The sequence below is a fragment of the Aromatoleum sp. genome (assembly GCF_036675785.1).
Lineage (GTDB): Bacteria > Pseudomonadota > Gammaproteobacteria > Burkholderiales > Rhodocyclaceae > Aromatoleum.
In genome coordinates, this window is record NZ_JAKFEF010000080.1 from 57,672 (window position 1) to 113,171 (window position 55,500).

Below are 55,500 nucleotides of genomic sequence, written 5' to 3' on the forward strand. Positions count from 1 at the left end.
AACACGTCCTGCAAGGCGCGAAACATTGGCCCGGCAAGCCCATACAACCGCAGCGCCGGCGGGCCGCCCGCGCTACGTGGGAGACTTCCTTGCAAGCAGCGCTCCCGGGATTCCCCGGCGGCGCGACGGCACTTTCCTCCGCACTGCCGCCCGCGGTACCTTCCCGCCTGCGCGCCGCCGACCTCGGCGGGCCGGAAACCTCACGAGGAAACTGCATGAGATCGATGTCCGTCCTGTCCACCGCGCTCGTCGATGCCTGGCGCAGCGGCCAGCCGCTGAATGCCGAGGCGGCGACCCATCTCGCGCCGCCCGACGAGGCGGCCGCCTACCGCGTGCAGCGCGAAGTCGCCGACGCGCTCGGTTGGTATGCGTCGGGCCGGCCACGCGCGTGGAAGATGGGCGCGGCGAGCCGCGACGCGACGCCGACGGCGGCGCCGATCCCGGACCCCGCGCTGATCGATTCGCCCGCGCATCTCGCCGCGACGAGCGCGCACACGCTGATCGGCGTCGAAGTCGAACTCGCGGTGCGTCTCGCGCGCCCGCTGTTGCCCGGCGCGAGCGCGGAGGATGCGCGCGCGGCGGTCGCCGAAGTCCTCGCCGCGATCGAGATCTGCGACGTGCGCGCGCACGACTGGCGCATCCTGCCGCCGCTCTTCCGCCTTGCCGACCAGCAGATGAACCGCTGGCTGATCCTCGGCAACGGCGTCAGCGGGCCGTGGCGCGACGCGTTCGCGGCCTGCGAGGTCCGGCTCGAGATCAACGGCGTCGAGACGCTCCGGCGGCACGGCGGCCACCCGCTCGGCGAACCGCTGTTCGTCCTGCCGTGGCTCGCCGGCCATGCGGCGCGCGAATACGCCGGCCGCCTTCGGGCCGGCGACCTGATCACGACCGGCACGTGGACCGGGCTCTACGAGGCGAAGCCGGGCGACCGCGTGCGCGCGAGTTTCGCCGGCATCGGCAGCGTCGAAGTCGAGATCGGGCGGACATAGCCCGCGCCGCAGCGGGGGGCGATGAAATCGCCGACTCCCGTGCATGGCGACCCGCCCTCCGCCGCAGCAATGACACCCGGATTGGTGCGGGGCGGGCCGCACCCGGTCCGACTTTCGGCGCCGATTTCATCGGGCGCACGGCGCGGTTTCAATCCTCGCAACCACTGTATATAGTTCCAGTTGTGAAGGAGATTTCCGCCATGACTGCCCGTTTCATCTGCCCGCACTGCCACAGCTCGGTCAACCCCCTTGCGATGGAGCGCGCGTGCAGCGACCTCGCCGAATACCGCATCTGTCCGGACTGCGACGAGCCCGTGTTCTTCGCGGTCCTCGACGCGCCGAAGATCCCGCCGTGGCTGCAGCGCCGCGATCTTCCCCACGCGTGCGGGCCCGAGGACGGGCGCCGCACCGATGTCGAAACATCGTGCGCGGAAGCGCGATGACCGCCGCCGGCAAAGCGGCCGACAAAAGTCTGCAAAGCGACGATTTCGCTCCCGGCGCGCCGCTCGTCGCCGAAGCGCGCACGAGCGGCGCGACGGATTCCGCGTGCCCCCCGGCGGCGTGGCTCGAGCGCCTCAACGACGCGCAGCGCGACGCGGTGCTGTTCGGCGCTGGAGATGAGGCCGTCGCCGGGCCGTTGCTCGTGATCGCCGGCGCGGGCTCCGGCAAGACGAACACGCTCGCGCATCGGGTCGCTCACCTCGTCGCGAGCGGCGCCGACCCGGCGTCGATCCTGCTGCTGACGTTCTCGCGCCGCGCGGCCGATGAAATGGGCCGGCGCGTTGTGCGCCTCGTCGCACAGCTCGCGAAGCCGCAGAAAGCGCTCGCCGGCGCGGCGCTCGAATGGTCCGGCACGTTCCACGGGGTCGGCGCGCGGCTGCTGCGCGAATTCGCGCCGTCGATCGGGCTCGACCCGACGTTCACGATCCACGACCGCGAGGATTCCGGCGACCTGATGAACCTCGCGCGCCACGAGCTCGGCCTGTCGGCGAAGTCGAAGCGCTTTCCGATGAAAGGGACCTGCCTCGCGATCTATTCGGCGAAGGTCAACACGCAGGCGCCGCTCGACGACGTACTGAAGTCGACGTTTCCGTGGTGCACCGAGTGGCAGGACGACCTGAAGCGGCTCTTTCGCGGCTACGTCGAAGCGAAGCAGGCGCAGCAGGTGCTCGATTACGACGACCTGCTGCTGTACTGGGCGCAGATGATGGCCGAGCCGGCGCTCGCGGCCGAGCTCGGCGCGCGTTTCCGTCACGTGCTCGTCGATGAATACCAGGACACGAACCGGTTGCAGGCGGCGATCCTGCTCGCGATGAAGCCGGACGGGCGGGGATTGACCGTCGTCGGCGACGACGCGCAGTCGATCTACGCGTTCCGCGGGGCGACGGTACGGAACATCCTCGACTTCCCGGCGCAGTTCGACCCGCCCGCGCACCGCATCACGCTCGCCCGCAACTACCGCTCGACGCGGACGATCCTCGAGGCCGCGAACGGCGTCATCGCGCTCGCCGCCGAGCGCTTCACGAAGGACTTGTGGACCGAGCGCGCGTCGGACCGCAAGCCGCGCCTCGTCGCCGTCAAGGACGACGCCGGCCAAGCGGACTACGTCGTCGGCGAAGTGCTCGCGCGGCGCGAGGACGGCGTGAAGCTCAAGCAGCAGGCGGTGCTGTTCCGCGCGGCGCATCACAGCGCGCGGCTCGAGATCGAGCTGACGCGGCGGAACATCCCGTTCGTGAAGTTCGGCGGGCTGAAATTCCTCGAAGCCGCACACGTCAAGGACGTGCTCGCAGTGGCACGCTGGGCGCAGAACCCGCGCGACCGTGTGTCGGGTTTCCGCGCGCTGCAGCTGCTCGCCGGCGTCGGCCCGAAGACCGCCGGCCGCGTGCTCGACAACGTCGCCGCCGCGCCGCCGGGATGCGCGCTGCTCACCGAGCAGCCGGTGCCGGACGCCGTGCGCTCCGACTGGGCCGCGTTCGCCGCGCTCGTCGAGGCCGCGGGGCCCAACGCTTCGCCGTGGCCGGCATGCTTCGAGCTGACCTGCCGCTGGTACGAGGGCCAGATCGAGCGGCTCTACGACGACGCCGCGGTGCGCTCGGGCGACGTCGAGCAGCTCGCGCGCATCGCGGCGACCTACCCGAGCCTCGAACGCTTCCTGACCGAACTCACGCTCGACCCGCCGAACGCGACGAGCGACGAGGCCGGCGTGCCGCTGCTCGATGAGGACTACCTGATCCTGTCGACGATCCATTCCGCGAAAGGCCAGGAATGGTCGTCGGTGACGCTGTTGAACGTCGTCGACGGCTGCCTGCCGTCCGACCTCGCGACCGGCTCGTCGGCCGAGATCGAGGAGGAGCGCCGGCTGCTGTATGTCGCGATGACGCGCGCGAAGGACCGGCTCGACCTCGTCGTGCCGCAGCGCTTCCACGTGTCGCAGCAGCCCGGCGGCGGCGATCGCCACGTCTATGCGAACCGCACGCGCTTCATCCCGAACCGGCTGCTGCCGCACTTCGAACAACTGTCGTGGCCGCCTCCGACCGTTGCCCCGCGACCGACCGAGGAATCGCGCAGGATCGCGCTCGACCTCGCGGCCAAGATGCGCGCGATGTGGGATTGAGCGGACTGCGTCGCCCGCAACGTCACGCACCGGCCCGCGGCTTCATCCGCAGCGCGGCGACGAGCGCGAACGTGAACGCCGCGGCGAGGAGCCAGAAGGCTTCCGAATACGCATTCAGGACACCGCCCGGTGCCGCGCCGTACCCGGCTTCGCGCCATTCGACGAACACCGCGACGACCGCGACGCCCACGACCCCGCCGAGCTGGCGCAGATAGCTCGTGACCATCGACGAGCGGCCGAGTTGCTCGGGGCGGAGGTAACGCAGCGTCGCGAGGTTCAGCGCCGGAATCACGAGCCCGAGGCCGACGCGGCCGAGCACCGTGACGAGCACGATCCCGACGTAGTCCATCCGGCCGGCCAGCACCGCGAACAGCGCGAACGAGATGCCGAACAGCGCGAGCCCGGCCGCCGTGATCCCGCGCGGCGGCAGCCGGTCCGCCAGCAGGCCGGCGATCGGAATCACGACGACGAGCGCGATGCCGCCCGGCAGCAGCACGAAGCCGGCCGCCGTCGCGTCGAAGCCGATCGCGTGCTGCAGGAACACCGGAATGACGTAGGTCGACGCGTAGAGCCCGAAGCCGTACGCGAACGACACGAGCGCGCCCATCGCGAAGCTGCGCTCGCGGAAGAGGTCGAGCGGGACGACCGGCGCCGCGCCGCGGCGCGCGTGCGACACGAAAAGTCCGCCGCAGACCGCGACCGCGGCAAACGGCAGGAGCGTCCACGTCGACGCCAGGCCATTCCGCCCGAGGCTCGCGACCGCCTCGATCGTCGCGAGCGCGACCCCGGCGAGCAACGCGACGCCGAACCAGTCAAAGCGGCTCGCGCGGACCTCCGCAGGGCGGGGCAGCAGGCGCAGGCCGAGCACGCCCGCGACCGCGCAGAACGGCAGGTTCATCAGGAAGATCGCCTCCCAGCCGAACGCATCGAGGAGCACGCCACCGAGCGACGGCGCCACCGCGGGCGCGAGCACGATGCCGAAGCTCAGCAGGCCCGAGGCGCGGCCCTGGCTGTGGGGCGGGAAGAGCCGCAGCACCGCGAGCATCGCCAACGGCTGCAGCAGGCCGGCGGCGACGCCTTGCACGATCCGCGCGGCGACGACGAAGCCGAAGCCGGTCGATAGCGCGCCCGCGACGCTCCCCGTCGCGAGCAGCACGACCGCCGCGAGGAACACGCGGCGGAAGCCGAAACGGTCGAGCAGCCACGGCGACGGCAGCATCGCGACCGTCATCGCCGCCAGGAACCCGGTGATCGTCCACTGCACCTGGTCCTGCCCGAGGCCAAAGTGCCGCCCGAGCGTCGGCACCGCAACGTTGAAGCTCGTCGCACATAACACTGCGGCGATCATCCCGACGCCGACGACGAGCAGCACGAGCCATTTGTAACGGTCGCCGTGGCGCGCGAGCAGCTCGTCGCGGGACGGGACGGGCGGAAGAAGGCTCATCGGCTTCGGGCGACGGACGCGGCGGTGAAAAGCAGTGATTCTAGGGTGCGGCGGCGTTCGCGCGGGACTCGTGTTCGCGTCGGTGATGGACGACCAGCGCACGGCCGACCGCGACGCCGAGCAGCGGCATCGCGACCGCCGCGACGCCGAACAGCCCGCCCGGCCCGCCGCGCGCGAACAGCATCGCCGCGAGCACGACGCCGACCGACTGGCCGAGATAGAACGCCGAAGCGAACAGCGACACCGCGGCGCCGCGCACGTGCGGCGCCATCTGCGTCCCGTTCGCCTGCAGCGTGTTGTGCAGCATGTAGAAGCCCAGCCCGGCGAGCAGACTCGCCGGCAGCGCCCACCCCCAACCGTCGCCGACCGCGAGCAGCAGCCATGCGAGGCCGATGACGATGCCGCCGAACGTCGCCAGGCCGACCTCGCCGAGCCGCCGGATCAGCCGGCGCGCGAACACGATGTACGCGAGGCCGCCGACGCCGAAGAACGCAAGCAGCCCGCCGGCCATCGTCAGCGACAGCCCGAATCGCTGATGCAGGTACGACGGCACGAACGCGAGGGCACCGAACGTGACCAGGCCTTCGGCGAACACCGCGAGCAGCACGACACGCGCCCAGCCGACCGCGAATACCGCGCGAACCTGAGCGACGACGCCCGTCGTCCGCGGCCCGGCCGGCGGCGTGTGGCGGGTGGCCGGATTCGCGTGCGACTCGCGCATCACGAGCGCGCCGACCACGAGATAGATGAGCGCAATGAACGCGAACGCCCAGCGCCAGCCGAGCGTGTCGACGAAGAAGCCGCCGATGACTTGGCCGCCGATGACGCCGAGGATCTGTCCCGACATGAAGCGCGCGAGCGTCGTCTGCCGCTGCTCGTACGGCACCGTGTCGCCGATCCACGCCATCGACAGCGGGATGATGCCGCCGGCCGATGCGCCGGCCAGCAGCCGCGCGAGCGTCAGCCAATCGAGCGACGCCGCGAGCGCGGCGGCGAGGCTCGCGCCGGTGCATACGAGCGTCGCCCAGCCGACGAGCCGGTAGCGCCCGAAGCGGTCGCCGAGCGGACCGAAGAACACCTGCAGCAGCCCGTAAGCGATCGCGAACGCCGAGACGACCTGCGCGGCGGCGGCCGGCGTGCTGCCGAAACCGCGCGCGAGGTCCGGCAGCATCGGGTCGCACAGCCGTGCGGAAGCGGCACTCGCGAACGCCGCGGCGGACAGCAGCGTCAGCGCGCGGCGGTGTTGGCGTTCGGCGGTATTCACGGGGTCGCATTTCCTGATCAGCACGCCGGCGGCCGGCGCGAGGCAGCGGAGTCTATTCAAGCCGGCGGGCGAAGGGTAGCGCGGAAACTACGACGCCCGCCGCAACCGGCTGTTGGCGCTCGTCGCCCCGTGCGACGATGCCGCTAGCGTGCCGTTGCAGGCCGATCAGGACGTCAATGTTTACGTTTCGGAGTTGACCGATTCGTCCGTACGCGTCACCTTCTCGGTAAAGGCAGGGCGACAGGCCTAGCTGAACAACTTCGAAGGCCGTCTCACGGTCGCGGGCATCACCACCCCCGGCGAGCGCGACTCGCTCGAAGTCGTCGGTCCGCTGGAGCTTCCCGGACCCATTTCGGCCTCATCGATATGCCCGAGCCGGTCCCCGCGGCTCGGGCCGCCTGCTGAAGTTGCGTCGCACCGGCATGACGCGGTCCCGCTGGTCGTCCTGATCCACTGACCGCGACCAGAACACAGAGAGAGAGAAAATGGAAACCGCGGACCTCGACAACGGCACCGCCCTCAGCGAACCGCTGGAAACCGCCGAGCGGAAAGCGCGCCTCGTCGCGTCCTGCCGGCTGCCAACGCCGTGGGCGACCTTCACGATGCACGGCTTCGAGGAAGTCGGGACCGGCCGCGAGCACGTCGCGCTCGCGCTCGGCACGATCGACGATGGCGCCCCGGTGCTCGCACGGATGCACTCCGAATGCCTGACCGGCGACGGCCTCTTCAGCCGCCGCTGCGACTGCGGCCCGCAACTGGAAGCCGCGCTCGCGGCGATCGCCGCGGAAGGCCGCGGCGTGCTGCTGTATCTGCGCCAGGAAGGCCGCGGCATCGGGCTGCTGAACAAAATCCGCGCGTACGCGCTGCAGGACGAAGGCGCCGACACGGTAGAGGCGAACCATCGTCTCGGCTTCGAGGCGGACCGGCGCGACTACGCGGTCGCCGCCGACATGCTGCGCGAGCTGAACGTCGCGTCGCTGCGGCTGATGACGAACAACCCGCGCAAGCTGCACGCGCTCGAGAAATACGGCATCACGATCGCCGAACGCGTGCCGCACCAGATCGAGGCGAATCCGCACAACGCCGGCTACCTGCGGACCAAGGCGCGCCGCCTCGGCCACCTGCTCGAGATGATCGGTCCGCACTGACGGTTCGTACCGACGGGCGGCACGGCCGCCCGATCCCTACCGCTCCGGGTCGTTCTTCCTGACGCCGCGCAGGTTCATCGCGAAGAGACCGACCTGCAGCGCAATCAGCGCGTACGCGCCGTCGTGCCAACCCCAGACGATCCAAAGCACGTTGCTGAAGATGAAGCACCAGAAACCCCAGCTGCGCTTCCCCTTCTGCTGCGATGCGACGAGCCACGCCGCGACGAGCGTCACGACCATCGCCGGCCACTGAAGCGCGTCGAGGAACTCGCTCACCGCCCTGCCTCTCGGCGGCGGGCAGACAAACGCGCCACGCCCGACAACGCGGACTCCCGGCCTTCGCGCTGGCTCCGCATCGATTCCTGGTTCATTCGGCCTGTTCCCCTTTTCCGATCGAAGAGTCATACGGATGCATAATCGCCGCTCTCGACCCGCGCCATCAGCGGCAGTTCAATCGGCTCGTCGCGGACGCCGCTGAACAGGCGTGAGGCCGGGCGGCCGCAATGGCTGACGCGAACTTTCGCCGCAATCTACCGGTCTCGGCCCTGCCGCTGCGCCTCGCGCAACGCCGATGAGCACGGTCATCCGCAACCTTCTTCTCGCGATCTTCCTGACCGGCGCGATCGCCGTCGCCAAACCGTACCTCGAAATGGCCCTCTACAGCGCGCGCCTTGCGTCGCTGCCGGCGCCGCAGACGCTCGCGATGCCGGTCGATGGCGTCGGCAGGCACGCATTGCGCGACACCTGGCACGCGCCGCGGAGCGGCCGGCGACGACACGAAGGCATCGACATCGTCGCACCGGGCGGCACCCCGGTCCGCGCGGCCACCGAAGGCGTCGTACTGCACGTCGGCACGAACCGGCTCGGCGGCCGAGTCGTCTGGGTGCTCGGGCCGGGCGGGCAGCGGCATTACTACGCGCATCTCGCGCGCTTTGCCGACGTGTTCCCTGGTCAGCGCATCGCCGCCGGCACCCTGCTCGGCCATGTCGGCGACACGGGCAACGCGCGCGGCACACCGCCCCATCTGCATTACGGGATCTACGCCGGCGGCGGCGCCGTCAATCCCTTCCCGCTGTTGCAGGGCCGCGTCGAATCCCCGTCGTGAGGGCGACGCCCCGCGCATCCTTTCAGCGTGCTCGCGCAGCGGGTTCGCAAACCCTGGCGACATCGGTTTGAAGCTGGCGATCGGCTCCCCTCCGACCGCTAAAGCCGGCGTTCCCGGCGCCGGGAACGCCGGTTGGAGGTCGCCAAGCGGCGGGTCCAGAAGGGCGCCGTGCGCGTTTATTCGAGGACGGTCGAAACGCCGGTGCATGAAAGCGTCAGTCTCCGCGAACAGCATGCGACCGTGGAACGGCATTCGGTCGATCGCCCCGCGACGGCCGAGGACCTGAAGGCGTTCGGCGAAAAAAAATCGAAGTGGAGGCCGAGGAAAGAGCCGTGGTCAGCAAGACCGCGCGCGTCGTCGAGGAAGTCATCGTCGGCAAGGGCTCGGTTTCGACTTCGGTGTGGCGCACGGCGTCGTCGATCGTCTCGGTGTGCTCGGACACCCGGCGCCCGGGCTACAACCCGGGCGCCGGGGCGCGATGGCGGCGAACGACAGGGCTATACGTAAGACCCTTTGATCCGCCCCTCGAAGATCGCGATATTGATCGCGAAGTCATCCACCGTTCCGGTGTGGGTCCCGTCCACGAGGACGCCGATGGAGCGCCCTCCCCGTATGTCGCGCAGCTCCTCGGGCGACAGCGACCGGACGTCCGCGCGATCCTCACCTTTCCGCCCCTCGGCGACCGACAGATCCTTGATGGCCAGCTTGGTCATGACAGTTCTCCTGATTCGATAAATGATGGCAATCCCGTTCGAGCAGTTCGCGACGCTCGATTGCGATTCAGCACGTGGCGTGCCAATCGCCGCACGGATCGGCAAATGGACAGGAAGCCGCTGATAAATCGAAAGACAGACGCTGCCGTCGCGCCGCTCGGGGCGCGCACGCGACGTGGTCAACGCCGGGCGACGCCCGACACCCTTGACGGACCTGGTCGGCGCCGGCCAACAGTTCGGCCCGACCATCAACCTCGCACACCGCACGCGCCCCGACGCGGCCGTTGCAACGGCGGCCCCGTCCTCGCCTGTGTCGCGACGGTACGAATCACAGCCGCGGCGCGATACCGGGACTGCGCGGAAAAACGGGCGTCCGATCTTGAAGCCCACGGCGCAGGGCGGCTATAATCCGCGCCCTCTTGCGCTCCCGGCTCGTCCGGGCACCGGCCCTGCCGCCGGGAGCCGGCGACGGTCGGAACGCAGCGAGCCTTGGTGGTGAAATTGGTAGACACGCTATCTTGAGGGGGTAGTGGCGAAAGCCGTGCGAGTTCGAGTCTCGCCCAAGGCACCATTGTTCGATCGTCGCGGTCACGCGCGACACACAGCGGGGCCCCCCGCGCCTTGCGCAGTCGTTTCCCGGCGTCCCTCGACCGCTGGCGCCCTCGGGGTCGGCCTGCGGCGCCTGATGCCGACCCGCCGCCCGCCGGGGACAGCCTCGCGATTCGATCCGGAATCCGTCGGCCGTTTGCGCGGATTTCTCGCGGGATCTGCGGCGCACCGTGTCCTAGTGCCTCCCGCGCGGCTCGCGACACGCCTACAATCGGGTTCTAACTCGATGATTTTTATCGTTTTTGCATGAAGACGAAAGGCGCGACGTGAAGATTCGCATCAAGATCCTCCTCGGGTATGTCCTGCTCGCGGTCCTCGTCGTGGTGGTCGCGCTGGTCGGTTTCCGCGCGACGCATTCGATCGGGCGCAATTTCGACGAGGCGATCAACCGGACGCAGCCGGTGTTGCAAGCGCTGCAGGACATCCGGTTCGAGAGCGTCAGGCTGCGGGGCGACGCCTATCGCTCGGTGTACGAGGTTCAGACGCCCGCGTCACCCGGAGTAGAGGCCGCCGCCGTCCCGCACCACCGCTTCGCCGAACTCGATTCGGCACTGGCGCGCTATCGCAGCCTCGTCACGATCCACTTCCCCGACGAGGCGGCGGACGCGGCGAAGATCGCCGACGAAATCGGCGCAATCCAGGAGGCCGTCGAAAAGCTGCGCGGTGGGGCCCTCTCCGGGGCGGAAGCCGACCGTGCGCTCGCTGCACTGTCCGGATCGGTCGCCCGCGTGCTCGACGCGACCGAGGAGGCGGCCGCGGCGGAACTCGACGAATTCGTCGCGCATCAGCGAAGCGTCGACGAGGAACTCGCGGCGCAGGAACGGTTGATCGCCGCCGTCGCGCTCATTGCGGTCCTCTGCGCGATTTTCGCCGGGGCGCGGATCGCGCGGCTCGTCGCGCAGCCCGTCGTCGCGTTGCGCGACGCCGCCCGCAAGCTGGGCGGCGGGCGCTTCGACACGCGCGTCGCGGTGACCGACGACACCGAGGTCGGCGAGCTGGCGCAAGCCTTCAACTCGATGGCCGAGCAGCTCGCCGGCAGCATGGTTTCGCGCGAGTACGTCGAGGACATCATCGATTCGATGGCCGAGGGGATCATCGTCGTCGACCGCGAGGGCCGGGTCGCACGCGTCAACCACGCGTTCCGCACGCTGGTGCGCTGCACCGACGACCATGTCTTCGCGGGCAATCCGATCGCCGACTACCTGCCGGACAGCGAAGTGATCGAGGCCGCATTCAGCACACCGGTCGCGCGGCACTGGATCGAGACGAAGATGCCGGCGGCCGACGGCGAAGTGCTGGTCGTCGCGCTGTCGGTCGCCGGCCTGCAGTCGACGAACGCGCTCGCCGGCGCGGTCGTCCTCGTGCAGGACATCACCGAGCGCAAGCGCAACGAGGAGCGTCTGAGCTACCTCGCCCGCTACGACCAGCTGACCGGGCTGCCGAACCGCACGCTGCTGCTCGACCACTTGAACCAGTCACTGTCGCGCCAGCCGTGGAAGAAGGGGCACACGGCAGTGCTGTTCTGCGATCTCGACCGGTTCAAGTTCGTGAACGACACGCTCGGCCACTGCGTCGGCGATCTTCTGCTGCAGAGCGTCGCGGACCGGCTGCAGGACTGCGTGCGTCCCGGCGACATCGTCGCGCGCTGGTCGGGAGACGAGTTCGTCGTGCTACTCAACGACGTCGCGAACCGCTGCGACGTCGGGCCGCTGGCTGAGAAACTCGTCGCCCAGCTCAGCCGGCCGACCGAGATCGCCGGCCACGAGATCTTCGTCACCGCGAGCGTCGGCATCGCTGTCTCGCCCGAGCATGCGACGCAGTCCGACGAGCTGATCAAGTGCGCCGACATTGCGATGTTCGCGGCCAAGGCCGAAGGCAAGAACACTTGCCGCTTCTACAGCCGGGACATGGCCGAGCGCTCGCAGGAGCGGCTGCAGCTCGAACGCGCGTTGCGGCGCGCGCTGCAGGAGGGCAACCAGTTGCAGGTGCATTACCAGGCGCAAAAGCGGCTCGACGGTCCGCTGATCGGCTTCGAGGCGCTGGTGCGCTGGCAGCACCCGGAGCAGGGGCTGATCCCCCCGGCCCAGTTCCTACCGGTCGCCGAGGAGGCCGGGCTGATGGCGGCGATCGACGAGACCGTGTTGCGGATCGCGTGCGCGCAGGCGCGGCAGTGGCGGATGGAGGGCACCGACGGCTTGCGGGTCGCGGTGAACGTGTCGGACCACCTGTTCCGCCGCGGCGACCTGCCGGAGCTCGTCGACATGCTGCTGGCCGAATTCGATCTGCCGCCGTGCGCGCTCGAACTGGAACTGACGGAAGCAATCGTGATGTCGGACGTCGAAAGCTCGATCCGCACGATGCACCGCATCCGCGACCTGGGCGTCGACTTGTCGATCGACGATTTCGGCACGGGTTATTCATCGCTCGCGCACCTCAAGCGCTGCCCGGTCCAGATGCTGAAGATCGACCGCTCGTTCGTGAACGACCTGATGACCGATCCGAACGACGCGGCGATCACCGAAGCGATTACCGCGCTCGCGCACAAGATGAATATCCGGGTGATCGCCGAAGGGGTCGAAACCGTAGCGCAGCTCGAAGCGCTCCGGCGTTACGGGTGCGACGCGATCCAGGGCTACTGGCTAAGCAAGCCGATCCCGGCGCCGATGCTGCCGGCGTTCCTGCTGCGCGTCGGACACCCGCTCGCCGCGCTGCCGGCGGATATGGAGCAACGCGAAAAACCGGACTGCTGGGCCGCGTGACGGCGGGAAAGCGGCGCGCACGGACTACCGAGGGCGTTGCGAAACTCGTAGATTGATACGTGTCAATCACTTACCGCACGCGACGCGAGTAGACTTTTCGACGTTGCACCCTTTCGCGAGCCGTCGAATGGCAAAGAAATTTCCTCTTCACCCCAAACACCCCGAGCGGGTCTGCTGGGGCTGCGACAAGTATTGCGCCGCCGATTCGCTCGGCTGCGGAAACGGCTCGGGGCGCACGCAACATCCGGCCGAACTGCTCGGCGACGACTGGTACACCTACGGCGACTGGGGCCTCGACGTGGCGGACGAACAACCCGCCACGCTTGCCGACACGTCCTCCTGACGCTATAGCCGGCGGACCGCCAGGGCGCGAGGACGGCGCGACGGCTCCTCATTGCGGGTCGGCAAACCCACCGACGAATCCCTGTCGGCGCGTAAAGCCGGGTGCGCGTCTTGAAGCACCCCGGAGCATTTTCTACTCGGCCGTGCGGCCGGCCGCTGCACAAACGCGCCATTTCTCGCCAGTCCGCCGTTTGCTTGCCGACAATTATCCCGGCAACCCGGCACGGTTCGGCTCGCCCTTCGACTTCGCGCGGGATAGGCTTGCCGACGCCCGGACGATGCGGCGCGCCCTTCGACGAATTCGGGGCGAGGGTATCGCCTGTTGCATTGCCGGACCAATCGTCATCGGACCGGAGGCAGCATGGACAGGCAGTGGACAGCGGCGCCAGGCGTTCGGACGGCGGAGCCATCTCGACGCGGCGCGAGCGGGTTTGCGCGATGGCGTCAGCTCGCCGCCCTCGTGCTCGCCACCACCGGCGCCGTCGTGGCCGCGCAGACGCCGCCGCAGCCGGTGGTCTGGCTGTGCTGGTATCCGGGCGCGACAACGCTCGCGTGCCGGCTCGGGGACGCGCCGGGGCCCGCAGGGCTTTCGGCCTCCGCGGCGCGCGTCGCGGAGGAACTCGACGTTCCCGTGCCCGAGGGCCGCGTCGCGCTGCCGCCGATCGTCCGCACGATCCTGCGCCGGCCGGGCGACCTGCGCGGGCGGCGCATCTCGATCCCGCTCTTCACCGAGCCGCTCGACATGGACTTCGCGCGCGAACTTGCGTACTCGGTAATGTGCGGCGCGAATCGCAACTGCGAAGTGCGCTTCGTCGATTCCGACACGGACGCCGCGCGGCTTCCCGGCGAATCAGGCAGCGACGAGCGCGAGTGAGGGCGCAGCGTCGCAGTGCCCGCTGACGAGACATACGCTTACCGCCGTTTCCTTGATTTCGCCCGACTGCTGACCCAAGTTTCTAGCCTCGACACGCCTTCGCAAGGAGCGACGCATGACGGAACGGCTCGATGGCAAGGTCACCGTGGTGACGGGCGCGGCCAGCGGCATCGGCAAGGCGATCGCCGCCGATTTCGCGCAGGCGGGCGCGATCGTCGCGGTGACCGACCTGAACCTCGGCTCCGCCGAGGCCGCCGCGGGCGAAATGACGGCGGCGGGCGGCAAGGCGTTCGGGCTCGCGATGGACGTCACCGACGAGGCGGGAGTCGATCGCGCGATCGACGATGTGGCGTCAAAACACGGCAGCATCGATGTGCTGGTCTCCAACGCGGGCATCCAGATTGTCAACCCAATCGAGCACTTCACTTTTCCCGACTGGAAAAAGATGCTCGCGGTGCATCTGGACGGCGCGTTCCTGACGACCCGCGCCGCGGTGCGCCACATGTACGCGGGCGGGCGCGGCGGCGTCGTGATCTACATCGGCTCGGTGCATTCGCACGAGGCGTCGCCGCTGAAATCCGCGTACGTCACCGCGAAACACGGGCTCCTCGGGCTCGCGCGCGTGCTCGCGAAGGAAGGCGCGGCGCACGGCGTGCGGTCGCACGTCGTCTGTCCCGGCTTCGTGCGCACGCCGCTCGTCGACAAGCAGATCCCGGAACAGGCGCGCGAACTGGGCATCAGCGAGGATGAAGTCGTGCGCGACGTGATGCTCGGCGAAACCGTCGACGGGGAGTTCACCACGGTCGAGGAGATCGCGCGCACGATCCGCTTTCTCGCGACCTTCCCCGGCAACGCCTTCACCGGTCAGTCGTTTCTCGTGAGCCACGGTTGGCACATCCAGTAGTGGCGCCCGCCGTGTCGTCACGCGAACCCGATCCGCGCGAATGCGCGCCCGGTACCGAGCCGCTGGCGAAGCCGTCGCCACTGCCGTTCGACGTCGTCGCCCTCGTGCTGCAGGGCGGTGGCGCGCTCGGCTCGTACCAGGCCGGCGTGATCCAGGGACTCGACGAAGCGGGGATCGAACCGAACTGGCTCGCGGGCATCTCGATCGGCGCGCTGAACGTCGCGCTGATCGCCGGCAACGCACCGGGCGAGCGGATCGGGCAGTTGCGAACGTTCTGGGAGACGATCTGCCGCCCGGCGCTGATGCAGCCGGTCGTCGATGCGATGCAACACTGGATCGCAAGACTCGGCGGCGACGCGCGGCGGATGTTCAACGCGTCCGCCGCCTGGCGTGCGGTCATCGAAGGACAGCGCGGCTTCTTCGCGCCGCGCATACCGCCGCCGTGGACCGCGGTCGAGCTGCCGCCGGGCAATACGAGCTACTACGACACGGCGCCGCTGCGCGAGACACTCGCCGGCCTCGTCGATCTCAATCGCATCAACTCGGGCGAAGTCCGCGTGTCGGTCGGCGCGGTCAATGTGCGCACCGGCGACTTCGAATATTTCGACAACACCGTCGGTCCGTGGCAGGGCCGGCTGCGGCTCGAGCATTTCATGGCGTCCGGCGCGCTGCCACCGGGCTTTCCGCCGATCGAGATCGACGGCGAGTATTACTGGGACGGCGGCGTGATCTCGAACACGCCACTGTCGCACGTGCTGTCGGCCAAGCCGCGCCGGAACACGCTCGCGTTCCAGGTCGACCTATGGAGCGCGCTCGGCACCGTGCCGACCAACATCTGGGACGTCCAGGAACGGCACAAGGACATCCAGTACTCGAGCCGCACGCGCGCGATCACGGACCTGATGGCGCGCGAGCAGGAACTGCGCAACCTGGTGCGGGAGCTGCTGAAACACATCCCCGAAGAAACCCTGCTCGCGGACGGCATGTGCCGCACCGCGTCGGACTGGGCCTGCGGCCGCCAGGTCGGCGTGATCCAGCTGATCTATCAGGAAAAGGAATGGGACGGGCTCGCGAAGGACTACGAGTTCAGCCCGCAGACGATGCACGACCACTGGGAGAGCGGCCTCGACGACATCCGGCAAGCGCTCGCGCATCGCGACTGGCTGGACCTGCCGCCGGCGAGCGAGCGTTTCGTGACGTACGACGTCCACCGGCAGTCGAATCCGTAGGCGGGCACGACGCGTCCGGCCGTCGGCAGTCGTGGCGCCCTACCCAGCCCGCCTCACGGGGGCCGCGGGGGTTCGGATGAATCGGACTCATCGCGGGCGGCATCGACCTACCGCGCGGCGGGTATTTGCGCGCGAGGGTCTCTACCCAGAACACCATACGCGGAAAAAATATTCTGCTTCAAGGCTTTTCAGCGCTTGACCGCCCCCCTTTTTTTCAACAGACTGCCTCCCGCGTCACATGAAATCGCGTGGTTCTTCGTACTCGCGTGCCTGTTCGGTACTTCAGTTCGTCTTTCCCCGATCTCGATTGTCGCACTCCGGGCAATCGCCCTTTATTAACTCCGATTTGGGATTTATCAAAATGGCAACTGGTACCGTCAAGTGGTTCAACGACTCCAAGGGTTTCGGCTTCATCACCCCCGACAACGGCGGTGACGACCTGTTCGCGCACTTCTCCGCGATCCAGGGCACCGGCTTCAAGAGCCTGACCGAAGGTCAGAAGGTGCAGTACGAAGAAGCGACCGGCCCGAAGGGCAAGCAGGCGAGCAACATCCGCCCGCTCTGATCCACGAGCATGGCATGGCCTGACCTCCGGTCGGGCCACGCGCGAAGAAAAGCCCGGCAACGCCGGGCTTTTTGCTTTCCGCGCCCGGTTCCGACGGTTTCCGGCCGCCTTAGTCCGCTTAGTCCGCTTAGTCCGCTTAGTCCGGCTTTCGACCGGTTTTCCCGCGGGCGATCCCGTGGCGCCTTTCCGCCTTGGCCCTGTCCCGTCAGCCGTAGCGCCGGGCCGCTTCGACCGCGAGGCCGGCGCCGATGCTGCCGTAGAGATCGCCTTCGACGGCCCGCGCTGCCGGAAGCTCGGCCGCGATCCGCGCGCGCAGTTGCGGGACCCCGCTCGCGCCGCCGGTGAAGTAAACCGTGTCGACGCGCTCGCGTGGGACGCCGGCGTCGGCGAGCAGTTCGCCGACGGCTGCGGCAACGCGCGCGACGAGCGTGCGCGTCGCGTCCGCGAATGCATCGCGCGCGATTTCGTGTCGCAGGCCCGTTTCGAGGCGGTCGAGCTGCAGCGACGCCGCCGGCGCTTGCGACAGGTCGATTTTCGCCTGCTCGACCTGCAGCGCGAGCCAATGCCCTTCGCGCCGGCTGATCAGCCGGGACAGCCGGTCGAGTTCGATGCGCGCCGCGGCGCCCCGGTACACGTGCTGCAGATCGGCCCAGGCCTGCCGCGTGTAGGCGAAGTTGATCGTGTGCCAGGTCGCGAGCTGGAAGAACAGGCTCGACGGCACTTCGGCGCCGTTCTTCATGCGGCTGCGATAGCCGAGGAGCGGCATCACGCATTCGAGGCTCAACGCGCGGTCGAAGTCGGTGCCGCCGATATGCACGCCGGCGTTCCCGAGCAGGTCCTCGCGCCGATCGTCGCGCCCGGCGCGCTCGGGCGACAGCCGCACGAGCGAGAAGTCCGCGGTGCCGCCGCCGATGTCGGCGACCAGCACGAGCTCTTCGCGTGCGAGCGAAGTCTCGTAATGCCGCGCGGCGCCGATCGGTTCGAACTGGAAACTCACGTCGCAAAAGCCGACCTGGCGGGCGACCGCTTCGAGCGTGTCCTGCGCCTTGCGATCGGCGGCCTCGTCGTCATCGACGAAATGGACCGGCCGCCCGAACACCGCCGCGTCGAAGCGCCGCCCGGCCTCGCGCTCGGCGCGGCGCTTCAGCTCGCCGAGGAAGCTCGCGAGCAGGTCGCGGAACGGCAGCGCGCGCCCGTGGACTTCGGTCTGGCCGTCGATCAGGCTGCTGCCCAGCAGGCTCTTCAGCGAGCGCATCAGCCGGCCCTCGTAGCCGTCGAGATATTCGGCGAGCGCCGCGCGACCGTAGCAGGTCGTCTCCTCGTCGGCGTTGAAGAACACCGCCGACGGCAGCGTCGGCTTGCCGTCTTCAAGCGCGAGCAGCGTCGGCGCGCCGGGCCGCAACCAGCCGACGGTGGAGTTCGAGGTGCCGAAATCGACGCCGCAGGCGCGCGCGGGGGAAATAAGCATGGGCGGAAGCTACGGGAAACGGGCCGCGAATGCTACGCGAGCCCGCGTGCCCGCGCGAGCCGGCGTTGACCGCAGTGTTCGCCCCGCGGCCCGCCGCTCAGCGGAAAACGATGGTCTTGTTCCCGTGCACCAGCACCCGGCCTTCGAGGTGGTAGCGCAGGCCGCGCGCGAGGACCGTCTTTTCGATGTCCTTGCCGTAGCGGACCATGTCCTCGACCGAGTCGGAGTGGTCGATGCGGATCACGTCCTGGTCGATGATCGGCCCCTGGTCGAGGTCGGCGGTCACGTAGTGGCAGGTCGCGCCGATCAGCTTGACGCCCTTCGCCCAGGCCTGATGGTAGGGCCGCGCGCCGACGAAGCTCGGCAGGAAGCTGTGGTGGATGTTGATGATGCGGCCCGGAAAGGCGGCGCACAGCTCGGGCGACAGAACCTGCATGTAGCGCGCGAGCACCATCGTGTCGCCGCGCACTTCCTCGAAGATCCGCTGCACTTCGGCGTACGCGGCGGCCTTGTTGTCGGCGGCGACCGGCACGTGGTGGAACGGGATGCCGTGCCACTCGACGAAGCCGCGGAAGGTGTCATGGTTCGAGATCACGCACGGGATCTCGATGTCGAGCTCCTTCGAGTGCCAGCGCGCGAGCAGATCGTAGAGGCAGTGCTCCTGCTTCGACACCAGGATCACGACGCGCTTCTTCACCGCCGAATCGGTGATCGTCCAGTCCATCTCGAGCTCGGCGGCCAGGGGGCGGAAGCGCTCGCGGAACTCCGCGAGATGGAACGGCAGCGAATCGGCGCGGATTTCGAGGCGCATGAAATAGCGCCCGACCGATTCTCCTTCGCGCGGCGCTTCGGCGTGCAGCGAAGTCTCGAGAATCCAGCCGCGGTGCTCGGCGATGAAGCTGGAGACGCGCGCGACGATCCCGACCCGGTCGGGGCACGACGCCGACAGCGTGAAGAAACGCTCGCGGTGCATCGCCGGGCCGGTCATGCGACGCGCGAGAAGGCCTTGTCGATCTCGGCGCGCAGCTCGTCGTAATTGCGCGTGACCGGGAACTGCGGGAATTCGCGGACGACGTTCTCGGGCGGGTGGAACAGGATGCCGCCGTGCGCCTCACCGAGCATCGCGGTGTCGTTGTATGAGTCACCAGCGGCGACGACCGTCAGGTTCAGCTCCTTGAAGCGCTTGACCGCCTCGCGCTTCTGGTCCGGCATCCGCAGGTGGTAATCGACGAGCACGCCGTTCGCGTCGGCTTCGAGGCGATGGCAGAACAGCGTCGGCCAGCCGAGCTGCTTCATCAGCGGCTTCGCGAACTCCTGGAAGGTGTCGGACAGGATCACGACCTGGTAGCGCTCGCGCAGCGCGTCGAGGAATTCGCGCGCGCCCGGCATTGGCCCCATGCTGCCGATGACTTCCTGGATGTCCGGCAGACCGAGCTTCTTCCCGGCGAGGATGTCGAGCCGGTACTTCATCAGCGTGTCGTAATTCGGCTCGTCGCGCGTCGTGCGGCGCAGCTCGGGAATGCCGGTGCGTTCGGCGAATTCGATCCAGATTTCGGGGACCAGCACACCTTCGAGGTCGAGGCAGACGAGTTGCACGGCGTGAGTTCCTGTTGCGCAAGAGGAAAGCCGGGATTCTAGCAGCCGCGCCGCAACTGTGACGGAGTCGGCAGTCCGGGCGCGGAAGGTCGCCGATACTGCCGCTTGGCGTGCGCGCAACGGAATTTGTAACAACTCTGAACTTCTGCGGAAAGCACGACTCTTTTCGTGCGTATCGGGTGCTTTCCGGTAATGGTGTAACCCTTGACCCGTGGATGGCGGGTTTTGGCGGGGCGGCCTCACGGCTCGCCCCGTTTTTCTTTTCGTCGGCCGGCGCCGCCGGTCAGCTTGCGAGCAGGTTGCGCACCCTCAGTCCCTGCTCGAAGAAATGCGTCAACAGCGCGTGCTGATGCTCGAGATCCCGCGTTTCGATCTGCAGGATCACCTCGGTCATCCCCACCGGCACGTGCAATTCGCCGCGCCGATGCTCGACGTGGCGCACGTTCATCCCGAGTTCGGCGACCGTCTTCAGCAGCGCGAGCAGTTGGCCCGGCGCGTCCGAGATCGTCACCGCGACGCTCATCAGCCGTCCGCTCGACGCGAGGCCGTAGTCGATCGAGCGTCCGACGAGCGTCATGTCGATGTTGCCGCCGGAAATCACGACGACCGCGCGCTCGTCCGCCCGCAGGCGGATCTTCCGCTGCATCAGCGCCGCGAGACCGACGACACCCGCGCCTTCGCCGATCGTGCGCGTGCGTTCGAGCAGCGCGACGATCGCCTCCGCGATCGCGTTGTCGTCGACGGTGACGATCTCGTCGACGTAGCGCGCGACGACCTGCCGCGTCAGCACGCCGGGGCGCTTCACCCTGATGCCGTCCGCGACGGTGTGCGCGCCGGGCGGCACTTCCTCGAGCGAGCCGTCGCGCAGGAACCGGCGCCACGGCGCGACCGTCTCGGTCTGCACGCCGACGACGCGGATCGCCGGATTCTGCAGCTTCAGCGCGAGCGCGACGCCGGAGATCAGCCCGCCGCCGCCGAGCGGCACGATCGCGAGCGTCATGTCGGGCGCGTCCTCGAACATCTCGAGCGCGCAGCTCGCCTGCCCCGCGATCACGTCGCGGTCGTCGTACGGGTGGATGAACGCGAGCTGCTCGGCGTCCGCGAGCCGGCGGGCCTCGTCGGCCGCGACTTCAAGCGTGTCGCCGACGAGATGCACTTCCGCGCCGAGCTTGCGGCACGCGACGATCTTCGTCAGCGGCGCGTTCGTCGGCATCACGACGACCGCACGCAGTCCGGCTTGCGCCGCCGCGCGCGCGACGCCCTGCGCGTGATTCCCGGCCGACGCCGCGATAACGCCCTGCCGCGCGGCCCCATCGTCGAGCAGCCGCCCGATCTTGTGAGTCGCCCCGCGCAGCTTGAACGAGCCGGTGCGCTGCAGGTTCTCGAGCTTCAACGACAGCGGCACGCCGAACTCTTCGGACAGTGAGTCGTTCGGCCACTGCATCGTGCGCGTGATCGCGCCGCGGATCCGGTCGCGGGCGGCGACAAGCTCGGACAGTTCGAGCGACAGCGGCTCGGTCGGCATCGGATTTCCCCCGTCGTCAGGCCCCGCAGGGCAATTGACGCCACTGTATGCGCAAACGGCGGCTCCGCGTTCGAGGCGCGCGGCGTCCCGGCTCGCTTCAGTCGGCCGGCATCGCCTCGAGCGCCTCGGAGATCTCCAGCCAGCGCAGTTCGGCCTCGTCCACCCAGCCCGCGAGCTCGGCCTGGCGCTTCAGCAGCGTCTGCAGTTGCGCCGCCTCGGGGCCGGTGTACAGCGCCGGGTCGGCGAGCCGCGCGTCGAGAAGTTCTTTCTCCCCTTGCCAGCCGGCGAGCTTCTTCTCGAGTTGGCCGCGCTCCTTGACGAGCGGACGGCGCGCCGCGATCCGGGCTTGGCGCACGGCGGCGGATTGTTCGCGGTCGGCCTTGCGCGCCGCCTTGTCCGCGGCGCGGTCGGGACATTTCGCCGCTTCGCTCGCCTGCGCGCGGCGTTCGGCGAGCCAGTCGCGGTAGTCGTCGAGGTCGCCGTCGAACGGCTGGATGCGCCCGTCATCGACGAGCAGGAAGCGGTCGCAGGTCGCGCGCAGCAGCGCGCGGTCGTGCGACACGAGCACCATGCCACCTTCGTAGTCCTGCAGCGCGAGCGTCAGCGCGTGGCGCATCTCGAGGTCGAGGTGGTTGGTCGGCTCGTCGAGCAGCATCAGGTTCGGCCGCTGCCAGATCATCAGCGCGAGCGCGAGACGCGATTTCTCGCCGCCCGAGAAGCTGCCGCAGGGCGTCGTCGCGGGAGTGGAGGTGCCGCCGACGCCGTCGCCGCGGAAATCGAAGCCGCCGAGGTAGTCGCGCAGTTCCTGTTCGCGCGTGCGCGGATCGAGACGCATCAGATGCTGCAGCGGCGATTCGTCCGGGCGCAGCGTCTCGAGCTGGTGCTGCGCGAAATACCCGATCGCGAGGCCCTTGCCTTCGCTGCGGCTGCCGGCGGCGAGCCCGAGCTCGCCCGCGAGCAGCTTGATCAGCGTCGATTTCCCGGCGCCGTTGCGGCCGAGCAGGCCGACGCGCTCGCCGGGGCGCAGCGTCAGGCGCACGCGGTCGAGGACGGTGTGCTCGCCGTACGCGACCGCGCCGTCCTCGATCTGCAGCAGCGGATCGGGGGCCGCCGGGCCGTCGCGGAAGCTGAACGAGAACGGCGTGTCGACGTGCGCCGCGGCGATGCGCTCCATGCGTTCGAGCGCCTTGATGCGGCTTTGCGCCTGGCGCGCCTTCGTCGCCTTCGCGCGGAAGCGGCGGATGTAGTCCTCGATGTGCGCGATCTCGCGCTGCTGCTTGTCGTACAGCGACTGCTGCTGCGCGAGGCGCTCGGCGCGCTGGCGCTCGAAGTCGGAATAGCCCCCGGTGTAGAGCGTCAGCCGCTGCGACTCGATGTGCGCGACGTGCGTGACGCAGGCGTCGAGGAACTCGCGGTCGTGCGAGATCAGCACGAGCGTGCCGCGGTAGTCGCGCAGCCACTGCTCGAGCCACAGCACCGCGTCGAGGTCGAGGTGGTTCGTCGGCTCGTCGAGCAGCAGCAGATCCGAGCGGCACATCTGCGCCTGCGCGAGGTTCATCCGCATCCGCCAGCCGCCGGAGAAGTCCGACACCGGCCGTTCGGCGTCACCGGCGACGAAGCCGAGTCCGTCGAGCAGCGCCGCTGCCCGAGAGCGCGCCGCATAACCGCCGATCTCGTGCAGGCGTGCGTGGAGTTCGCCGATATGCGCGCCGTTGTGCGCGGCTTCGGCGGCCGCGAGCTTGGCCTCGACGTCGCGCAGCTCGGCATCGCCGTCGAATACGTACTCGATCGCGGCCTTCGCGAGCGCGGGCGTCTCCTGAGCGACGTGCGCAATCTGCCAGCCGGCGGGGATCTCGAGGTCGCCCTGGTCCTGGTGCAGCTGCCCGCGCAGCAGCGCGAACAGGCTCGACTTGCCGGAGCCGTTCGCGCCGGTCAGGCCGACCCGCCAGCCGGGGTGGATCTGCAGCGAAGCGGCATCGACGAGAATTTTGGCGCCCCGGGCGAGGCGGAGGTTGCGGAACTGGATCACGTCAGCGAATCGAAGGGCAAAGACGTTATTCTACGCAACCCCCAACGGACTCACGCCGAATGCCGATGATCCATCGTCTGTTGCCGCCGTTGCTGCTCGCCGCGTTCGCCGCCACTGTCGGCGCCGCCGAGGGCGACCTCGAACGCGCCGAAGCGCTGCGCAGCGACGCGAAGGCGTTGCGCGACCAGGCCGACGACACGCTGCGCGCGACCGAACCCGGCTGCTACGAGCGCTTTCTCGTCAATCGCTGCCTCGCGAACGCGAAGGAGACGCGCCTCGAATCGATCCGCAAGGCGCGCGATCTCGAAGCGGAAGCGGGCCGGCTCGAAGTCGCCGAGCGGCAACGCCTCGCGCAGGAGCGCGGCCTGACCGCGCCGGCGACGGCGCCGACTCCCGCGGCGCCGACCGAACCGAGGCCGATCGCGCCGTCGGCGGCACCCACGAAAGGGGCGCCCGCCGGCGCGGACGCCCCGGTCGACGCCGACGCGATCCGCCGCGAACGGCAGATCGAAGCCGAGCGTGCAGCCGCGGCGGCGCAGGCGGAGCGGCGCGCGCAGGACGCGGAGAAGGCGCGCGAACGCGGGAAAGCCGCGGCCGACGCCGCCGAGCGCGCGGAAAAGGCGAGGCGCGACCGCGAGCGCTACGACGAGCGCATTCGCGAGCGCGAAGCGGAAAAAGCGGAAGCGGCGCGGAAGGCGCGCGACTGAACCGACGGGAAAGCGGTCTCTGCCGCAGCGACAGCTACCCGCGACACGAGCGGGAACCCGCTTCGCGTTGGATATGGCGGAGCGGAATGGGCGGTGGCCGTCCGCCGCGCGTCACAGCTTCGCGCCGAACGCCTGTCCGATCGCCTTGACCGCTTCCGGGCTGTCCCATTCCTTCGCGCCGTAGATCTTGTGCAGGATGCGCCCGTCGGCGTCGATCAGCAGCGTCAGCGGGATGCGGTCCGCGCCGAGCATGTTTTCGAGGAACAGGCGGCTGTCGATGAAGTGCGGGAACGACGTATTGGCCTGCTGCAGGAAGGCTTTCGCGCGGTCGCTGTAGTCGTCGGTCGAAATGCCGATCACGTTGAAGTGCTTGCCGCCGCCGTACCGCCGCGCGAGCCGGTCGAGCGACGCCATTTCATCCCGGCACGGCGCGCACCAGCTGGCCCAGACGTTGATGATCAGCGGTTTGCCGCGAAAGTCGGCGAGCGTCGCCGGCTTGCCCGACAGCCCGCGCATCTCCGCATCGCGGAGCAGGCCGCCGACCGGCACTTCGCCGGGCGTCGCCGCCGACGCGGGAGTCGCGAGGGAAAGGGACAGCAGCAGCGCAACGAGGATCGCTTTCATCGAGGTTTCCGGCAGTCGAAAGGGGGCCGTCCGCGCGATCCCGGACGGCGGGCGCGAGCATACCAATAACGGCCGCGCCGTTGCTTTACCGATCGAACCTTCTCGGCGTCATAGTTCGCCAGGCCGTTCACCGGCAACTACGGCGCGTCCCTCTGCGGCCCGAGACATCGTCCTTCGGGATCGTATCGTCGTCCTGGCGGACAACGCGACGGAGCTTCATCGATCGGGCGGCGGTCGTTCCGCCCGTGACGCATCGGGCAGATCTAAGCGACCGGCCGGCACCCCGCGGGTCGCCCAATCGAGCGCATCTTCGAGGCGGTCGTTGCCCCAGAACAGCTCCTCTCCGACACGAAAGCTCGGCGCGCCGAACATGCCATGGACGGTCGCCTGCTCGGTCTGGCGGCGCAGTGCGATCTTGTTGTCTTCGACGAGCGCCGCAGCGAGCAGCTCGCCTGCGGGCAAGCCGAGTCCCGAGAGGATCTCGGCGACGACCGTCGGCTCGCCGATCTCGCGATCGTCGGCGAAGTTCGCGCGCATCACTTCGCGCGAGAACGGTGCGATCCAGCCCGGGTCGGCACCGAGCAGCGCGACGCGCGCGGCGAGCAGGCCGTCGCGCGGAAACCGGCTCGGGACGCGGAACGGCAGGCCGTACTTGTCCGCGAGGCGGTCGAGATCGCGCCACATGTAACGCCCCTTCGGCGGATAGATGTTGAACGGCGAGTCGTTCCATCCGAGCGCGAGAAACACGGGCCCGAGCAGGAACGGCCGCCAGTCGAGATCGACGCCGGCCGCTTCGGCGAGCGGTTCGATGCGCATCACCGAGAGGTAGGAATAGGAACTCGCAAACTCGTACCAGAACTCGATCCGCGGCCGCGCCATGCCCTGCCCTCCGTCCGTACGCGTCGTTGCACTTTAGTCCATTCCCGGCTGCGCTGGCGGTCCGAGGTGAAGCCGCGCCGCAAGGCGTCGGCCGGCGCCGCGGACCACGGCGCGCGAAAGGGCCTTAGCGACGAGCGCGGCGACAAGTCGCATCGGCGTGCCCTGCCGAAAGCTGTCGGATGCCCGCCTTTTCGCGTGCGCGACGACGAGTTCCGCGGCACCGCGCGAGGTGATCACGACATCCACCGCGCGCGGCATCGCGAACGACTGCCCCGGGCGCAGGACGACATCGCGTGAATCGCCGGCCTGTGTCAGCCACACGCAGCCGCTGCGAGCGACGATCTCGACGGGGTTCGGCGTGTCCAGCACGAACACGTCGCGGGGTGCGAGAACGACGTACCGGAATTCGGAACGGGTGTCCATGCTAAGCTCCTTTCCGGGCCGTAACGGATGCCTTTGACGCATCCTTCTTTGCCACGGTGATCGCAGCTTGTACTTTCATCGCTGGGCTTACAAACGCGTAATCGGCATCTCAACCATGCGCCACATTCATGCATAGTCCTCTTGCACACCTTCCGCCCCTCGAACCGCTGCGCGGCTTCGTTGCCGCCGCACGGCATCTGAGCTTCACGCGCGCGGCCGAAGAGCTGTTCCTGACGCAGTCGGCGATCAGCCGGCAGGTGCAGGCCCTCGAAGCCGCGCTCGGCGTGCCGCTGTTCGTTCGCGGTATCCGCAGTCTCGCGCTGACGCCCGCCGGCGCACGGCTCGCGATGGCGGCCGACGGCTGGCTCGCCGAGTACGCGAATCTCGCGGCGGAACTGCGTGGGCCGGTCGCGCGCCCGGTCACCGTCACCGCGACGATCGGCATCGCGGCGCTGTGGCTCGTGCCGCGCCTGTCGCGTTTCCAGGACCTGCATCCCGAGATCGACGTGCGCCTCGCCGCGGACAACCGGGTCCTCGACCTCGCGCGCGAAGGCATCGATCTGGCGGTGCGCTACTGCGCCGAGCACGACGCGCCAGCTGGCGCGGAACCGCTATTCGGCGAATCGACGGTGCCGGTCGCGAGCCCCGCGCTCGCCGCCCGCCCGCTCGACCGCGAGACGCTGCCCGACACCGTGCTGCTCGACTACGACGACATCCGCTACCCGTGGCTGCGCTGGGGGCACTGGCTGACGACCCTGGGGCTCGACGGCGTGCGCCCGCGCGCGGTGCTGGTGTTCAACCAGTACGATCAGCTGATCCAGGCCGCGGTCGCCGGACAGGGGATCGCGATCGGCCGCGCGCAGCTCGTCGACCGCCTGGTCACCGGCGGGCAGCTGAAGATCGTCGGCGACGGCCGGGCGGAAGTCACCGGCCGCGCGTTCTGGCTCGTCCGCGCGCCGGGCAGCCAGCGGCCGCAAGTCGCCCGCTTCGCCGATTGGCTGCGCGCGGAAGCCGCGGCAACCGGCGCTACGACCCCGCCGACGGTCGAGCGGGGCGACGGACCGCACGGCGAACCGGCGAAGTCGTGACGCGCCGCGGCGTGGAGCGGCGTGGAGCGGAGCGGAACGCTGCGCAGGTTCGGGGTTTTCGTGAGCCGGGCGCCGGCGCCGGCTCTTCAGCGACGGTCCGGCGGCGGCGCCGGCGCCGTCCGGTTCGCGATCCAGATCCCGCTGCCGACGAGCGCGAGCGCGGCGAACACCGCAGGGGTCAGCGCTTCGCCGAGTAGGATGCCGCCCGCGAGCACGCCCATGACCGGCGTGAGGAACGAGAACGACGACAGCCGCGTGGCCGGGTACTGGCTGATGAGCCAGAACCACGCGAGGTAGCTCGCGCCGGCGACGGCCACCGTCTGGAACACGAGGCTCGCCCACACGACCGGGGTCGGTGCGAAGACGCCGGGCTCGCCGAACGCGAGCGACAGCAACGGCAGCACCGCGGCCGACACCCCAAGCTGGTACAGCAGCGTCTTTTCGACCGGCGCGCGCACGAGCGGGGTGACCTTGACCGTCAGCGTCGTCGCCGCCCACAGGATCGCGGCGACGACCATCATCAGGTCGCCGATCCACGCGCGGCCCGCCGGCAGCAGCAGGTTCTCGCCGAACAGCAGCACGACGCCGGCGAACGCGAGCGCCATCCCGATCCACTGCGCGCGGCGCATCGCCTCGTGCGGCAGCAGCCAGACTGCGCCGATCGCCACGAAGAACGGCGCCATGTAGAGGAAGATCACGCCGCGCGACGCGTTCGTGAATTCGAGTGCCCAGAAGATCAGCGCGAACTCGATCGCGAACAGCAAGCCCGCGACGAGGCCGGGCGCGAGCGTGCCGTCGGCCGTCCACAGCCGCACCCCGCGCATGCTCGCCCACCCCCACACCATCAGGGTCGCACCGATCGAGCGCAGCCCTGCCTGCCACACCGGCGAGATGCCGGCGTTCGCGAGCTTGATCGCGACCTGCTGCAGGCCCCAGACCGTGCATAGCAGCACCATCAGGCTCATCGCGAAGCGGTCGAGATGGGGGCGCGGCGGCATCGTCGCAGCTCAGTCGACGACCGTGATCGGCGGCGGATCGGACGGAAACTGCAGCCGCGCGCGCAGCTCGCGCGTGACTTCGATGCGTCCGTCGGCGGTGACGCGCAGCGCGTGGTCGATGCCGAAGCGGCGCGTGTATTCGCGCCAGTTATCGCCGGCGATGAACGCGGGCTTGCTCGCCGCGTCCGACAAGGTGCCCGCGCCGTCGCGCGGCATCACCAGCACCGTCACCGATTGCGACTCGTGCGCGGGGCCGCCGGTGCGCGGATCGAGCAGATGCGAGTAACGGTAGCCATTGAGTTCGAAATAGCGCTGATAGTCGCCCGACGTGCCGATCGCCTCGCCGTCATACAGCGGCAGCGTCGCGAGCGGGCGCGGCGCGCGCGGATGCTGCAGGCCGAGCCGCCACGGGACGTCGCCCTTCTTGCCGAGCGCCATGACGTTGCCGCCGATGTTAACGAGCGCGTTCCCGATGCCCTTGTCCTTGAGAATGGCGATCGCGCGATCGAGCGCATAGCCTTTCGCGTAGCCGCCGAGATCGAGCTGGACCATCGGATTGCGGCTTTCGACGCGATTGCCGGTGATCACGAGGTCGGACATCCGCGGACGCGCTTCGACGATCGACTGCAGCGCTCCCGCGTCGGGCAGGCGCGGCACGAACTCGTCGCTGTGGAACCCCCACAGCGCGATCAGTCCGCCCATCGCCGGGTTGAAGAGTCCGTCGCCCGTCGCCGACAGCCGCTGCGCGTCGGCCAGCATCGCGGCGAGTTCGTCCGACACGACCGCGGCCTTGCCGCTCGCGATCGCCTCGTTCAGCGCGGTTAGCTCCGACGGCTGCCACGCGTGATACGCGTGGTGCAGCCGGTCGAACTCCTGAAGCACCGCGCCCATCGCGTCGGCCGCGCGTTCGTTCGACTCGCCGTACACGGTGAGATCGACGCGCGTGCCGAACACGTAGGCTTCCTGGTGAAAGAGCTGCGGCGGCGAACACGCGGCGAGCAGCGCGGCGAACACGAACGCGACAATCACCGCCGCCGGGCGGCCGGCGAACCGGCGTCGCGGCATCAGGCGCAGGCCCGTTCGAGCCGGTCGACGAACAGCCCCGCGACCGAAAAGCCGGTCTGCGCCGCGATCTCGACGAAGCAGGTCGGGCTGGTGACGTTGATCTCGGTGAGCTGGCCGCCGATGACGTCGAGCCCGACGACCATCAGGCCGCGCGCCCACAGGATCGGCGCGAGGGTTTCGGCGATTTCGCGCTCGGCCGGCGTCAGCGGCATCGCGACGCCACGTCCGCCGGCGGCGAGATTGCCGCGCGTCTCGCCGGCCTTCGGGATGCGCGCCAGCGCGTACGGGACGACCTCCCCGCCGATGATCAGCACGCGCTTGTCGCCGTCGGCGATCGCCGGCAGGTAGCGCTGCGCCATGATCGTGCGCCGGCCTTCGTGCGTCAGCGTCTCGAGGATCACGTTGCGGTTCGGGTCGGAGGCAGTGACGCGGAAGATCTGGCTCCCACCCATGCCGTCGAGCGGCTTCAGGATCACGTCGCCGAGCTCGTCGATGAACGCGTTCAAGTCGGCCGCATCGCGCGCGACGAGCGTGGTCGCGGTGAACTGCGGGAATTCGGTGATCGCGAGCTTCTCGGAGTGATCGCGGATCGCGCGCGGATCGTTGAATACGCGCGCGCCGCCCGCGACCGCGCGCTCGAGCAGCCACGACGCGGTGATGTATTCGAAATCGAACGGCGGGTCCTGGCGCATCACGACCGCGTCGAACGCGGTGAGCGGCTGCACCGCGTCTTCGCCGATGTCGTACCAGCCGCGGTCGTCCGCGCGCGTGCGGATCGCATGGGCGCGGGCGGCGACGACGCCGTCGCGCCACGTCAGCGCCTCGCGCTGGATCGCGAACACCGCGTGGCCGCGTGAATGCGCTTCGCGCATCATCGCGATGCTCGAATCCTTGTAGGCCTTCAGCCCGTGCAGCGGGTCGACGATGAAGGCGAGTTTCAGGTTTCGCGACATAAGGTTTCGCCCTGTTCGGTCCGCTGGCTGCGGTTTCTTGTTGATCGACTCGCGCCGTCCGTTCAGGCGACGAGTTCGGCTTCGGCGGGCGCGGTTTCCTCGATCTCGACGGACGCGGCGAGCAGCGCGAGGCGCGCGACGACGCCGTACGCATAGAAGCGGTTCGGCGCCGCGTCCGGGCCCTGGCGGCAGTCGGGCAGCGAGCAGCAGGTTTCGAATGCGAGCGGCTTGAAGTGCATGCCCGGCGCGTTGAGGTTCTCGTCGCGCGCGCGTTCGGTATGCACGCGATAGAAGCCACCGACGACGTAGTGATCGATCATGTAGACGACCGGCTCGGCGACCGCGTCGTCGACGGTCTCGAAGGTGTGCACGCCTTCCTGGATGATGACCTCATGCACTTCGAGGCCTTCCTTGACGACGCTCATCTTGTTGCGCTGGCGACGATTCAGGCCGCGCACTTCGGACGCGTCGCGCACCGTCATCACGCCCATCCCGTAGGTGCCCGCGTCGGCCTTGACGACGACGAACGGCGTCTCCGTGATGCCGTACTCGCGGTATTTGTCGCGGATGCGGCGCAACAGCCCGTCGACCTGGTCGGCAAGGCATTCTTCGCCGGTGCGCTCCTGGAAGTTGATTTGGCCGCAGACGCCGAATTCGGGATTGATGCGCCACGGGTCGATGCCGATCAGCTCGGCGAATTCGCGCGCGACACGGTCGTAGGCGGCGGCGTGGACCGACTTGCGGCGCGCGTGCCAGCCCGCGTGCAGCGGCGGGATCAGCCACTGGTCGTCGAGGCCTTTGAGGATGGGCGGCACGCCGCCCGACAGGTCGTTGTTGAGCAGCACCGCGCAGGGCTCGAAGCCCGCGAGGCCGATCCGGCCGCCGCGCCGTTCGAGCGGCTCGAGCGTCAGCGAACTGCCGTTGGCGAGTTCGAGCGTCGTCGGCGCGTTGATCTCGGGCAGCAGCGAGCCGATGCGCACGTCGAGCCCGGTCAGCTCGAGCACCGACACGAGTTTCGCGACGTTCTGCAGGTAAAACTGGTTGCGCGTGTGGTTCTCGGGAATCAGCAGCAGCTCGCGCGCGTCGGGGCACATCCGTTCGATCGCCGCCTGCGCCGCCTGCACGCACAGCGGCATGAACGCGTCGTTGAGGTTGTTGAAGCCGCCCGGGAAGAGATTCAGGTCGACGGGCGCGAGCTTGAAGCCCGAGTTGCGCAGGTCCGTGGAACCGTAGAACGGCGGCAGATGATCCTGCCACTGCGCGCGCATCCAGCGCTCGATTTCGGTCGCCTGGTCGAGGAAGCGCTTTTCCAGTTCCAGCAGCGGGCCGCTCAAGGCGGTAGTCAGATGAGGCACCATGGAAAAATTTCCCGGAAAAGACCGCGAACGCGCCGCGGCAATTTGAATTGCGGCCAATCTTACACTACGCAGTCGTCCCGCATTCCCGTATGGCTCAGACCGCCGCGAACGCGCGAAAGTGCTCCGGTAGCGGCGCATTTTCGAGGCTGCGCTGCGAAAACAGGAAGCGGCCGTCGCAGACGAAGCCGAGGTCGGCCCAGTCGACGGCGTTCAGCGCGTCGCGCAACGCGGCGGGATCCACGTCCTCGCACCGCGGGAAGACCGCGAGCACCGATCCGTCGTAGTGCCGGCAGTCGTGCAGGAAAAACGGCTGCGGCGCGCGCGTGCGGCCGTTCACGTACACGCGCGGCCGCTCCGACTGGTAGTAGCCGCGCCCCCAGTGCCACCAGTTCGATTCGTCGAACGGCTGCACGCGACGCGCGATCAGCCGCGCCTTATGTGGCTGCAGCGCGGGCGGCGGCGGGTCCTCGGGCGCGACCCACAGCATCCGCCGCGTCTCGCCGGTCCTGACCGTCGACGAGCAGACGAAGTCGCGATTGCCGGGGACCGCATCGGCATACAGGTCGTCGGCGCCCGACACCGCGCCGACCTTGACGAACGCGACGTCCGACAGCCGCAGCGGATAGTCGCCGCGCGCGAACATCAGGTGCCCCGCGCATTCGATCAGATGGCGTGTCTGCCAGCGCGGCGCGGCGAGCGCGGCGGCGAGGTCGTCGGCGATGCCGATCTCGGCGTGACGCATCGCGCGGTCGAACCGGCCCTTCTCGAAGCGCCAGATCAGGCAGTTCGGCACCGCGTCGTCGAACACGCGCGCATCGCCGAGCTCGATCGCGTCGGTGATCGTGCCGCTCGCGAACAGCAGCCGGTTGAGCTTGACCGCCGACGTGACCTTCAGGAAGTCGCGCGGCGTGATGAAGATCAGCTCGCCGCCGGGCGCGAGGTGGCGCACGCACTTCTCGATGAAGAAGAGGTACAGGTTCGAGCGGCCGTCGAAATGCTCGGCGACGAGCAGCTTGCGCGTGGCGGCGGGAATGTCCTGGAAGCGCACGTACGGCGGATTGCCGAGGATCGTGTCGAACTGCTCGGCGACCGGGTACGCGAAGAAATCGACGTTCAGCGCGCCGGGCGGGCAGTGCGCGGCGTCGAACTCGATGCCGACCGTGTCCGGCAGATGGCGCAGGAACGCGCCGTCGCCGCAGGCGGGCTCGAGCGTGCGCCCGCGGTTGCGCCGCAGCCGCAGCATCGCCTGCACGACCGCGTCGGGCGTGAACACCTGGCCGAGCGCCGCGACATCGCGCAGGCCGAGCCCGAGCTGGGCGCTCATCGGCCGCGGGCCGGCGCGGCGGCCGGAAGGCGGGCGGGAGTCGGACGCGGGGTGCGCGTCGGGCGGATCGTCATCGGGGGGTTCCACGGCAAGACAGGGCGGCAATCGCAAAGCCCGGGAAGATAAACCGGCGCGAACGGCGAAGCAACGCGACCATTGATGCGCGACGGCTGCGGGGCCCCGCGCGGGAACCGGCGTCGCCGCCGAACCTCTGACAGCTGTTACCGGAGCTGCGGATGCCATTGACTTCGAAGGACCTCGACGACCTGCGCGCCGCGCGCGTGCTCCTCGAAAACCCGGGGCTCGCGGCGAAGATCAGCGACGTCGTCGGCTCGCCGCTCGAACGCGGCTTCGCGATGCTGCCCAAGCGCTGGAGCGACGCGGTGAACGACGCGACGCGGCGGGCGATCGCGACCTCGCTCGACGTCGCGCTGCGCACGCTCGACGCGGCCGCAGCCGGCGCCGCGCCGTCGCCATCGAACCGCTGGCACAAGATCGCGGCGGGCACCGCCGGCGCGGCGGGCGGCGCGTTCGGGCTCGCCGCGCTCGCGATCGAACTGCCGCTGTCGACGACGATCATGCTGCGCTCGATCGCCGACATCGCGCGCAGCGAGGGCGAGGACCTCGCGAGCGCCGAGGCGCGGCTGCAATGCGTGCAGGTGCTCGCGCTCGGCGGGCGGTCGGGCAAGGACGACGCGGCCGAAGCCGGCTACTTCGCCGCGCGCGCGGCGATGGCGCGCGCGGTCTCGGACGCGGCGCGCCACTTCGCGCAGCGGGGCGCGCTGCACAAGGGTGCGCCGGCGATCGTCCAGCTGATCGCGCAGGTCGCGTCGCGCTTCTCGATCAACGTCTCGCAGAAAGTGGCGGCCCAGGCGGTGCCGGTCGTCGGCGCGATCGGCGGCGCCATCATCAACACCTTGTTCATCGACCATTTCCAGGACATGGCGCGCGGACACTTCGTCGTACGGCGCCTCGAACGGCGCTACGGCGCAGAAGCGGTGGAGAAGGTCTATAAGGAGTTCGGGGCGAGCGATTGAGCGCAAGCGGCCGGCGCTGGCGCCGCGCACTGCTCGTCCGATTGCCACGTATCGGCAGGACGACGCGCGGAGGGACGACGACATGGTGGTGCGAATCGTGCGGCTTGGCACACCCCGGGCGAAGGACGAAGGCTTGCGGATCGGCACGGTGAGGCGCCCGCCGCGCGGCGTGCCGAAAACCGACTTCGCGTCGCACGACTGGTACGACGTGTGGTTTCCGAACCTGTCGCCGAGCCCCGAAACCGTGAAGCTCGCGCAGCACGCGACGACGCCCGCCGACTGGCAGGCGTTCGCGAAGCACTACAAGGCCGAGATGGCGACGACGGAGCACAGCCACGCGCTCGACGTGCTCGCCGCGCTGTCGCGCCAGACGAATTTCTCGGTCGGCTGCTACTGCGAGAACGAGGCGCACTGCCACCGCTCGATCCTGCGCGAACTGCTCGCCGAACGCGGCGCGGACGTCGCGCCGGCGGGAGCCTAGCCGGCCGGCGCCGCGCTGCGGGCCGGAAGCGTTGCAAGAATTTCCGGCAGTTTTTGCACATCCTGCAAGCCCGCCCTGACCGCCCGTCGCGGCGCCCGGCATGGCACGGGCCCCGGCACCCGCCGCCGCGGCGCGACTCCGGCCTTTGGTCCGCACGGACCGCCCCGCACTCCGCACGCCGCGCCGCCCGGGGCGGGAACGGCGATTGCAGCGCGTCGCGCCGACGCCGGCGGCGGTTTGCGCGCTCATGCCCGCCGCGTCGTCCTCGACCGGAGCAATGACATGGCCCCGCAACCGACCGCCCGTTCGACCCGGCAGGAAGAACTGCGCAGCTTCCTGTTCCTCGCGATCGTGATGGCCCCGGTGCTCGCGATCCTCATCGTCGGTGGGTACGGTTTCGCGATGTGGATGTTCCAGCTGCTGAGCGGGCAGCTCCCGACCGCATGATGCCGATCGCCGCCCCCGCGCCGCCCGCCGAAATCCACATCGCCGGCATCCTCGTCCAGGTGCGCCGCGCGGCCTGCGCGGGCATCGCCGACGCGGTGCGCGCGATGCCGGGACTCGAAGTGCCGTCGGTCGCCGACGGCCGGCTCGTCGTCGTCGCCGAATGCGCGACGGCCGCCGAAGTCGTCGACCGGATCGACCGCATCCGCGCGCTGCCGGGCGTCCTGAACGTCGCACTCGTATACCAGCACGCCGAATCCGTCGGCGCGATGGAGGAGGAAATGTCCAATGAAACTGACCCGCCGGGAGTTCATTAAGCACTCGGCCGCCGCGGCGACCGCGGCCGCCGCGGGCCTGCCGCCCGACGCGCTCGGGCAGAACATCGTCACCGAGCGCCTGCTGACCCAGCTGAAGTGGGACAAGGCGCCGTGCCGCTTCTGCGGCGTCGGCTGCGGCGTCAATGTCGGCGTCAAGGACGGCCAGGTCGTCGCGACGCATGGCGACATCAACGCCGAAGTCAATCGCGGCATCAACTGCGTCAAGGGCTACTTCCTGTCGAAGATCATGTACGGCGCGGACCGGCTGACCGAGCCACTGCTGCGCCAAACGAACGGGCAGTACGACAAGAACGGCGAGCTGCAGCCGGTGTCGTGGGAGCGCGCGTTCGACGTGATGGCCGAGCAGTTCAAGAAGGCGCTGAAGGACAAGGGCCCGACCGCGGTCGGCATGTTCGGATCGGGCCAATGGACGGTGTGGGAAGGCTATGCGGCGTCGAAGCTCTACAAGGCCGGCTTCCGCTCGAACAACATCGACCCGAACGCGCGCCACTGCATGGCCTCCGCGGTCGCCGGCTTCATGCGAACTTTCGGCATGGACGAGCCGATGGGCTGCTACGACGACATCGAGCAGACCGACGCGTTCGTGCTGTGGGGTGCGAACATGGCCGAGATGCACCCGATCCTGTGGACTCGCGTGACCGACCGGCGACTGTCGGCGCCGCACGTCGAGGTCGCGGTACTGTCGGTGTTCGAGCACCGCTGCTACGACCTCGCCGACTTCACGATGACGTTCCGGCCGCAGACCGACCTCGCGATCATGAACTACATCGCGAACCACATCATCCGCAGCGGCAAGGTCAATCGCGAGTTCGTCAATCGCAACACGCGCTTCGTGCTCGGCAACGCCGACATCGGCTACGGCCTGCGGCCGGAGCATCCGCTGCAGCAGGCGAAGAACGTCGGCGACCCGGGCGGCGGCAAGCCGATGAGCTTCGACGAGTACGCGGCGTTCGTCGCGAAGTACGACCTCGACAGCGTCGCGAAATTGTCGAACGTGCCGAAGGAGCGGCTCGAACGGCTCGCCGAGCTGTACGCCGACCCCGCGAAAAGCGTCGTCTCGTACTTCACGATGGGCTTCAACCAGCACACGCGCGGCACCTGGTGCAGCCACCTGCTCTACAACGTGCATCTGCTGACCGGCAAGATCTCCGCGCCCGGCAACGGCCCGTTCTCGCTGACCGGCCAGCCGTCGGCGTGCGGCACCGCGCGCGAAGTCGGCACCTTCTCGCACCGGCTGCCCGCCGACATGGTCGTCACGAAGCCCGAGCACCGCGCGATTGCCGAGAAGATCTGGAAGCTGCCGCCGGGGACGATCCCCGACAAGCCCGGCTTCCACGCGGTGCTGCAGAACCGCATGCTGAAGGACGGCAAGCTCAACGCGTACTGGGTGATGTGCAACAACAACATGCAGGCGGCGCCGAACATCATGCAGGAGGCGTGGCCGGGCTACCGCAACCCGCAGAACTTCGTCGTCGTTTCCGACGCGTATCCGACGGTGACGACGCTCGCCGCCGACCTCGTGCTGCCGACCGCGATGTGGGTCGAGAAGGAAGGCGCGTACGGCAACGCCGAGCGGCGCACGCAGTTCTGGCACCAGCTCGTGAAGGCGCCGGGGCAGGCGCGCTCCGACCTGTGGCAGCTCGTCGAGTTCTCGAAGCGCTTCCGCGTCGATGAAGTGTGGCCGAAGGAGCTCGTCGACCAGGCGCCGCAATGGCGCGACAAGACGCTGTTCGACCTGCTGTTCCGGAACGGCGCGGTCGACCGTTTCCCGAAGACCGACCTCGCGCGCGGCTACCTGAACGACGAACTCGACGCGTTCGGCTTCTACCTGCAGAAGGGCCTGTTCGAGGAATACGCCGAGTTCGGCCGCGGTCACGGCCACGACCTCGCGCCGTTCGACACCTATCACGAAGTGCGCGGCCTGCGCTGGCCGGTCGTCAACGGCAAGGAGACGCGCTGGCGCTACCGCGAAGGCTACGACCCCTACGTGAAGGCCGGCCAGGGCGTGTATTTCTACGGCAACCCCGACGGCAAGGCGGTGATCTACGCGCTGCCGTACGAGCCCGCCGCCGAGGAGCCGGACAAGGAATTCCCGTACTGGCTGTGCACCGGCCGCGTGCTCGAGCACTGGCATTCGGGCTCGATGACGCGGCGCGTGCCCGAGCTCTACCGCGCGGTGCCGAACGCGGTGTGCTACATGCACCCCGAGGACGCACGCAAGCTCGGCGTGCGCCGCGGCGACGAGATCGAGATCGTGTCGCGGCGCGGCGCGATGAAGACGCGCGTCGAGACGCGCGGGCGCGACAAGCCGCCGCCGGGCCTCGTGTTCGTGCCGTGGTTCGACGCGAGCCAGCTGATCAACAAGGTGACGCTCGACGCGACCTGTCCGATCTCGCTGCAGACGGATTTCAAGAAGTGCGCGGTGAATATCCGCAGGGTCTAGGAGAAAGCGATGCGCTCACCGTCTCCCGTCGCGCGGCGGCACCGCCCCTCCCGCCCCGGCTCTTCCCTCCCGGCCGGCGCCCTCCTCGCAGCCCTCGCGCGCGTCGCGGCGCTCGCGGTCGCGCTGGCCGCCGCATCCGGCGTCGCGCTCGCGCAGCGCGCGGTCCCCGCGGACCTCCCCGGGCATTACGACCGCATGCGCGGCACGACGCCGATCCCCGAGGAAGCGACGCCGCCGCCGCTCACGAACCCGGACAACAGCGACGTGCGCCGCTCGCGCGCGTACGCGATGCAGCCGCCGGTCGTGCCGCACAAGATCGAGGGCTACCAGCTCGACCGCAACGCGAACCGCTGCATGTTCTGCCACGCGCGCACGCGCACCGAGCAGAGCCAGGCGCCGATGATCAGCGTCACGCATTTCCAGGACCGTGACGGCAACCACCTCGCCGAGCTGTCGCCGCGGCGCTACTTCTGCCTGCAATGCCACGTGCCGCAGGCGGCGGTGACGCCGCTCGTCGAGAACCGCTTCACCGACGTCGAGACGATGCTGCGCCGCAGCGGCTCGCCGTCGGTGCCGCGCAGCGCGCCGCGCCAGGCCGCGCCGCAGTCGCCGGGGCCGCGATGATCGGGCTGCTGCGCCGATACTGGCAGGTGATCCGGCGCCCTGCGGTCCACTACAGCCTCGGCTTCCTGACCGTCGGCGGCTTCATCGGCGGCGTGCTGTTCTGGGGCGGCTTCAACACGATCCTCGAGGCGACGAACACCGAGACGTTCTGCATCGGGTGCCACGAGATGCACGACAACGTCTATCAGGAGCTGCAGGGCACCATCCACTTCACGAACCGCAGCGGCGTGCGCGCGACCTGTCCGGACTGCCACGTGCCGCACCGCTGGACGTCGAAGATCGCGCGCAAGATGCAGGCGTCGAAGGAAGTCTGGGGCAAGGTGTTCGGCACCGTCGCCACGCCGGAGAAGTTCGAGGCGATGCGGCTGCAGCTCGCGTCGAACGAGTGGGCACGGCTGAAGGCGAACAACTCGCTCGAATGCCGCAACTGCCACAAGTTCGAATACATGGACTTCACACGCCAGAGCCCGCGGGCGACGCGCGCGCATTCCACGTCGTTGTCGAGCGGCGCGCGCACCTGCATCGACTGCCACGTCGGCATCGCGCACCGGCTGCCGGACCTGTCGGGCGTCGAGTCGCTGCCCGAGGACCGCCGCGGCCCCGACGCGCTGCCGGCGCTGATCCGGACCGGCAACAGCGACCCGGACGCGGAACCGGGCGAGGCACCGCCCGAGGAGGAATGACGCCGGGAGGCTTTCCGGATCCGCCCGCGCCACGTCCCTCGACGCCCGCCGGCACGGCGGCCGGCGGCAACGGGAGGTGCGGGCGGTCACGGCCGTCGCCCGCATCGATCCGCGCTCAGGCCATGCAAGCCTCGAAGAAGCGCCACGCGAGCTTCAGCGCGTCCGGGCCGCGCGGGTCGGAGAACGCCTGTTTCGCCGCCCCGCCGCTCCACGCGTGGCCGAGCCCGGCGACGCGGATCAAGCGCACGTAGACCCGTCGATCCCGCTTCCAGTCGGTGACGCTGTACGCGTGGCGAGCGCCGCGCTGCGTCGCCCGCGCGGCGGCCGCGCTCGCGGGCGTGGGCGCGAGCAGCCCGAGCCACAGCGCGACGGATTCCTCCGCGTTCGACCACGCGACGCTGCGGTCGCCCTCGCCGTGGATCACGAAGAGCGGCGGCAGGCGACGCCCGGCGAGCCGGTGCCGCAGGTGGGCGAGCTCGGGCGAGCGCCGGCCCCGCATCGCTTGGCCGGCCTGCAACGCCGACGACGCGCTGTGCGGCACCGCGCCGGAATGCGTGCCGACCGCGGCGAAGAGATCGGGGTAGCGCAGCGCTAGCGTCAGCGACATCGCGCCGCCCGCCGACAGCCCGAGGGCGAACACGCGGTCCCGCCGCAGCGGCTGCACGTTGCAGACGTGGTCGATGATCGCCTTGACGATGCCCGCTTCGGTCGCGACGACGACCTCGCGCCCGAACCAGTTCCAGCAGCGGTTCGGGTTCGCCTCGGACGCCTGCTCCGGCAGCAGCACCGCGTAGCCGCCGGCGCGTGCGTTCGCCGCCGCCCGCGTCGTCGCCGCGAAGCTCGCCGAATCCTGCCCGCAGCCGTGCAAGAGCACGACGAGCGGCACCGGGCGGCGGATGCCGGGCGGCAGATACAGCCGGTAGCGGCGCATCGCCATCGGTCCGAGCCCCCAGCGCCCGTCCTCCCAGCGCCCGCCGCCGCGCGCGGCCGGCAACGGCGCGGGCGTCGGCGTCACGACGCCGGTCAACATCGTCGTCGCCGCCTTGCGCAGCGCCGGCCCCGCGCGCTTCGCCGTCGCGCGTCCGGCCGCCTTGTTGATCTTTCCAGTCGCGCGCGCGGTCGTGCGCGCAAGGTCGAACCACGCGCCGACCCAGCTGGATTTCCGTGCTTTCACGGCGTTTTCTCCCTGTCATCGACGCCGGCGGCGACTTCGCCGACATCACATCGGCGAAGCCGCGCCGCATTCCCGCCGAGGTTCCCCGACGATAACCGCGAACGCCGGGCAAGCCCGCAAGCCTTTGTTTCATCGGCGCCGCCGGCGCCCCGGCACCGCTTTCCGGCATTCGGTCGCTGCGGATCCATGGTGCCGCGGAGACCGCCTCGATCCGGCCGTCGGGCGTCCGGTCGTCTAAGCTTCGAACCGGGTCTTCGGTTCCGCCGTCCGTCCGAATCGCAGGAGGAAAAACAATGAAGCCTTCCGTTTTCGTGCTCGCGCTCGCAGCCGCGGCATCTGCCCCCGCCCTCGTTCATTCCCAGCCCTCCGGCAGCGGCGCCACCGTCAGGGTCACGCCGCTCGGCAGCCATGACGGCGAGTTCTGCGCGCAGGACCGCGCGATGATCTTCGAGGATCCCGACGGCACCCGCATCCTCTACGACGCCGGGCGCACCGTGCGCGGAGCGGACGATCCGCGGCTCGGCAAGATCGACGCGGTGCTGCTGAGCCACGTCCATGGCGACCACCTCGGAGACGCGCACCAGCCGGCGGCGAACGCCGGCGAATGCGGCAAGCCGGATGCGTCGGTGAAGGCGACGCCGAACTCGAACACGGCGAACATCGCCGCCGCGAAGAAGGCGAAGCTCGTCGTCGGCGGCGAGATGCACACGTTGTTCGCGAACAAGCTGAAGGCGGCCGGCGGCGATCCGAAACAGGTCCAGCCGCTGCGTTTCGGCGGCAGCGTCGAAGTCGGCGGCGTCACGATCGCGAGCGTGCCCGCCGTCCACAGCAACGGCCTCGACCCGGCCTTCCTCGACCCCGGCCACGGCGAAGCGCTGAAAGCCAACGGCCTGACCGCCTACGTCGGCCCCCCGAACGGCTACGTGCTGAAATTCTCGAACGGACTCGTCGCCTACCTGTCCGGCGACACCGGCGTCACCGCGGAACAGGACCTCGTCGTCGGGCGCTTCTACAAGGCGAAGCTCGCGGTGATCAACATCGGCGGCACGTTCTCGACCGGTCCGGCGGAAGCGGCCTACGTGATCAACGAGATGGTGAAACCGAACGCGGTGATCGCGTCGCATGCGAACGAGGTCGCGACGAAGGACGGCAAGCTCGTGCCCGGCACGAAAACGGCACGCTTCGCCGACGCCCTCAAGGTGCCGATGCATCTGCCGCTGAGCGGACGCACGAGCACGTTCGACGGCGACGGGAAGTGCATCACCGGTTGCTGACGGGATCGAGGCGTTCCGGACACCCGGCGCCGGCAGCCGGGGGCCCGCCGCGCAAACGGCAAATCCAGGGGGGAGGGCGTGACGTCCACGACGAGCAGTCGCTGAAATCCGCGCGCCCGTTGCAGCGCGCACGACGCGGCGGCGGGTCAGTCCGCGATCCTCGACAGATAGGTGCGGATGCGCTTCGCGTTCGCGCCGACGTCGCCGACGCCGACGCGCGACAGCGAACGCACGTCGATCCGGCTGCCACCATCGGCCGGCGTGACCCGCACGACGACGTCGTCGCGGAAGCCGAACCACAAGGTCGTCGCGGTCGCCTCGATCCGCCCGGCGGCCGGGTCCTGCGCGACGATCTCCCAGCCCATCGCGCGCGCCGCGCGCAGCGCGAGCGCGAACGCGTCGACCGGCGGCAGCGCAAGAATGAGCGGCCGGATGTCGGGGTAGGCCGCGCGCTGCGCGTCGGCGACCGCGGCGCCGGCGTGCTCGGCCGGGTTCGACTGCGGCCCGCGCGCCGGCAGCACCGCGACGAAGGCCGGCGGGTCGGCGAGATCGGTGCTGATGTCGTGGATCGGCGGCAGCTTGCCCGCCGCGCCGAGCCAGTACGCCGGCACCGCCGCGACGCCGAGCCCGAGCGCGAGCGAGACGACGAGCCGCGGGCCCTGACCGGCGCGCAGCTTCGGCACGACGAGGCCGACGAGCGCGACCGCAGCGGCGCCGAGGCCGAGATACGCCGCCCATTTCAGCAGCCGGAAGCCGACCGGGAACGCCCACAGCCCGAAGCGCGTGCCCGACCCCGACACGAACAGCAGTGCCACCGCGACGAGCGCGGCGATGAGGATGAGGCGGGACAGGTTCATTGCGATCCTTTGCGGCCGGCCGGGACGGCCCTTTCAACATAGCATTCCGCCGCCCGGGGGCGCCGGCGCGTCGGCTGCAGGCCGGTGCGGAAGTCGTGTGAACGGTCACGGGCGCGGGCGGCGTACGACTGCAACGTAGCGGCCAAGGGAAGGCCGCGACGAGCGCACGGCGGTGCCCGAGCCGTTGGCGATTCGCGTGCAAGCCCATTCTCCGCACCCGGTTTCTTCGATGCCCGCGAACGGCCGTCGCCGGCGTGCATCCCGCGCGGCCTTCGTTTGCCGCCGGATGCGCCCCGTGCCGCCGCAGCGTCGGCAGAAACCGCGGCTCGCGCTCGTCCGCGGCGCCGCGACTTCTGTTCTCCATTTCATATTTTCCACCGCCTGCGAAGGCGTTATGATCGCCACACAATGATTTGATATCAAACAATCTACGATTCGCCGGAAGGTCCCGGCGGGTGGAGCAGAAGGAGGCGAGATGAAGAGTTTGCTGAACCTGTGGGTGAATGGCCGGCCGCGCGAGGACGCGGTCGCCGAGAACGCGCTGCTCGTCGACTACCTGCGCGACGCGCTCGGCCTGACCGGGACGAAGCAGGGCTGCGACGGCGGCGAGTGCGGCGCCTGCACGGTGCTCGTCGACGGCGAGCCGCGGCTCGCGTGCAGTACGCTCGCGCACAGCGTCGCCGGACGACGGGTCGAGACGATCGAGGGCGCGGGCCGGGACGGCACGCTGTCGCGGCTGCAGCGCGCGTTCCACGAGCAGCTCGGCGCGCAGTGCGGCTTCTGCACGCCGGGCATGATCATGGCGGCCGAAGCCCTGTTGCGGCGCACACCGCAGCCGTCGCGCGACGAGATCCGCGCCGCGCTCGGGGGCAATCTGTGCCGCTGCACCGGCTACGTGAAGATCATCGACTCGGTCGAAGCGGCGGCGCGCTGCGCGGAGGTGTCGGCATGAACGCGCCCGATCGCGACTTGCGCCGCGCCGGCGGCACCACGGATGCCCCGCGCGGGGTCGGCGTCCGCATGCCGCTCATCGACGGCGTCGAGAAGGTCAACGGCACCGCCCGCTACACGGCCGACCTGCCGGCGCAGGGTGCGCTGGTCGGCAAGATCCTGCGCAGCCCGTACGCGCACGCGGAGCTGCTCGAGGTCGATGTCCGCGAGGCGCTCGCGCTGCCCGGCGTCGTCGGCATCGTCACTGGCGAGCACTGCGACGTGCCCTATGGCGTGATCCCGATCGCGCAGAACGAATTCCCGCTCGCACGCGGCCGCATTCGCTACATCGGCGAGCCGGTCGCCGCGGTGGCCGCAATCGACGAGGCGACCGCGAACGCCGCGCTCGCGCTGATCCGGCTGAAAGTACGCGAGCTGCCGGCGTACTTCGAAGCGGCCGACGCGCGCGCCGCCGATGCCGTGCTGCTGCACGACAACAAGAAGGACAACATCGAGCGCCAGGTGCATCACGAGTTCGGCGACAGCGCCGCCGGTTTCGCCGCCGCGGACCTGATCCGCGAGGAAACCTTCGAGTGCGCCGAGATCCACCACGCGATGATGGAGCCGAACGCGGCGCTCGCCTCGTGGGACAACGAACGCGGCCACCTGACGCTGTGGTCCGTGACGCAGGTGCCGTACTACGTGCACACGTCGCTCGCGCAATGCATGAAGCTCGACCCCGCCTATATCCGCGTCATCAAGCCGTTCGTCGGCGGCGGCTTCGGGCACCGCGTCGAGACGCTGAACTTCGAGATCATCGCGGCCCTCCTCGCCCGCGAGGCGGGCGGCACGGTGCGCCTGCTGCAGACGCGCGAGGAAGCCTTTCTCACGCACCGCGGACGTCCGCAGAGCCACATCCGGATGAAACTCGGGCTGACGCGCGACGGCCGCATGACCGCGTGCGAGGCCGAAGTCGTGCAGCGCGGCGGCGCGTACGGCGGTTACGGGATCGTGTCGATCCTCTACGCGGGCGCGCTGCTGAACGGCCTCTACGACATTCCCGCGGTCAAATACGACGGCTACCGCGTCTATACGAACACCCCGCCCTGCGGCGCGATGCGCGGCCACGGCACGGTAAACGTGCGCTTCGCGTTCGAATCGCTGCTCGACACGATGGCCGCCGAGCTCGGACTCGACGTGTTCGCGGTGCGCCGGTGCAACCTCCTCTCGGCGCCGACCGAGACGATCAACGGCCTGAAGATCATGAGCTACGGCCTGCCCGAATGCCTCGACTGGGTCGAGCAGGCGAGCGGCTGGCGCGACCGCGCGTCGCGCTCCGGCGGCGACGGCCCGATCAAGCGCGGCATCGGCATCGCGTGCTCGCACTTCGTCAGCGGGTCGGCGAAACCGGTGCATTTCACCGGCCAGCCGCACGCGACAATCGCACTGCGCGTCGATTTCGACGGTGCGGTGACGATCCTGACCGGCGCGGCCGACATCGGCCAAGGCTCCTCGACCGTCGTCACGCAGGTCGTCGCCGAAGTGCTCGGCGTCGAGCATCGCCGGCTGCGCGTCGTCGCGGCCGACTCGGCGCTGACGCCGAAGGACAACGGCTCGTATTCCTCGCGCGTGACCTTCATGGTCGGCAACGCCGCGGCCGATGCCGCACGCAAGCTGAAGGCGCTGCTCGTCACCGCGGCCGCGAAACGCCTGCAAGTCTCGGAAGCCGAAGTCGACTGGTTCGGCGAGGCGGCCGCGGTTGTCGGCGATGCGTCGCGCCAGATCCCGTTCCACGACATCGTCGAGGAGGCGCTCGTCGACGTCGGCATGCTCACCGTCAAGGGCCTCTTCACGTGCCCGATCGAGTTCCAGGGCGGCAAGCAGCGCGGCGGCGCGGTCGGCTCGACGATGGGCTTCTCGTACGCCGCGCAGGCGGTCGAGGTCAGCGTGGACACCGAGCTCGGCAAGGTCACGGTCGAGAAGGTGTGGTCGGCGATCGACTGCGGCTTCGCGATCAACCCGATGGCGGTCGAAGGCCAGGTCCAGGGCGCGATCTGGATGGGGATGGGCCAGGCGATCTCGGAGGAGACCGTCTACGAGAACGGGCGCCACAAGGCGGCGAGCCTGCTCGAGTACCGCGTGCCGACGATCGTCGAATCGCCCGACATCGAAGTGCATATCGTCGAGAGCATCGATCCGAACGGGCCGTTCGGCGCGAAGGAAGCGAGCGAAGGCCCCCTCGCCGGCGTGATGTCGGCGATCGCGGCCGCGATCGAGGACGCCGTCGGCACGCGCATCCGCGCGCTGCCTTTCACGCCGGATCGCGTGTTCGACGCGATCCACAGCCAACCGCGTGCGGGCGCGAGCGTGCCGGCCGCCGAACAAGGAGCCGCATGATGAGCGCGCTGCCCGATTTCCGTCTGTTGCGTCCGGCCAGCGCCGGCGACGCGATCCTTCTGCGCGGCGCGCACCCGGCGAGCCGCTTCATCGCCGGTGGCACCGACCTGCTGCCGAACATGCGCCGCGGCCTCGTCGACGCCGAGGTCCTGATCGAACTCGCCGGCATCGCCGAACTGCGCGAACTGCAGGACCACGGCGACGCGCTGCGTATCGGCGCCGGCGTCACGCTCGCGGCGCTCGCGGCCGACCCGACGGTGCAAGAGCGGCTGCCGGCGCTCGCGCAGGCCGCGCTCGCCGTCGCCGGACCGACGCACCGTCACGCGGCGACGCTCGGCGGCAATCTGTGTCTCGACACGCGCTGCCAGTACTACAACCAGAGCGAGGACTGGCGGCGCGGCAACAACTTCTGCCTCAAGCGCATCGGCGACACCTGCCGCGTCGCGCCGAAGTCGAAGCGCTGCTACGCGGCGTTCAGCGGCGACGTCGCGCCGGCGCTGCTCGCGCTCGACGCCGAAGCCGAAATCCTCGGCCCCGGCGGCGTCCGCCGGCTGCCGCTGGCGGAGCTGTATCTCGACGACGGCATGCGCGCGCTCGCGCTCGAAACCGACGAGCTGCTGCTCGCGGTGACCGTGCCGCTGGCTTCGAACCGGATCAGCGGCTATGAAAAGCTGCGCGTGCGCGGCGCGATCGATTTCCCGCTCGCCGGCGTCGCGGTCGCGCTCGCCCGCGACGGCGACGTGCTCGCTTCGCTGCGCATCGCCTGCACCGGCGTGTCGTCGCGGCCGGAACTCGTCGCCGGCCTCGACGCGCTCGTCGGCCGCCCGCTCGACGACGCCGCGCTCGCGACGATCGAGCGCGGCGTCCGGCGCGCGATCCAGCCGATGGAGACGACGACCGTCAGCGTGCCTTACCGCCGCCGCGCGACGCCGGTGCTCGCGAAGCGCCTCGTCCGCCGCCTGTGGGACGCGCGAGGCTGACATGGACAGCGTCAACCTCGACGTGTTGCGCCACGCGGTCGCATGGAGCGCGGCCGGCGTGCCGGTCACGCTCGCGACCGTCGTCAGGACCTGGGGCTCGTCGCCGCGGCCCGAGGGGGCGCTGCTCGCGGTCGCCGGCGACGGCCGACTCGTCGGCTCGGTGTCGGGCGGCTGCATCGAGGACGACCTGCTCGACCGCCTGCGGGCCGAGCGCCCGACACTACCCGAACACGTCACCTACGGCATCACCGCCGAGCAGACGCGCCGCTTCGGGCTGCCGTGCGGCGGCAAGCTCGAACTCGTGCTCGAACCACTCGGCGCCGACCACCGGCTCGCCGACACGCTCGCCGAGATCGAGCGCGGCGAGATGGTCGCGCGCCGCGTCGACCTCGCCACCGGCGCCGTCGACCTCCTCGCCGACGTGCCGGACGCGGCGGTCGCGTTCGACGGCCGCACGCTCGTGTCGGCGTTCGGACCGCGCTGGCGGATGCTGATCATCGGCGCCGGCCAGCTGTCGCGTTACCTCGCCGAGTTCGCGCTCGCGCTCGACTACCAGGTGACGATCAGCGAGCCGCGCGAGGAGTACCGCGCGAGCTGGCACGTGCCGGGCACGACGCTGACGACGGAGATGCCCGACGACGCGGTGCTCGCGCTGCGCCCGGACCGGCGCACCGTGATCGTCGGCGCGACGCACGACCCGAAGCTCGACGACCTCGCGCTGCTCGACGCCCTGAAGACGAACGCGTTCTACATCGGCGCGATCGGCTCGCGCGCGAACAGCGAGCGGCGGCGCGAGCGGCTGAAGCTCTTCGACCTGACCGACGCCGAGATCGACCGGCTGCACGGCCCGGTCGGGCTGCCGCTCGGCAGCCGCACGCCGCCCGAAATCGCGCTCGCGATCGTCGCGGACATCACCGCGCAGCGCAACGGCGTGCGGCTCGTCGCGGTCGGCGCGCGGGCCGAGGCGTCGGCCGATGCGTGTCCGGCGCTCGCCTGAGCACGGCACGCCCTCACTTGTACCAGGGCAGCGTGCGGCGCAGCGGGACGATCTCCCCTGCCGCGTCGGCGTCGTAGCCGGGCACCGCGCGCGCGAAGCGGCGGAAGTCCTCGCTCGCCAGCACGTCGAGCACGGCGCGCATCGCGGCCGTCTCGAGCGCCGGCTTGAGGCAGACGAGAAAATACTGCTCCTGCGCGATCGGCACGAAGTCGAGCCCGAAGCAGTCGGCCGCCGCGCGCAAGCCGAAGCCGCAGTTCGCGATCGCCGCGGCGACATTCGCCGCGACCGACAGATGCGTCGGCTCCGCGGTGTCGTAGCCGCAGAGCCCGAGCGCAGGCACCCCGCTGCGCGCGAGCAACTCGTCGAAGATCAGCCGCGTGCCCGAACCCGGCGCGCGATTGGCGAACACGACGCCCGCTTTGCCGAGATCCTCGAGCGACGCGAGCCCGAGCGGATTGCCCGGCGCGACGATCAGGCCCTGCTCGCGGCGCGCAAAGCGGACCAGCTTGTGCACGCCGAGGCGCAGCTCCCGCCCGAGACCGAGATGGAGTCGCGAGCCGCGCCGGCACAGCTCCGCATCGTCGACCGGCAAGTGGATGCCGGCCAGCGCGCACACGCCCGCATTGAGCCGTTGCAGCGCCTGCGAACTGCCGATGTACTCGACGTCGAGCAGCATGCGCGCGGCGCCGAGCAGCCGCTCACGCAACGCGCCAAACAACAGGTCGTGGCTCGCCGCGGTCGGCACGACGCCGAGCGCGGGGTCGACGGCGAGCAGCAGCTCGCGGTCGAGCTGCCCGGCGAGGCTTTCGGCCTGGGGCAACAGCCGCGCGAGAATGCGCTTCTCGGCCCACAGCAGGCGCTCGCCGAACGCCGACAAGCGCGCCGGGCGACCCTGACTGCCGCTGATCAGCGGTTGCCCGAACACCGTTTCCTGTCTCTTCAGTTCGCCCCACAGGTGGCGATACGACAGGCCGAGTTCGCGCGCCGCGGTCGCGATCGAACCCTGCGCGTGGATCGCGTCGAGCATCGCGAGCAGCGGGTTGTGCAACGGCAGTCCGTGCCCGCGCAGGGCCTCGCTGCTGCCGGCGACGAAGTGATAGTCGAGTTTCACGGTCATGCGCGAAGCTTAACGGAAAAGGCCGCCGCGGCTTTCCGCGCGGCGCGGACCGCCGTCCGGCGGCACGGCATGCCGCAAAAAACAACGCCCGGTTTTGCAGCCTGGAAGGCCATTTCCAGCCCCCGCGAGCGAGGCCCGCGGGGACCCGCACGGACCGATGCGGACATCGCGCGACGAAGGCGCGGCGCACCCATGCACGCGCCTGCACAACTGGATGTCATCGGCGTCGCATCGCGCTGGCTTAACGATATCGACTTTGATAAAACCCTTCGCAGTCCTGCCGTCGTCCCCGCCGTACTTCTTCCATCCTGAGAACGAGGAGCTCCGATGCCCGCATTTCTCCGTCCCCTGCTGATCGCCGCCGCGTACGTGCTCGGCCTGTCCGGCGCGCACGCCGAGTCGATCGTCGTGTCATCGACGACCTCGACCGAGCAGTCCGGCCTGTTCGGTCACATCCTGCCGAAATTCGAGAGCGAAGCCGGCATCACCGTCAAAGTCGTCGCGCTCGGCACCGGCCAGGCGCTCGACAGCGCACGCCGCGGCGACGCCGATGTCGTGTTCGTTCACGATCGCGCGGCCGAGGAGAAATTCATCGCCGAAGGCCACGGCGTCGGACGCCGCGACGTGATGTACAACGACTTCGTGCTCGTCGGCCCGAAGAGCGATCCGGCGAAAGTCGCCGGTGGGCGCGATATCGTCGCGGCGCTGCAGAAGATCGACTCGACGAAAGCCCCCTTCGTGTCGCGCGGCGACAAGAGCGGCACCCACGCGGCCGAACTGCGGCTGTGGAAGCTCGCGGACGTCGACCTCGAACAGGCGAAGGGGCCGTGGTACCGCGACTCGGGCTCGGGAATGGGCCCGGCGCTCAACATGGCCGCGTCGCTCGACGCGTACATCCTCGCCGACCACGGCACTTGGCTGTCGTTCAAGAACCGTCAGGACCTCGCGATCCTCGTCGAGGGCGACAGGCGGCTCTTCAATCAGTACGGCGTGATCCTCGTGAATCCCGAGCGTCACCCGCACGTGAAGCGCGCAGCCGGCCAGCGCTTCATCGACTGGCTCGTGTCGCCCGCCGGCCAGCAGGCGATCGCCGACTACCGGATCGGTGGCGAGCAGCTGTTCTTCCCGAACGCGAACAAGTAGGACCGCACCGCCCGCAGCGCAAGGGCGCAGGCGGGCGGTGGCGCGTCGGAAGCCTCACTCGATGTTCTGCACCTGCTCCCGCATCTGCTCGATCAGCACCTTCATCTCCATCGCGACCCCGGTGATGTCGGTCGCCGCGGACTTAGACGCGAGCGTGTTCGCTTCGCGGTTGAGTTCCTGCATCAGGAAATCGAGCCGTTTGCCCGCGGCGCCGCCGGTCTTGAGGATGCGCTCGACTTCGACGAGGTGCGTGTTGAGCCGCGACAGTTCCTCGGCGACGTCGATGCGCTGAGCGAAGAGCGCGACTTCCTGGCGGATGCGGTCCTCGTCGAACGACGCGAGGGCATCGCGCAGCCGCGTCGCGAGCCGCTCCTGGTAGTCGGCGACGATCGCCGGGACGCGCGGCTCGGCCTGGGCGACGAGTTCGTGCATGCGCGCGAGGCGCTCGCGGATCATCGCCGCGAGCTTGTCGCCTTCGCGCCGCCGCGTCGCGACCAGTTCGTCGATCGCCGCCTGGGTCAGCTCGAGCACGGCCGGCTGCAATTGCTCGAAGCTCACGCCGTCGTCGGCGAGCATCCCGGGCCAGCGCAGCACTTCGTTGACCGACAGCCGGGCCGCTTCCGGCAGGCGCTCGCGGACCGCGTGTTCGGCCTCGGACAGCTGCTCGAGCAGCGCCGCATTCAGCGCCAAGCTGCGCGCGGCGGCGGCGCCCGAATGCAGGTTCAGGCGGCATTCGACCTTGCCGCGCGAGAGTTTCGCGGAAAGTTTCTCGCGGATCGCTGGCTCGGCCTGCCGCAGTTCGTCGCCGATGCGGAAGAATAGGTCGAGATAGCGGGAATTGACGCTGCGCAGCTCGATATGCAGGCTCACCTGCCCGAGGTCGCGCGTCTGGACTGCGAAACCGGTCATGCTGTGGATCATGAATGTGTCTCCGGGAACCTGCCGCGATCCTTTACACTGCAGGTCCTTCAAGAAATTGCCGCGGAAAGCCGGAAGCCCGCCTTCCCCCTGTCGATGCCGTCCCAAGTCAACTGCCCTCTGCCGTCCGGCTTTCAGCTGGACCAGTACCGGATCGAGCGGCAGCTTTCCCTCGGCGGCTTCTCGATCGTCTATCTCGCCCACCACGCCGACGGCACGCCGGTCGCGATCAAGGAATACCTGCCGAATTCGCTCGCGCTGCGCAAGGACGGCGGGATCGAACCGCAGGTGCCGGACGCAAACGCGTCGGCCTTCCGCTACGGCATGAAATGCTTCTTCGAGGAGGGCCGCTCGCTCGCGAAGCTGAGGCATCCGAACGTGGTACAGGTGCTCAACTTCTTTCGCGCGAACGGCACAGTGTACATGGTGATGCGCTTCGAGCGGGGCCGCACGCTGCACGAATATATCCAGAAGCACCGCGGCGAGGTGCGCGAAGGCTTCGTCCGCGCGGTGTTCGCGCGGATGCTGAACGGCCTGCGCGAAGTCCACGCGCACAAGCTGCTGCACCTCGACATCAAGCCGTCGAACATCTACCTGCGCAACGACGGCACACCGGTGCTGCTCGATTTCGGCGCCGCACGTCAGACGCTGGTCGCCGACCAGCCGATGCTGAAACCGATGTACACGCCGGGTTTCGCGTCGCCGGAGCAGTTCTCTAACCGCGACGCGCTCGGGCCGTGGAGCGACATCTACAGCGTCGGCGCGAGCCTTTACGCGTGCATCGCCGGCACCGCGCCGCAGCGCTCGGACGAGCGCGGCGAACACGACACCGTGGCGCCGACCGCGCGCACCTTCGCCGGGCAGTATTCGCAGCAGCTGCTGCAGACGATCGACTGGTGCCTGAAGCTCGACCCGCTCGGACGCCCGCAGAGCGTGTATTCGCTGCAGAAGGCGCTGATGCGGCGCGACGGCGACTTGCCGGCCGTCGCGGTGCCGCGGTTCGGCGATCTCGGGGCGCGGATCAAATCCTTCATCGGACGCAGCTGAGACAAGCACGTGAAATTCACGATCTACCAGGAGAGCCGCATCGGCCGCCGCAAGGCAAACCAGGACCGCCTCGCGTACTGCTATTCGCGCGACGCGCTGCTGATGGTCGTCGCCGACGGCATGGGCGGCCACCTGTACGGCGAGGTCGCCGCGCACATCAGCGTGCAGTTCATCTCCGAAGCGTTCCAGCGCGAAGCGCGCCCGACGCTCGACGATCCGGCGATGTTCATGTCGCGCGCGCTGACGCGGGCGCACGCGGCGATCCTCGACTACGCATTCGACAAGAGTCTCGCCGACGCGCCGCGCACGACGATCGTCGCGTGCGTCGTGCAGAACGGCGTCGCGTACTGGGCGCACGCGGGCGACTCGCGGCTCTACCTGCTGCGCCAAGGACGGGTCGAGGCGCGCACGCGCGACCATTCTCGCGTCCAGCTGATGATGGACCACGGGCTGCTGACGCCGGCCGACGCGCGGCGCCACCCGGAGCGCAACCGCGTCTATAGCTGCCTCGGCGGCAGCCATCCGCCGCAGATCGAGTTTTCGAAGCGCACGCCGCTGCGCGACGACGACGTCCTCGTGCTGTGCACCGACGGCGTCTGGGGGCCGCTGCAGGACGAGGGACTCGTCGAAGGGTTCGCCGGAACCAACGTCATGGACGCGGTTCCGAAGCTGATGACGCGCGCCGAGGCGCTGGCGGGCCCGAGTTGCGACAACCTGTCGGCAATCGCGATGTGCTGGCACGACGAGGGGATCGACGTCCAGGACGACGCGGTGTCGACGCAGACGATGGCGCTCGACAAGTTCACGACCCAGCTCGAAACTTTCGAGCGCACGCGCGCGCCGGCCGGCTCCTACGAGATCAGCGACGACGAGATCGAGCGCGCGATCAGCGAAATCAACCAGGCCATACAGAAGTTCAGCAAATAGGAAGTCCCGATGCGCCCCAGCCAACGCCAGCCGGACGAACTGCGTCCCGTCACGATCACCCGCCATTTCACCTGCCACGCCGAAGGCTCGGTCCTCGTCGAGTTCGGCGCGACGCGCGTGCTGTGCACCGCGAGCGTCGAGGACAGCGTGCCGCCGTTCCTGCGCGGTCGCGGCCAAGGCTGGCTGACCGCGGAATACGGCATGTTGCCGCGCTCGACGCACACGCGCAGCGCGCGCGAAGCCGCGAAGGGCAAGCAGAGCGGGCGCACGCAGGAGATCCAGCGGCTGATCGGCCGCAGCCTGCGCGCGGTCGTCGACCTCACCGCGCTCGGCGAGCGGCAGATCATCATCGACTGCGACGTGCTGCAGGCTGACGGCGGCACGCGCACGGCCGCGATCACCGGCGCCTGCGTCGCGGTGCATGACGCGCTCGACAAGCTCGTCGCGCAGGGCAGGCTCGCCGCGAGCCCGCTGCGCGACTTCGTCGCCGCGGTGTCGGTCGGCGTCCATCGGGGCGTGCCGGTGCTCGACCTCGACTACGCCGAGGATTCCGACTGCGACACCGACATGAACGTCGTGATGACCGGCTCCGGCGGCTTCGTCGAAGTCCAGGGGACCGCGGAAGGCGCGGCGTTCTCGCGCGCCGAATTGAACGCGCTGCTCGAACTCGCCGACGCCGGCATCCGCCGCCTCGTCGAGGCGCAAAAGCGCGCGCTCGCGGAGACATCGTGATGACGAGGCGCCTCGCCCTCGCGAGCAACAACGCGAAGAAGGCCGCCGAGATGAACGCGCTGCTCGCGCCGCTCGGCATCGAGGTGTTGCCGCAGTCGGCCTTCGCCATCCCCGAAGCGGAAGAGCCGCACCCCACCTTCGTCGAGAACGCGCTCGCGAAGGCGCGCCACGCGTCTGCGCTGTCGGGACTGCCGGCGGTCGCCGACGACTCGGGCCTGTGCGTCGCGGCGCTCGGCGGCGCCCCGGGCGTCCAGTCCGCGCGCTACGCCGGCGAGCCGAAATCCGACGCCCGCAACAACGCACTGCTCGTCGAGCGCCTCGCCGGCGTCGCCGACCGGCGCGCGTTCTTCCACTCGTCAGTCGTGCTCGTGCGTCACGCCGACGACCCGCGACCGCTGATCGCCGACGGCGAATGGCACGGCACGATCCTCGACGCTCCACGCGGCGACGCCGGCTTCGGCTACGACCCGCTGTTCTTCGTGCCCGAGCTCGGGCTGACCGCGGCCGAGCTCGACGCGGCGACGAAGAACGCGCTGAGTCACCGCGGCAAGGCGATGCGCGAACTGCTCGCCTGCTTGTCCGCCGATCCGCTGTGACCCCGCGTCGCGTGATCCCGCTCGCGGTCGCGCCGGTTCCCGCGGTCGCGGCGCCGGACCGGCCGCAGCTTACCGCGTCGCCGCCGCTGTCGCTGTACGTGCATTACCCGTGGTGCGTGAGGAAGTGCCCGTACTGCGACTTCAACTCGCACACCGCGCGCGGCGGCACCGGCGACATCCCCGAGGCGCCGTACATCGACGCGCTGCTCGCGGACCTCGAAACCGCGCTGCCGCAAGTCTGGGGCCGGCGCGTGCATTCGGTGTTCTTCGGCGGCGGCACCCCGAGCCTGATATCCCCGGCCGGCTTCGAGCGTCTGCTGACCGGCATCCGCATGCTGCTGCCGCTCGACCCGCTCGCCGAGATCACGCTCGAAGCGAATCCGGGCACCGTCGAGGCCGGCCGTTTCCGCGACTACCGCGCCGCCGGTGTGAACCGGCTGTCGCTCGGCATCCAGAGCTTCGACGACGCGCAACTCGTCCGCCTCGGCCGCATCCACGACGGACGCGAAGCCCGCGTCGCGACTGACACCGCGCTCGCGCTGTTCGACCGCGTGAACCTCGACCTGATGTACGCGCTGCCGGAGCAGACCGTCGACGCGGCGCTCGCCGACCTCGGCACCGCGCTCGCGTCCGGCGTTAGCCACCTGTCGTGCTATCACCTCACCCTCGAACCGAACACGCCGTTCCACCGCGCACCGCCGCCGCTGCCGGACGCGGACCTGTCCGCCGACATGCAGGACGCGATCGAAGCGCGGCTGGCGGACGCCGGTTTCCGCCATTACGAGACGTCGGCGTTCGCGCGGCCCGGCCGGGAGTGCGTGCATAACCTGAACTACTGGACCTTCGGCGATTACCTCGGCATCGGCGCCGGCGCGCACGGCAAGTTGTCGAGCCACGCAGGAATCGTGCGCGAGATGCGGCACAAGCATCCGGCGCGCTACCTCGACGCCGCGAAGACGCGCGACTTCGTGCAGGAGCGGCGGGACGTCGGCGTCGCCCAGTTGCCGTTCGAGTTCCTGATGAACGCGCTGCGCCTGACCGCGGGCTTTCCCCGCCGGCTCTTCGCCGAGCGCACCGGCCTGCCGCTCGCGGTGATCGAACCCGAACTCGGCCAGGCGCGCGAGCGCGGCCTCATCGAGGTCACCGCGGACGACATCCGCCCCACCGAGCGCGGCCGGATGTTCCTCAACGACCTGCTGACGCTGTTCCTGCGCGACGACTGAGCCGGCCGCGGAAAACGCGATCGCAGCCGCTCGGGTCGCGCCGGTCGACATCGACGCCCGGCTCGACCGGCTCCTGGAACGACTGCGCCCGCTCACGTCGTCGATGGGCACCCGGACCCGCTAAACGCCGATCGGCCGGCACTCGGTCGCGAGCGGGCGCCCTTCCTTCGCGTCGAGCAGCAAGCTTTTCCATGGCAGGTCGATCCACACGAGGCCGGCGTCGTGCGCCTCGAAGCGCGGCAGACCGGATGACGACGGATCGCGCCGCATCCCGACCGAGCGTCCCTGCCATCCGAGTTCGAGCAGGTTCGCGTCGGCAGGATCGCGTGCGACGCGGACCTTCACGCCGAGTTCGCAGCCGTACTCTCCGCTCGCGAGATCGAAGCGCAGCTGGCGATCCGGGATCGCAGCGGCGACGGCCGGCGGCACGACGACGACGCCCGCGGTCGGCGGCGCCACGGCGCAGGAAGCGAGCAGTACCGGCAGCACGAGCGCCGCGACGGGCAGCGGATCGATACGGGGGCGGAGGACGGGAAGCGATC

53 protein-coding genes, 1 tRNA gene and 1 pseudogene (1 of these 55 cut by a window edge) are annotated in these 55,500 nt (G+C 69.6%); 33 read left to right on the forward strand and 22 right to left on the reverse strand.

The window, feature by feature from the left end; all coding sequences use genetic code 11:
* Window positions 1–215 precede the first annotated feature (215 nt).
* From V6M37_RS17560 to V6M37_RS17570, 3 genes are all read left to right on the forward strand, one after another.
* Window positions 216–989 carry a 2-keto-4-pentenoate hydratase gene (locus tag V6M37_RS17560; RefSeq protein ID WP_332675512.1) on the forward strand — a complete coding sequence of 258 codons (774 nt, stop codon included), beginning with the start codon at window positions 216–218 and terminating at the stop codon, window positions 987–989.
* A 200-nt stretch (window positions 990–1,189) separates the two neighbouring features.
* Entirely contained in the window at window positions 1,190–1,432 is a 243-nt protein-coding gene (locus V6M37_RS17565; protein ID WP_332675513.1) for a hypothetical protein, read from the forward strand.
* Window positions 1,429–3,603 (forward strand): ATP-dependent helicase, encoded by a 2,175-nt coding sequence (locus tag V6M37_RS17570; protein ID WP_332675515.1) that lies wholly within the window; start codon window positions 1,429–1,431, stop codon window positions 3,601–3,603. The genes V6M37_RS17565 and V6M37_RS17570 overlap by 4 nt, the downstream gene beginning before the upstream one ends.
* Before the next feature lie 22 nt (window positions 3,604–3,625).
* Here V6M37_RS17570 and V6M37_RS17575 read toward each other — a convergent pair whose 3' ends face one another.
* Window positions 3,626–5,047: a DHA2 family efflux MFS transporter permease subunit gene (locus tag V6M37_RS17575; RefSeq protein ID WP_332675517.1), complete on the reverse strand. Its 1,422-nt coding sequence runs from the start codon at window positions 5,045–5,047 to the stop codon at window positions 3,626–3,628.
* A gap of 40 nt (window positions 5,048–5,087) precedes the next feature.
* Window positions 5,088–6,311 (reverse strand): MFS transporter, encoded by a 1,224-nt coding sequence (locus V6M37_RS17580; RefSeq protein WP_332675519.1) that lies wholly within the window; start codon window positions 6,309–6,311, stop codon window positions 5,088–5,090.
* Window positions 6,312–6,796: 485 nt separating this feature from the next.
* On the opposite strand from V6M37_RS17580, the gene ribA reads away from it, so the two are divergent.
* The gene (gene ribA / locus V6M37_RS17585) at window positions 6,797–7,459 is read left to right on the forward strand and encodes a GTP cyclohydrolase II (RefSeq protein WP_332675521.1); all 663 of its coding nucleotides are present in this window, start codon (window positions 6,797–6,799) and stop codon (window positions 7,457–7,459) included.
* 36 nt (window positions 7,460–7,495) lie between these two features.
* Here ribA and V6M37_RS17590 read toward each other — a convergent pair whose 3' ends face one another.
* Window positions 7,496–7,735: a hypothetical protein gene (locus tag V6M37_RS17590; RefSeq protein ID WP_332675523.1), complete on the reverse strand. Its 240-nt coding sequence runs from the start codon at window positions 7,733–7,735 to the stop codon at window positions 7,496–7,498.
* Window positions 7,736–8,030: 295 nt separating this feature from the next.
* On the opposite strand from V6M37_RS17590, the gene V6M37_RS17595 reads away from it, so the two are divergent.
* Both V6M37_RS17595 and V6M37_RS18735 read left to right on the forward strand, forming a co-directional pair.
* On the forward strand, window positions 8,031–8,564 hold the full coding sequence (locus tag V6M37_RS17595; protein ID WP_332675525.1) for a M23 family metallopeptidase: 534 nt from the start codon (window positions 8,031–8,033) through the stop codon (window positions 8,562–8,564).
* A 129-nt stretch (window positions 8,565–8,693) separates the two neighbouring features.
* Window positions 8,694–9,071 (forward strand): annotated as a pseudogene (locus V6M37_RS18735) (DUF2382 domain-containing protein); the annotation flags it as partial.
* Here the strand turns inward: V6M37_RS18735 and V6M37_RS17600 are convergent.
* Entirely contained in the window at window positions 9,062–9,277 is a 216-nt protein-coding gene (locus V6M37_RS17600) for a hypothetical protein (protein ID WP_332675527.1), read from the reverse strand. The pseudogene V6M37_RS18735 and the gene V6M37_RS17600 sit on opposite strands and share 10 nt — an antisense overlap.
* Before the next feature lie 486 nt (window positions 9,278–9,763).
* Here V6M37_RS17600 and V6M37_RS17605 point away from each other — a divergent pair.
* The 7 genes from V6M37_RS17605 (at window position 9,764) to V6M37_RS17635 (ending at window position 16,559) form a co-directional block, all read left to right on the forward strand.
* Window positions 9,764–9,848: transfer RNA gene (locus tag V6M37_RS17605), tRNA-Leu, on the forward strand.
* A 304-nt stretch (window positions 9,849–10,152) separates the two neighbouring features.
* Window positions 10,153–12,645: a bifunctional diguanylate cyclase/phosphodiesterase gene (locus tag V6M37_RS17610; RefSeq protein ID WP_332675529.1), complete on the forward strand. Its 2,493-nt coding sequence runs from the start codon at window positions 10,153–10,155 to the stop codon at window positions 12,643–12,645.
* A 127-nt stretch (window positions 12,646–12,772) separates the two neighbouring features.
* The gene (locus V6M37_RS17615) at window positions 12,773–12,988 is read left to right on the forward strand and encodes a DUF3079 domain-containing protein (protein WP_332675531.1); all 216 of its coding nucleotides are present in this window, start codon (window positions 12,773–12,775) and stop codon (window positions 12,986–12,988) included.
* A 360-nt stretch (window positions 12,989–13,348) separates the two neighbouring features.
* The gene (locus tag V6M37_RS17620; protein WP_332675533.1) at window positions 13,349–13,861 is read left to right on the forward strand and encodes a hypothetical protein; all 513 of its coding nucleotides are present in this window, start codon (window positions 13,349–13,351) and stop codon (window positions 13,859–13,861) included.
* Window positions 13,862–13,976: 115 nt separating this feature from the next.
* Window positions 13,977–14,765, forward strand: a complete 789-nt coding sequence (locus tag V6M37_RS17625) for a 3-hydroxybutyrate dehydrogenase (RefSeq protein ID WP_332675535.1) — start codon at window positions 13,977–13,979, stop codon at window positions 14,763–14,765.
* Between the two features lie 11 nt (window positions 14,766–14,776).
* Window positions 14,777–15,994, forward strand: a complete 1,218-nt coding sequence (locus tag V6M37_RS17630; protein WP_332675536.1) for a DUF3734 domain-containing protein — start codon at window positions 14,777–14,779, stop codon at window positions 15,992–15,994.
* A 361-nt stretch (window positions 15,995–16,355) separates the two neighbouring features.
* Window positions 16,356–16,559, forward strand: a complete 204-nt coding sequence (locus tag V6M37_RS17635) for a cold-shock protein (RefSeq protein ID WP_312662478.1) — start codon at window positions 16,356–16,358, stop codon at window positions 16,557–16,559.
* A 205-nt stretch (window positions 16,560–16,764) separates the two neighbouring features.
* Here the strand turns inward: V6M37_RS17635 and V6M37_RS17640 are convergent, their stop codons facing one another.
* From V6M37_RS17640 to V6M37_RS17660, 5 genes are all read right to left on the reverse strand, one after another.
* Window positions 16,765–18,027, reverse strand: a complete 1,263-nt coding sequence (locus tag V6M37_RS17640) for an Hsp70 family protein (protein ID WP_332675538.1) — start codon at window positions 18,025–18,027, stop codon at window positions 16,765–16,767.
* Between the two features lie 97 nt (window positions 18,028–18,124).
* Entirely contained in the window at window positions 18,125–19,000 is an 876-nt protein-coding gene (gene purU, locus V6M37_RS17645) for a formyltetrahydrofolate deformylase (RefSeq protein ID WP_332675624.1), read from the reverse strand.
* An 11-nt stretch (window positions 19,001–19,011) separates the two neighbouring features.
* Window positions 19,012–19,623, reverse strand: coding sequence for a bifunctional phosphoserine phosphatase/homoserine phosphotransferase ThrH (thrH, locus tag V6M37_RS17650; protein ID WP_332675539.1), 612 nt, complete (start codon window positions 19,621–19,623; stop codon window positions 19,012–19,014).
* A gap of 283 nt (window positions 19,624–19,906) precedes the next feature.
* A complete protein-coding gene (ilvA, locus tag V6M37_RS17655) occupies window positions 19,907–21,148 on the reverse strand; it encodes a threonine ammonia-lyase (protein WP_332675540.1) in 1,242 nt (413 codons plus the stop codon).
* Between the two features lie 97 nt (window positions 21,149–21,245).
* Window positions 21,246–23,177, reverse strand: coding sequence for an ATP-binding cassette domain-containing protein (locus V6M37_RS17660; RefSeq protein ID WP_332675542.1), 1,932 nt, complete (start codon window positions 23,175–23,177; stop codon window positions 21,246–21,248).
* A 65-nt stretch (window positions 23,178–23,242) separates the two neighbouring features.
* Between V6M37_RS17660 and V6M37_RS17665 the strand changes: the two genes are divergently transcribed.
* On the forward strand, window positions 23,243–23,884 hold the full coding sequence (locus V6M37_RS17665; RefSeq protein WP_332675544.1) for a hypothetical protein: 642 nt from the start codon (window positions 23,243–23,245) through the stop codon (window positions 23,882–23,884).
* A gap of 111 nt (window positions 23,885–23,995) precedes the next feature.
* Here the strand turns inward: V6M37_RS17665 and V6M37_RS17670 are convergent, their stop codons facing one another.
* The 3 genes from V6M37_RS17670 to V6M37_RS17680 all read right to left on the reverse strand — a co-directional run bounded on the left by V6M37_RS17670 (window position 23,996) and on the right by V6M37_RS17680 (window position 25,810).
* On the reverse strand, window positions 23,996–24,508 hold the full coding sequence (locus V6M37_RS17670) for a TlpA family protein disulfide reductase (RefSeq protein ID WP_332675546.1): 513 nt from the start codon (window positions 24,506–24,508) through the stop codon (window positions 23,996–23,998).
* Between the two features lie 216 nt (window positions 24,509–24,724).
* The gene (locus V6M37_RS17675) at window positions 24,725–25,387 is read right to left on the reverse strand and encodes a 2-hydroxychromene-2-carboxylate isomerase (RefSeq protein ID WP_332675548.1); all 663 of its coding nucleotides are present in this window, start codon (window positions 25,385–25,387) and stop codon (window positions 24,725–24,727) included.
* A 33-nt stretch (window positions 25,388–25,420) separates the two neighbouring features.
* A complete protein-coding gene (locus tag V6M37_RS17680; protein ID WP_332675550.1) occupies window positions 25,421–25,810 on the reverse strand; it encodes a DUF2917 domain-containing protein in 390 nt (129 codons plus the stop codon).
* A gap of 128 nt (window positions 25,811–25,938) precedes the next feature.
* Here V6M37_RS17680 and V6M37_RS17685 point away from each other — a divergent pair, with 128 nt between their 5' ends.
* A complete protein-coding gene (locus V6M37_RS17685; protein WP_332675552.1) occupies window positions 25,939–26,898 on the forward strand; it encodes a LysR substrate-binding domain-containing protein in 960 nt (319 codons plus the stop codon).
* 86 nt (window positions 26,899–26,984) lie between these two features.
* On the opposite strand, the gene V6M37_RS17690 is transcribed toward V6M37_RS17685, so the two are convergent.
* The 5 genes from V6M37_RS17690 to V6M37_RS17710 form a co-directional block, all read right to left on the reverse strand.
* Window positions 26,985–27,896 (reverse strand): DMT family transporter, encoded by a 912-nt coding sequence (locus tag V6M37_RS17690; protein ID WP_332675554.1) that lies wholly within the window; start codon window positions 27,894–27,896, stop codon window positions 26,985–26,987.
* 9 nt (window positions 27,897–27,905) lie between these two features.
* A complete protein-coding gene (locus V6M37_RS17695) occupies window positions 27,906–28,961 on the reverse strand; it encodes an FAD:protein FMN transferase (protein ID WP_332675556.1) in 1,056 nt (351 codons plus the stop codon).
* On the reverse strand, window positions 28,961–29,914 hold the full coding sequence (gshB, locus tag V6M37_RS17700) for a glutathione synthase (RefSeq protein ID WP_332675558.1): 954 nt from the start codon (window positions 29,912–29,914) through the stop codon (window positions 28,961–28,963). The genes V6M37_RS17695 and gshB overlap by 1 nt, the downstream gene beginning before the upstream one ends.
* Before the next feature lie 62 nt (window positions 29,915–29,976).
* Entirely contained in the window at window positions 29,977–31,272 is a 1,296-nt protein-coding gene (gene gshA / locus V6M37_RS17705; protein WP_332675560.1) for a glutamate--cysteine ligase, read from the reverse strand.
* Between the two features lie 94 nt (window positions 31,273–31,366).
* Window positions 31,367–32,596 carry a class I SAM-dependent methyltransferase gene (locus V6M37_RS17710; RefSeq protein WP_332675562.1) on the reverse strand — a complete coding sequence of 410 codons (1,230 nt, stop codon included), beginning with the start codon at window positions 32,594–32,596 and terminating at the stop codon, window positions 31,367–31,369.
* Between the two features lie 236 nt (window positions 32,597–32,832).
* On the opposite strand from V6M37_RS17710, the gene V6M37_RS17715 reads away from it, so the two are divergent.
* From V6M37_RS17715 to V6M37_RS17745, 7 genes are all read left to right on the forward strand, one after another.
* Window positions 32,833–33,633, forward strand: coding sequence for an EcsC family protein (locus V6M37_RS17715; protein WP_332675564.1), 801 nt, complete (start codon window positions 32,833–32,835; stop codon window positions 33,631–33,633).
* A gap of 82 nt (window positions 33,634–33,715) precedes the next feature.
* Complete coding sequence (locus tag V6M37_RS17720) at window positions 33,716–34,114, forward strand: DUF488 domain-containing protein (RefSeq protein WP_332675566.1); 399 nt, start codon at window positions 33,716–33,718, stop codon at window positions 34,112–34,114.
* Between the two features lie 282 nt (window positions 34,115–34,396).
* Complete coding sequence (locus tag V6M37_RS17725) at window positions 34,397–34,561, forward strand: periplasmic nitrate reductase, NapE protein (protein WP_332675568.1); 165 nt, start codon at window positions 34,397–34,399, stop codon at window positions 34,559–34,561.
* Complete coding sequence (locus tag V6M37_RS17730) at window positions 34,558–34,875, forward strand: chaperone NapD (protein WP_332675570.1); 318 nt, start codon at window positions 34,558–34,560, stop codon at window positions 34,873–34,875. Before V6M37_RS17725 ends, V6M37_RS17730 begins: the two co-directional genes overlap by 4 nt.
* Window positions 34,847–37,339 (forward strand): periplasmic nitrate reductase subunit alpha, encoded by a 2,493-nt coding sequence (gene napA / locus V6M37_RS17735; protein ID WP_332675572.1) that lies wholly within the window; start codon window positions 34,847–34,849, stop codon window positions 37,337–37,339. The genes V6M37_RS17730 and napA overlap by 29 nt, the downstream gene beginning before the upstream one ends.
* A 9-nt stretch (window positions 37,340–37,348) precedes the next feature.
* A complete protein-coding gene (locus V6M37_RS17740; RefSeq protein ID WP_332675574.1) occupies window positions 37,349–37,963 on the forward strand; it encodes a nitrate reductase cytochrome c-type subunit in 615 nt (204 codons plus the stop codon).
* A complete protein-coding gene (locus V6M37_RS17745) occupies window positions 37,960–38,646 on the forward strand; it encodes a cytochrome c3 family protein (protein WP_332675576.1) in 687 nt (228 codons plus the stop codon). Before V6M37_RS17740 ends, V6M37_RS17745 begins: the two co-directional genes overlap by 4 nt.
* Before the next feature lie 115 nt (window positions 38,647–38,761).
* Here the strand turns inward: V6M37_RS17745 and V6M37_RS17750 are convergent, their stop codons facing one another.
* Window positions 38,762–39,820 (reverse strand): extracellular catalytic domain type 1 short-chain-length polyhydroxyalkanoate depolymerase, encoded by a 1,059-nt coding sequence (locus V6M37_RS17750; RefSeq protein ID WP_332675578.1) that lies wholly within the window; start codon window positions 39,818–39,820, stop codon window positions 38,762–38,764.
* 293 nt (window positions 39,821–40,113) lie between these two features.
* Between V6M37_RS17750 and V6M37_RS17755 the strand changes: the two genes are divergently transcribed.
* Window positions 40,114–41,094: an MBL fold metallo-hydrolase gene (locus V6M37_RS17755; protein WP_332675580.1), complete on the forward strand. Its 981-nt coding sequence runs from the start codon at window positions 40,114–40,116 to the stop codon at window positions 41,092–41,094.
* A gap of 146 nt (window positions 41,095–41,240) precedes the next feature.
* Here the strand turns inward: V6M37_RS17755 and V6M37_RS17760 are convergent, their stop codons facing one another.
* Window positions 41,241–41,951, reverse strand: coding sequence for a DUF1499 domain-containing protein (locus V6M37_RS17760; RefSeq protein WP_332675583.1), 711 nt, complete (start codon window positions 41,949–41,951; stop codon window positions 41,241–41,243).
* A 475-nt stretch (window positions 41,952–42,426) separates the two neighbouring features.
* On the opposite strand from V6M37_RS17760, the gene hcrC reads away from it, so the two are divergent.
* The 4 genes from hcrC to V6M37_RS17780 are packed head-to-tail and all read left to right on the forward strand — an operon-like array spanning window position 42,427 to window position 47,255.
* Window positions 42,427–42,903, forward strand: a complete 477-nt coding sequence (hcrC, locus tag V6M37_RS17765) for a 4-hydroxybenzoyl-CoA reductase subunit gamma (protein ID WP_332675585.1) — start codon at window positions 42,427–42,429, stop codon at window positions 42,901–42,903.
* On the forward strand, window positions 42,900–45,278 hold the full coding sequence (gene hcrA / locus V6M37_RS17770) for a 4-hydroxybenzoyl-CoA reductase subunit alpha (RefSeq protein WP_332675587.1): 2,379 nt from the start codon (window positions 42,900–42,902) through the stop codon (window positions 45,276–45,278). Before hcrC ends, hcrA begins: the two co-directional genes overlap by 4 nt.
* Window positions 45,278–46,258 carry a 4-hydroxybenzoyl-CoA reductase subunit beta gene (gene hcrB / locus V6M37_RS17775; RefSeq protein WP_332675589.1) on the forward strand — a complete coding sequence of 327 codons (981 nt, stop codon included), beginning with the start codon at window positions 45,278–45,280 and terminating at the stop codon, window positions 46,256–46,258. Before hcrA ends, hcrB begins: the two co-directional genes overlap by 1 nt.
* 1 nt (window position 46,259) lies before the next feature.
* Entirely contained in the window at window positions 46,260–47,255 is a 996-nt protein-coding gene (locus V6M37_RS17780; protein ID WP_332675591.1) for an XdhC family protein, read from the forward strand.
* Between the two features lie 13 nt (window positions 47,256–47,268).
* Here the strand turns inward: V6M37_RS17780 and V6M37_RS17785 are convergent, their stop codons facing one another.
* Complete coding sequence (locus tag V6M37_RS17785) at window positions 47,269–48,372, reverse strand: substrate-binding domain-containing protein (protein WP_332675593.1); 1,104 nt, start codon at window positions 48,370–48,372, stop codon at window positions 47,269–47,271.
* 327 nt (window positions 48,373–48,699) lie between these two features.
* Here V6M37_RS17785 and V6M37_RS17790 point away from each other — a divergent pair, with 327 nt between their 5' ends.
* Complete coding sequence (locus V6M37_RS17790; protein WP_332675595.1) at window positions 48,700–49,515, forward strand: substrate-binding domain-containing protein; 816 nt, start codon at window positions 48,700–48,702, stop codon at window positions 49,513–49,515.
* A gap of 54 nt (window positions 49,516–49,569) precedes the next feature.
* Here V6M37_RS17790 and V6M37_RS17795 read toward each other — a convergent pair whose 3' ends face one another.
* Entirely contained in the window at window positions 49,570–50,436 is an 867-nt protein-coding gene (locus V6M37_RS17795) for a YicC/YloC family endoribonuclease (RefSeq protein WP_332675597.1), read from the reverse strand.
* Window positions 50,437–50,529: 93 nt separating this feature from the next.
* On the opposite strand from V6M37_RS17795, the gene V6M37_RS17800 reads away from it, so the two are divergent.
* From V6M37_RS17800 to hemW, 5 genes are read left to right on the forward strand one after another with little or no spacing between them, the layout of a single operon-like run.
* Window positions 50,530–51,480 (forward strand): serine/threonine protein kinase, encoded by a 951-nt coding sequence (locus V6M37_RS17800; RefSeq protein ID WP_332675599.1) that lies wholly within the window; start codon window positions 50,530–50,532, stop codon window positions 51,478–51,480.
* A 9-nt stretch (window positions 51,481–51,489) separates the two neighbouring features.
* Window positions 51,490–52,407 carry a PP2C family protein-serine/threonine phosphatase gene (locus tag V6M37_RS17805; RefSeq protein ID WP_332675601.1) on the forward strand — a complete coding sequence of 306 codons (918 nt, stop codon included), beginning with the start codon at window positions 51,490–51,492 and terminating at the stop codon, window positions 52,405–52,407.
* Between the two features lie 9 nt (window positions 52,408–52,416).
* Window positions 52,417–53,139, forward strand: a complete 723-nt coding sequence (rph, locus tag V6M37_RS17810; protein ID WP_332675603.1) for a ribonuclease PH — start codon at window positions 52,417–52,419, stop codon at window positions 53,137–53,139.
* A complete protein-coding gene (rdgB, locus tag V6M37_RS17815) occupies window positions 53,139–53,735 on the forward strand; it encodes an RdgB/HAM1 family non-canonical purine NTP pyrophosphatase (RefSeq protein ID WP_332675605.1) in 597 nt (198 codons plus the stop codon). Before rph ends, rdgB begins: the two co-directional genes overlap by 1 nt.
* Window positions 53,732–54,958: a radical SAM family heme chaperone HemW gene (gene hemW, locus V6M37_RS17820; RefSeq protein WP_332675606.1), complete on the forward strand. Its 1,227-nt coding sequence runs from the start codon at window positions 53,732–53,734 to the stop codon at window positions 54,956–54,958. The genes rdgB and hemW overlap by 4 nt, the downstream gene beginning before the upstream one ends.
* Before the next feature lie 120 nt (window positions 54,959–55,078).
* On the opposite strand, the gene V6M37_RS17825 is transcribed toward hemW, so the two are convergent.
* Window positions 55,079–55,500: the 3' portion of a hypothetical protein gene (locus V6M37_RS17825; RefSeq protein ID WP_332675608.1), read on the reverse strand. The gene runs 13 nt beyond the window's last position; the window shows 422 of its 435 coding nt (coding positions 14–435); its start codon lies off the right edge, out of view — the gene reads right to left on this strand; the stop codon is at window positions 55,079–55,081.

Excerpts from the sequence above, each read along its gene's own strand:
- V6M37_RS17560 (WP_332675512.1), top strand. The coding sequence starts at position 216 with ATGAGATCGATGTCCGTCCTGTCCACCGCGCTCGTCGATGCCTGGCGC.
- V6M37_RS17565 (WP_332675513.1), top strand. The coding sequence starts at position 1,190 with ATGACTGCCCGTTTCATCTGCCCGCACTGCCACAGCTCGGTCAACCCC.
- V6M37_RS17570 (WP_332675515.1), top strand. The coding sequence starts at position 1,429 with ATGACCGCCGCCGGCAAAGCGGCCGACAAAAGTCTGCAAAGCGACGAT.
- V6M37_RS17575 (WP_332675517.1), bottom strand. The coding sequence starts at position 5,047 with ATGAGCCTTCTTCCGCCCGTCCCGTCCCGCGACGAGCTGCTCGCGCGC.
- ribA (WP_332675521.1), top strand. The coding sequence starts at position 6,797 with ATGGAAACCGCGGACCTCGACAACGGCACCGCCCTCAGCGAACCGCTG.
- V6M37_RS17595 (WP_332675525.1), top strand. The coding sequence starts at position 8,031 with ATGAGCACGGTCATCCGCAACCTTCTTCTCGCGATCTTCCTGACCGGC.
- V6M37_RS17600 (WP_332675527.1), bottom strand. The coding sequence starts at position 9,277 with ATGACCAAGCTGGCCATCAAGGATCTGTCGGTCGCCGAGGGGCGGAAA.
- V6M37_RS17615 (WP_332675531.1), top strand. The coding sequence starts at position 12,773 with ATGGCAAAGAAATTTCCTCTTCACCCCAAACACCCCGAGCGGGTCTGC.
- V6M37_RS17620 (WP_332675533.1), top strand. The coding sequence starts at position 13,349 with ATGGACAGGCAGTGGACAGCGGCGCCAGGCGTTCGGACGGCGGAGCCA.
- V6M37_RS17625 (WP_332675535.1), top strand. The coding sequence starts at position 13,977 with ATGACGGAACGGCTCGATGGCAAGGTCACCGTGGTGACGGGCGCGGCC.
- V6M37_RS17635 (WP_312662478.1), top strand. The coding sequence starts at position 16,356 with ATGGCAACTGGTACCGTCAAGTGGTTCAACGACTCCAAGGGTTTCGGC.
- V6M37_RS17640 (WP_332675538.1), bottom strand. The coding sequence starts at position 18,027 with ATGCTTATTTCCCCCGCGCGCGCCTGCGGCGTCGATTTCGGCACCTCG.
- purU (WP_332675624.1), bottom strand. The coding sequence starts at position 19,000 with ATGCACCGCGAGCGTTTCTTCACGCTGTCGGCGTCGTGCCCCGACCGG.
- ilvA (WP_332675540.1), bottom strand. The coding sequence starts at position 21,148 with ATGCCGACCGAGCCGCTGTCGCTCGAACTGTCCGAGCTTGTCGCCGCC.
- V6M37_RS17665 (WP_332675544.1), top strand. The coding sequence starts at position 23,243 with ATGATCCATCGTCTGTTGCCGCCGTTGCTGCTCGCCGCGTTCGCCGCC.
- V6M37_RS17670 (WP_332675546.1), bottom strand. The coding sequence starts at position 24,508 with ATGAAAGCGATCCTCGTTGCGCTGCTGCTGTCCCTTTCCCTCGCGACT.
- V6M37_RS17675 (WP_332675548.1), bottom strand. The coding sequence starts at position 25,387 with ATGGCGCGGCCGCGGATCGAGTTCTGGTACGAGTTTGCGAGTTCCTAT.
- V6M37_RS17680 (WP_332675550.1), bottom strand. The coding sequence starts at position 25,810 with ATGGACACCCGTTCCGAATTCCGGTACGTCGTTCTCGCACCCCGCGAC.
- V6M37_RS17685 (WP_332675552.1), top strand. The coding sequence starts at position 25,939 with ATGCATAGTCCTCTTGCACACCTTCCGCCCCTCGAACCGCTGCGCGGC.
- V6M37_RS17690 (WP_332675554.1), bottom strand. The coding sequence starts at position 27,896 with ATGCCGCCGCGCCCCCATCTCGACCGCTTCGCGATGAGCCTGATGGTG.
- V6M37_RS17695 (WP_332675556.1), bottom strand. The coding sequence starts at position 28,961 with ATGCCGCGACGCCGGTTCGCCGGCCGCCCGGCGGCGGTGATTGTCGCG.
- gshB (WP_332675558.1), bottom strand. The coding sequence starts at position 29,914 with ATGTCGCGAAACCTGAAACTCGCCTTCATCGTCGACCCGCTGCACGGG.
- gshA (WP_332675560.1), bottom strand. The coding sequence starts at position 31,272 with ATGGTGCCTCATCTGACTACCGCCTTGAGCGGCCCGCTGCTGGAACTG.
- V6M37_RS17710 (WP_332675562.1), bottom strand. The coding sequence starts at position 32,596 with ATGAGCGCCCAGCTCGGGCTCGGCCTGCGCGATGTCGCGGCGCTCGGC.
- V6M37_RS17715 (WP_332675564.1), top strand. The coding sequence starts at position 32,833 with ATGCCATTGACTTCGAAGGACCTCGACGACCTGCGCGCCGCGCGCGTG.
- V6M37_RS17720 (WP_332675566.1), top strand. The coding sequence starts at position 33,716 with ATGGTGGTGCGAATCGTGCGGCTTGGCACACCCCGGGCGAAGGACGAA.
- V6M37_RS17725 (WP_332675568.1), top strand. The coding sequence starts at position 34,397 with ATGGCCCCGCAACCGACCGCCCGTTCGACCCGGCAGGAAGAACTGCGC.
- V6M37_RS17730 (WP_332675570.1), top strand. The coding sequence starts at position 34,558 with ATGATGCCGATCGCCGCCCCCGCGCCGCCCGCCGAAATCCACATCGCC.
- napA (WP_332675572.1), top strand. The coding sequence starts at position 34,847 with ATGAAACTGACCCGCCGGGAGTTCATTAAGCACTCGGCCGCCGCGGCG.
- V6M37_RS17740 (WP_332675574.1), top strand. The coding sequence starts at position 37,349 with ATGCGCTCACCGTCTCCCGTCGCGCGGCGGCACCGCCCCTCCCGCCCC.
- V6M37_RS17745 (WP_332675576.1), top strand. The coding sequence starts at position 37,960 with ATGATCGGGCTGCTGCGCCGATACTGGCAGGTGATCCGGCGCCCTGCG.
- V6M37_RS17755 (WP_332675580.1), top strand. The coding sequence starts at position 40,114 with ATGAAGCCTTCCGTTTTCGTGCTCGCGCTCGCAGCCGCGGCATCTGCC.
- V6M37_RS17760 (WP_332675583.1), bottom strand. The coding sequence starts at position 41,951 with ATGAACCTGTCCCGCCTCATCCTCATCGCCGCGCTCGTCGCGGTGGCA.
- hcrC (WP_332675585.1), top strand. The coding sequence starts at position 42,427 with ATGAAGAGTTTGCTGAACCTGTGGGTGAATGGCCGGCCGCGCGAGGAC.
- hcrA (WP_332675587.1), top strand. The coding sequence starts at position 42,900 with ATGAACGCGCCCGATCGCGACTTGCGCCGCGCCGGCGGCACCACGGAT.
- hcrB (WP_332675589.1), top strand. The coding sequence starts at position 45,278 with ATGAGCGCGCTGCCCGATTTCCGTCTGTTGCGTCCGGCCAGCGCCGGC.
- V6M37_RS17780 (WP_332675591.1), top strand. The coding sequence starts at position 46,260 with ATGGACAGCGTCAACCTCGACGTGTTGCGCCACGCGGTCGCATGGAGC.
- V6M37_RS17785 (WP_332675593.1), bottom strand. The coding sequence starts at position 48,372 with ATGACCGTGAAACTCGACTATCACTTCGTCGCCGGCAGCAGCGAGGCC.
- V6M37_RS17790 (WP_332675595.1), top strand. The coding sequence starts at position 48,700 with ATGCCCGCATTTCTCCGTCCCCTGCTGATCGCCGCCGCGTACGTGCTC.
- V6M37_RS17795 (WP_332675597.1), bottom strand. The coding sequence starts at position 50,436 with ATGATCCACAGCATGACCGGTTTCGCAGTCCAGACGCGCGACCTCGGG.
- V6M37_RS17800 (WP_332675599.1), top strand. The coding sequence starts at position 50,530 with ATGCCGTCCCAAGTCAACTGCCCTCTGCCGTCCGGCTTTCAGCTGGAC.
- rph (WP_332675603.1), top strand. The coding sequence starts at position 52,417 with ATGCGCCCCAGCCAACGCCAGCCGGACGAACTGCGTCCCGTCACGATC.
- rdgB (WP_332675605.1), top strand. The coding sequence starts at position 53,139 with ATGACGAGGCGCCTCGCCCTCGCGAGCAACAACGCGAAGAAGGCCGCC.